Annotated in this window: 57 protein-coding genes and 1 tRNA gene (2 of these 58 running past the window's edge); 28 read left to right on the plus strand and 30 right to left on the minus strand. The window is 71.4% G+C overall.

Features of this window, described 5'->3' with window-relative positions; genetic code table 11:
• Together ACH4VX_RS01355 and ACH4VX_RS01360 are read left to right on the plus strand one after the other, a co-directional pair.
• A protein-coding gene (locus ACH4VX_RS01355; protein WP_398364914.1) for an EI24 domain-containing protein crosses the window boundary here: on the plus strand, positions 1-37 show its 3' end. The gene continues 758 nt to the left of window position 1, outside the view; 37 of the gene's 795 nt are visible here — the last part of the coding sequence; its start codon lies beyond the left edge, outside the window; its stop codon occupies positions 35-37.
• Positions 34-648, plus strand: a complete 615-nt coding sequence (locus ACH4VX_RS01360; RefSeq protein ID WP_398364917.1) for a LysE family translocator — start codon at positions 34-36, stop codon at positions 646-648. The genes ACH4VX_RS01355 and ACH4VX_RS01360 overlap by 4 nt, the downstream gene beginning before the upstream one ends.
• On the opposite strand, the gene ACH4VX_RS01365 is transcribed toward ACH4VX_RS01360, so the two are convergent.
• Positions 620-1,870 (minus strand): pyroglutamyl peptidase, encoded by a 1,251-nt coding sequence (locus ACH4VX_RS01365; RefSeq protein WP_398364919.1) that lies wholly within the window; start codon positions 1,868-1,870, stop codon positions 620-622. The two genes, ACH4VX_RS01360 and ACH4VX_RS01365, sit on opposite strands and share 29 nt — an antisense overlap.
• 186 nt (positions 1,871-2,056) lie before the next feature.
• Here ACH4VX_RS01365 and ACH4VX_RS01370 point away from each other — a divergent pair, with 186 nt between their 5' ends.
• Positions 2,057-4,495, plus strand: coding sequence for a glycoside hydrolase family 3 protein (locus ACH4VX_RS01370; protein ID WP_398364921.1), 2,439 nt, complete (start codon positions 2,057-2,059; stop codon positions 4,493-4,495).
• 175 nt (positions 4,496-4,670) lie between these two features.
• Here the strand turns inward: ACH4VX_RS01370 and ACH4VX_RS01375 are convergent, their stop codons facing one another.
• Together ACH4VX_RS01375 and ACH4VX_RS01380 are read right to left on the minus strand one after the other, a co-directional pair.
• Positions 4,671-5,648, minus strand: coding sequence for an aldose epimerase family protein (locus ACH4VX_RS01375; protein WP_398364923.1), 978 nt, complete (start codon positions 5,646-5,648; stop codon positions 4,671-4,673).
• Between the two features lie 15 nt (positions 5,649-5,663).
• Positions 5,664-6,575, minus strand: coding sequence for an SGNH/GDSL hydrolase family protein (locus tag ACH4VX_RS01380; protein ID WP_398364925.1), 912 nt, complete (start codon positions 6,573-6,575; stop codon positions 5,664-5,666).
• Positions 6,576-6,811: 236 nt separating this feature from the next.
• On the opposite strand from ACH4VX_RS01380, the gene ACH4VX_RS01385 reads away from it, so the two are divergent.
• Entirely contained in the window at positions 6,812-7,306 is a 495-nt protein-coding gene (locus tag ACH4VX_RS01385; RefSeq protein ID WP_398364927.1) for a DUF3145 domain-containing protein, read from the plus strand.
• Positions 7,307-7,545: 239 nt separating this feature from the next.
• Here the strand turns inward: ACH4VX_RS01385 and fabF are convergent, their stop codons facing one another.
• The 5 genes from fabF to fasR all read right to left on the minus strand — a co-directional run bounded on the left by fabF (position 7,546) and on the right by fasR (position 12,531).
• Positions 7,546-8,817, minus strand: a complete 1,272-nt coding sequence (gene fabF / locus ACH4VX_RS01390; RefSeq protein WP_398364929.1) for a beta-ketoacyl-ACP synthase II — start codon at positions 8,815-8,817, stop codon at positions 7,546-7,548.
• Positions 8,818-8,932: 115 nt separating this feature from the next.
• Positions 8,933-9,190, minus strand: a complete 258-nt coding sequence (locus tag ACH4VX_RS01395; RefSeq protein WP_398364932.1) for an acyl carrier protein — start codon at positions 9,188-9,190, stop codon at positions 8,933-8,935.
• Positions 9,191-9,270: 80 nt separating this feature from the next.
• Entirely contained in the window at positions 9,271-10,302 is a 1,032-nt protein-coding gene (locus ACH4VX_RS01400) for a ketoacyl-ACP synthase III (RefSeq protein WP_398364935.1), read from the minus strand.
• A gap of 22 nt (positions 10,303-10,324) precedes the next feature.
• Positions 10,325-11,236, minus strand: coding sequence for an ACP S-malonyltransferase (locus ACH4VX_RS01405; RefSeq protein ID WP_398364936.1), 912 nt, complete (start codon positions 11,234-11,236; stop codon positions 10,325-10,327).
• 89 nt (positions 11,237-11,325) lie between these two features.
• The gene (gene fasR, locus ACH4VX_RS01410) at positions 11,326-12,531 is read right to left on the minus strand and encodes a fatty acid biosynthesis transcriptional regulator FasR (protein ID WP_398364938.1); all 1,206 of its coding nucleotides are present in this window, start codon (positions 12,529-12,531) and stop codon (positions 11,326-11,328) included.
• A gap of 50 nt (positions 12,532-12,581) precedes the next feature.
• Here fasR and ACH4VX_RS01415 point away from each other — a divergent pair, with 50 nt between their 5' ends.
• From ACH4VX_RS01415 to ACH4VX_RS01425, 3 genes are all read left to right on the plus strand, one after another.
• The gene (locus ACH4VX_RS01415; RefSeq protein ID WP_398364940.1) at positions 12,582-13,253 is read left to right on the plus strand and encodes a pirin family protein; all 672 of its coding nucleotides are present in this window, start codon (positions 12,582-12,584) and stop codon (positions 13,251-13,253) included.
• Between the two features lie 115 nt (positions 13,254-13,368).
• A complete protein-coding gene (locus ACH4VX_RS01420) occupies positions 13,369-13,968 on the plus strand; it encodes a hypothetical protein (RefSeq protein ID WP_398364942.1) in 600 nt (199 codons plus the stop codon).
• Positions 13,965-14,864 carry a nucleotidyl transferase AbiEii/AbiGii toxin family protein gene (locus ACH4VX_RS01425; RefSeq protein WP_398364944.1) on the plus strand — a complete coding sequence of 300 codons (900 nt, stop codon included), beginning with the start codon at positions 13,965-13,967 and terminating at the stop codon, positions 14,862-14,864. Before ACH4VX_RS01420 ends, ACH4VX_RS01425 begins: the two co-directional genes overlap by 4 nt.
• A 176-nt stretch (positions 14,865-15,040) precedes the next feature.
• On the opposite strand, the gene ACH4VX_RS01430 is transcribed toward ACH4VX_RS01425, so the two are convergent.
• The 4 genes from ACH4VX_RS01430 to ACH4VX_RS01445 form a co-directional block, all read right to left on the minus strand.
• Positions 15,041-15,463, minus strand: coding sequence for a hypothetical protein (locus ACH4VX_RS01430; protein WP_398364946.1), 423 nt, complete (start codon positions 15,461-15,463; stop codon positions 15,041-15,043).
• Between the two features lie 7 nt (positions 15,464-15,470).
• Entirely contained in the window at positions 15,471-15,803 is a 333-nt protein-coding gene (locus ACH4VX_RS01435) for a nucleic acid/nucleotide deaminase domain-containing protein (protein WP_398365388.1), read from the minus strand.
• 165 nt (positions 15,804-15,968) lie between these two features.
• On the minus strand, positions 15,969-16,790 hold the full coding sequence (locus tag ACH4VX_RS01440; RefSeq protein ID WP_398364948.1) for a serine hydrolase domain-containing protein: 822 nt from the start codon (positions 16,788-16,790) through the stop codon (positions 15,969-15,971).
• Positions 16,791-16,808: 18 nt separating this feature from the next.
• Positions 16,809-17,279 (minus strand): GNAT family N-acetyltransferase, encoded by a 471-nt coding sequence (locus ACH4VX_RS01445; RefSeq protein WP_398364950.1) that lies wholly within the window; start codon positions 17,277-17,279, stop codon positions 16,809-16,811.
• A gap of 94 nt (positions 17,280-17,373) precedes the next feature.
• Between ACH4VX_RS01445 and ACH4VX_RS01450 the strand changes: the two genes are divergently transcribed.
• Together ACH4VX_RS01450 and ACH4VX_RS01455 are read left to right on the plus strand one after the other, a co-directional pair.
• Positions 17,374-17,844, plus strand: a complete 471-nt coding sequence (locus tag ACH4VX_RS01450; protein ID WP_398364953.1) for a MerR family transcriptional regulator — start codon at positions 17,374-17,376, stop codon at positions 17,842-17,844.
• A complete protein-coding gene (locus ACH4VX_RS01455) occupies positions 17,841-18,860 on the plus strand; it encodes an aldo/keto reductase (RefSeq protein ID WP_398364954.1) in 1,020 nt (339 codons plus the stop codon). The genes ACH4VX_RS01450 and ACH4VX_RS01455 overlap by 4 nt, the downstream gene beginning before the upstream one ends.
• Before the next feature lie 106 nt (positions 18,861-18,966).
• Here ACH4VX_RS01455 and ACH4VX_RS01460 read toward each other — a convergent pair whose 3' ends face one another.
• The 3 genes from ACH4VX_RS01460 to ACH4VX_RS01470 form a co-directional block, all read right to left on the minus strand.
• Positions 18,967-19,812 (minus strand): DUF4429 domain-containing protein, encoded by an 846-nt coding sequence (locus ACH4VX_RS01460; protein ID WP_398364957.1) that lies wholly within the window; start codon positions 19,810-19,812, stop codon positions 18,967-18,969.
• Between the two features lie 67 nt (positions 19,813-19,879).
• Positions 19,880-21,097, minus strand: a complete 1,218-nt coding sequence (locus ACH4VX_RS01465) for an alpha/beta hydrolase (protein WP_398364958.1) — start codon at positions 21,095-21,097, stop codon at positions 19,880-19,882.
• A gap of 54 nt (positions 21,098-21,151) precedes the next feature.
• Positions 21,152-21,841 (minus strand): TetR family transcriptional regulator, encoded by a 690-nt coding sequence (locus tag ACH4VX_RS01470; protein WP_398364960.1) that lies wholly within the window; start codon positions 21,839-21,841, stop codon positions 21,152-21,154.
• Positions 21,842-21,952: 111 nt separating this feature from the next.
• Between ACH4VX_RS01470 and ACH4VX_RS01475 the strand changes: the two genes are divergently transcribed.
• Positions 21,953-23,572, plus strand: coding sequence for an MFS transporter (locus ACH4VX_RS01475; RefSeq protein ID WP_398364962.1), 1,620 nt, complete (start codon positions 21,953-21,955; stop codon positions 23,570-23,572).
• Positions 23,573-23,718: 146 nt separating this feature from the next.
• Positions 23,719-24,027: a small hydrophobic protein gene (locus ACH4VX_RS01480; RefSeq protein WP_398365390.1), complete on the plus strand. Its 309-nt coding sequence runs from the start codon at positions 23,719-23,721 to the stop codon at positions 24,025-24,027.
• A 113-nt stretch (positions 24,028-24,140) separates the two neighbouring features.
• On the opposite strand, the gene aceE is transcribed toward ACH4VX_RS01480, so the two are convergent.
• Complete coding sequence (gene aceE, locus ACH4VX_RS01485) at positions 24,141-26,888, minus strand: pyruvate dehydrogenase (acetyl-transferring), homodimeric type (RefSeq protein WP_398364963.1); 2,748 nt, start codon at positions 26,886-26,888, stop codon at positions 24,141-24,143.
• Between the two features lie 404 nt (positions 26,889-27,292).
• On the opposite strand from aceE, the gene ACH4VX_RS01490 reads away from it, so the two are divergent.
• From ACH4VX_RS01490 to ACH4VX_RS01515, 6 genes are all read left to right on the plus strand, one after another.
• A complete protein-coding gene (locus ACH4VX_RS01490; RefSeq protein ID WP_398364965.1) occupies positions 27,293-27,730 on the plus strand; it encodes a DUF3052 domain-containing protein in 438 nt (145 codons plus the stop codon).
• Positions 27,731-27,838: 108 nt separating this feature from the next.
• Positions 27,839-28,297 (plus strand): peroxiredoxin, encoded by a 459-nt coding sequence (locus tag ACH4VX_RS01495; RefSeq protein ID WP_398364968.1) that lies wholly within the window; start codon positions 27,839-27,841, stop codon positions 28,295-28,297.
• Positions 28,298-28,430: 133 nt separating this feature from the next.
• Positions 28,431-29,006: a calcium homeostasis/redox stress adaptation protein gene (locus ACH4VX_RS01500; protein ID WP_073935773.1), complete on the plus strand. Its 576-nt coding sequence runs from the start codon at positions 28,431-28,433 to the stop codon at positions 29,004-29,006.
• A 136-nt stretch (positions 29,007-29,142) separates the two neighbouring features.
• Positions 29,143-29,718 carry a TerD family protein gene (locus ACH4VX_RS01505; protein ID WP_398364970.1) on the plus strand — a complete coding sequence of 192 codons (576 nt, stop codon included), beginning with the start codon at positions 29,143-29,145 and terminating at the stop codon, positions 29,716-29,718.
• Positions 29,719-29,767: 49 nt separating this feature from the next.
• Positions 29,768-30,907: a DUF475 domain-containing protein gene (locus ACH4VX_RS01510; RefSeq protein WP_398364972.1), complete on the plus strand. Its 1,140-nt coding sequence runs from the start codon at positions 29,768-29,770 to the stop codon at positions 30,905-30,907.
• Between the two features lie 127 nt (positions 30,908-31,034).
• On the plus strand, positions 31,035-31,772 hold the full coding sequence (locus tag ACH4VX_RS01515; protein WP_398364973.1) for a Tellurium resistance: 738 nt from the start codon (positions 31,035-31,037) through the stop codon (positions 31,770-31,772).
• Between the two features lie 30 nt (positions 31,773-31,802).
• Here the strand turns inward: ACH4VX_RS01515 and ACH4VX_RS01520 are convergent, their stop codons facing one another.
• Complete coding sequence (locus ACH4VX_RS01520; RefSeq protein ID WP_398364975.1) at positions 31,803-32,747, minus strand: TerD family protein; 945 nt, start codon at positions 32,745-32,747, stop codon at positions 31,803-31,805.
• Positions 32,748-32,920: 173 nt separating this feature from the next.
• Between ACH4VX_RS01520 and ACH4VX_RS01525 the strand changes: the two genes are divergently transcribed.
• From ACH4VX_RS01525 to ACH4VX_RS01535, 3 genes are read left to right on the plus strand one after another with little or no spacing between them, the layout of a single operon-like run.
• Positions 32,921-34,087 (plus strand): HpcH/HpaI aldolase/citrate lyase family protein, encoded by a 1,167-nt coding sequence (locus tag ACH4VX_RS01525; protein ID WP_398364976.1) that lies wholly within the window; start codon positions 32,921-32,923, stop codon positions 34,085-34,087.
• 32 nt (positions 34,088-34,119) lie between these two features.
• Positions 34,120-36,777, plus strand: coding sequence for a phosphoribosyltransferase (locus ACH4VX_RS01530; RefSeq protein WP_398365392.1), 2,658 nt, complete (start codon positions 34,120-34,122; stop codon positions 36,775-36,777).
• Positions 36,777-37,589: an HAD family hydrolase gene (locus tag ACH4VX_RS01535; RefSeq protein ID WP_398364978.1), complete on the plus strand. Its 813-nt coding sequence runs from the start codon at positions 36,777-36,779 to the stop codon at positions 37,587-37,589. The genes ACH4VX_RS01530 and ACH4VX_RS01535 overlap by 1 nt, the downstream gene beginning before the upstream one ends.
• 34 nt (positions 37,590-37,623) lie before the next feature.
• On the opposite strand, the gene ACH4VX_RS01540 is transcribed toward ACH4VX_RS01535, so the two are convergent.
• The 4 genes from ACH4VX_RS01540 to ACH4VX_RS01555 form a co-directional block, all read right to left on the minus strand.
• The gene (locus ACH4VX_RS01540; RefSeq protein ID WP_398364980.1) at positions 37,624-38,412 is read right to left on the minus strand and encodes a DedA family protein; all 789 of its coding nucleotides are present in this window, start codon (positions 38,410-38,412) and stop codon (positions 37,624-37,626) included.
• A 47-nt stretch (positions 38,413-38,459) separates the two neighbouring features.
• Positions 38,460-38,672, minus strand: a complete 213-nt coding sequence (locus ACH4VX_RS01545; protein WP_217128974.1) for a zinc ribbon domain-containing protein — start codon at positions 38,670-38,672, stop codon at positions 38,460-38,462.
• 37 nt (positions 38,673-38,709) lie between these two features.
• Positions 38,710-40,140, minus strand: coding sequence for a hypothetical protein (locus tag ACH4VX_RS01550; protein ID WP_398364982.1), 1,431 nt, complete (start codon positions 40,138-40,140; stop codon positions 38,710-38,712).
• A gap of 74 nt (positions 40,141-40,214) precedes the next feature.
• The gene (locus tag ACH4VX_RS01555; protein ID WP_398364984.1) at positions 40,215-41,030 is read right to left on the minus strand and encodes a hypothetical protein; all 816 of its coding nucleotides are present in this window, start codon (positions 41,028-41,030) and stop codon (positions 40,215-40,217) included.
• Positions 41,031-41,325: 295 nt separating this feature from the next.
• Here ACH4VX_RS01555 and ACH4VX_RS01560 point away from each other — a divergent pair.
• Positions 41,326-41,400, plus strand: a tRNA-Val gene (locus ACH4VX_RS01560).
• A gap of 102 nt (positions 41,401-41,502) precedes the next feature.
• On the opposite strand, the gene ACH4VX_RS01565 is transcribed toward ACH4VX_RS01560, so the two are convergent.
• Positions 41,503-41,844 (minus strand): hypothetical protein, encoded by a 342-nt coding sequence (locus ACH4VX_RS01565; RefSeq protein ID WP_398364985.1) that lies wholly within the window; start codon positions 41,842-41,844, stop codon positions 41,503-41,505.
• Between the two features lie 66 nt (positions 41,845-41,910).
• On the opposite strand from ACH4VX_RS01565, the gene ACH4VX_RS01570 reads away from it, so the two are divergent.
• On the plus strand, positions 41,911-42,147 hold the full coding sequence (locus ACH4VX_RS01570) for a DUF2277 domain-containing protein (RefSeq protein ID WP_398364987.1): 237 nt from the start codon (positions 41,911-41,913) through the stop codon (positions 42,145-42,147).
• 323 nt (positions 42,148-42,470) lie between these two features.
• Here ACH4VX_RS01570 and ACH4VX_RS01575 read toward each other — a convergent pair whose 3' ends face one another.
• The 4 genes from ACH4VX_RS01575 to ACH4VX_RS01590 all read right to left on the minus strand — a co-directional run bounded on the left by ACH4VX_RS01575 (position 42,471) and on the right by ACH4VX_RS01590 (position 46,433).
• On the minus strand, positions 42,471-43,073 hold the full coding sequence (locus tag ACH4VX_RS01575) for a DedA family protein (protein ID WP_398364989.1): 603 nt from the start codon (positions 43,071-43,073) through the stop codon (positions 42,471-42,473).
• A gap of 263 nt (positions 43,074-43,336) precedes the next feature.
• Positions 43,337-43,789 (minus strand): DoxX family protein, encoded by a 453-nt coding sequence (locus tag ACH4VX_RS01580; RefSeq protein WP_398364991.1) that lies wholly within the window; start codon positions 43,787-43,789, stop codon positions 43,337-43,339.
• A 265-nt stretch (positions 43,790-44,054) separates the two neighbouring features.
• Entirely contained in the window at positions 44,055-45,701 is a 1,647-nt protein-coding gene (locus ACH4VX_RS01585; protein ID WP_398364993.1) for an alkaline phosphatase D family protein, read from the minus strand.
• Positions 45,702-45,788: 87 nt separating this feature from the next.
• Positions 45,789-46,433 carry an HNH endonuclease family protein gene (locus ACH4VX_RS01590; protein WP_398364995.1) on the minus strand — a complete coding sequence of 215 codons (645 nt, stop codon included), beginning with the start codon at positions 46,431-46,433 and terminating at the stop codon, positions 45,789-45,791.
• 404 nt (positions 46,434-46,837) lie between these two features.
• On the opposite strand from ACH4VX_RS01590, the gene ACH4VX_RS01595 reads away from it, so the two are divergent.
• Both ACH4VX_RS01595 and ACH4VX_RS01600 read left to right on the plus strand, forming a co-directional pair.
• A complete protein-coding gene (locus tag ACH4VX_RS01595) occupies positions 46,838-47,419 on the plus strand; it encodes a TMEM165/GDT1 family protein (protein WP_398364997.1) in 582 nt (193 codons plus the stop codon).
• A 202-nt stretch (positions 47,420-47,621) separates the two neighbouring features.
• Positions 47,622-48,284 carry an HAD family hydrolase gene (locus ACH4VX_RS01600; RefSeq protein ID WP_398364999.1) on the plus strand — a complete coding sequence of 221 codons (663 nt, stop codon included), beginning with the start codon at positions 47,622-47,624 and terminating at the stop codon, positions 48,282-48,284.
• 137 nt (positions 48,285-48,421) lie between these two features.
• Here the strand turns inward: ACH4VX_RS01600 and ACH4VX_RS01605 are convergent, their stop codons facing one another.
• Positions 48,422-49,522, minus strand: coding sequence for a peptidoglycan-binding protein (locus ACH4VX_RS01605; protein WP_398365001.1), 1,101 nt, complete (start codon positions 49,520-49,522; stop codon positions 48,422-48,424).
• Positions 49,523-49,683: 161 nt separating this feature from the next.
• Here ACH4VX_RS01605 and ACH4VX_RS01610 point away from each other — a divergent pair, with 161 nt between their 5' ends.
• Positions 49,684-51,774: a DHA2 family efflux MFS transporter permease subunit gene (locus ACH4VX_RS01610; RefSeq protein WP_398365002.1), complete on the plus strand. Its 2,091-nt coding sequence runs from the start codon at positions 49,684-49,686 to the stop codon at positions 51,772-51,774.
• A 9-nt stretch (positions 51,775-51,783) separates the two neighbouring features.
• On the opposite strand, the gene ACH4VX_RS01615 is transcribed toward ACH4VX_RS01610, so the two are convergent.
• Positions 51,784-52,275 carry a GNAT family N-acetyltransferase gene (locus tag ACH4VX_RS01615; protein WP_398365004.1) on the minus strand — a complete coding sequence of 164 codons (492 nt, stop codon included), beginning with the start codon at positions 52,273-52,275 and terminating at the stop codon, positions 51,784-51,786.
• A 158-nt stretch (positions 52,276-52,433) separates the two neighbouring features.
• On the opposite strand from ACH4VX_RS01615, the gene ACH4VX_RS01620 reads away from it, so the two are divergent.
• Both ACH4VX_RS01620 and ACH4VX_RS01625 read left to right on the plus strand, forming a co-directional pair.
• Entirely contained in the window at positions 52,434-53,105 is a 672-nt protein-coding gene (locus ACH4VX_RS01620; RefSeq protein WP_398365006.1) for a hypothetical protein, read from the plus strand.
• Positions 53,106-53,108: 3 nt separating this feature from the next.
• Positions 53,109-53,804 (plus strand): hypothetical protein, encoded by a 696-nt coding sequence (locus ACH4VX_RS01625; RefSeq protein WP_398365008.1) that lies wholly within the window; start codon positions 53,109-53,111, stop codon positions 53,802-53,804.
• Here ACH4VX_RS01625 and ACH4VX_RS01630 read toward each other — a convergent pair.
• Positions 53,793-54,215: a DUF1992 domain-containing protein gene (locus ACH4VX_RS01630; RefSeq protein WP_398365009.1), complete on the minus strand. Its 423-nt coding sequence runs from the start codon at positions 54,213-54,215 to the stop codon at positions 53,793-53,795. The genes ACH4VX_RS01625 and ACH4VX_RS01630 overlap by 12 nt on opposite strands.
• A gap of 101 nt (positions 54,216-54,316) precedes the next feature.
• On the opposite strand from ACH4VX_RS01630, the gene ACH4VX_RS01635 reads away from it, so the two are divergent.
• Positions 54,317-54,709, plus strand: a complete 393-nt coding sequence (locus tag ACH4VX_RS01635) for a hypothetical protein (RefSeq protein WP_398365011.1) — start codon at positions 54,317-54,319, stop codon at positions 54,707-54,709.
• A gap of 41 nt (positions 54,710-54,750) precedes the next feature.
• On the opposite strand, the gene ACH4VX_RS01640 is transcribed toward ACH4VX_RS01635, so the two are convergent.
• A protein-coding gene (locus ACH4VX_RS01640; protein ID WP_398365013.1) for an O-methyltransferase crosses the window boundary here: on the minus strand, positions 54,751-54,940 show its final stretch. It continues 488 nt past the right edge of the window; the window shows 190 of its 678 coding nt (coding positions 489-678); its start codon lies off the right edge, out of view; its stop codon occupies positions 54,751-54,753.

The following is a 54,940-nucleotide window of genomic DNA, read 5'->3' on the forward strand; positions in this document are numbered from 1 at the left end:
CGGTGAGGAGTCCGAGGAGGAGGGCGTCCCGTCATGACCGAGGTGCTCGCCGTCGCCGTCATCACCGTTCTGGCCGTGATCGCCCCGGGCGCCGACTTCGCCATGGTGGTGCGCAACAGCTACCTCTACGGCCGCCGCACCGGCCTGCTCGGCGCACTCGGCGTCGCCGCCGGTGTCCTGGTGCACGTCACCTACACGATGCTCGGCGTCGGACTGCTGATCGCCTCCTCCACCTTCCTGTTCACGGTCGTCAAGCTGGTCGGCGCCGCCTACCTCGTGTACATCGGCGTCCGCACCTTCCGCACCCGCGGCGAGGTCACCGTCGACCTGGAGAAGAAGACGGAGCTGACCCCGCTCGCGGCGCTGCGCACCGGCTTCCTGACCAACGTCCTCAACCCGAAGACGACCCTCTTCGTCGTCTCGACGTTCGCGCAGGTCGTCAGCCCCGGCACCCCGGTCCTCCAGCAGGTGGGCTACGGGCTGTTCATGTCGCTGGCCCACCTGCTGTGGTTCGGCGTCGTCGCGGTGTTCTTCTCCCACGACCGGATGCGCACCCTGATGCTGCGCGGCCAGAAGGTCCTCAACAAGGTCATCGGGTCCGTCCTGGCCGGCCTCGGCGTCAGCCTCGCGTTCGCTCCGTCGCACTGACCGCCACGGTCACGATCGACCGCGTCTGCGCGATGATGTCCAGCCGGTTCCGTATGAACTCGGGGTCGGTGACCTCGGTGGTGTTCCCGGCACCGAACTGCAGGACGGGCGTGTGCACATGCCCGCCCGGCAGCCTCTCGTGCAGCCCGAGCCGGTCCCGGAGCAGCGTCGCCCGGTAGGCGATCTCGTTGGAGAGGTAGTCCCCGCCGCCCCCGGCCCGTGCCGTCGAGCCGGGCGTCGGCCCCTGCGGCCGTACGACGGGCTCGGTGCCGCCCGCCGGGATCTCGGTCACGCTCGTGTTGTCGTACACCGGGAACCGCCCGGTGTCCGCGGCGACGATCCGCGCGTACGGCAGGGTCGTGGACGTCCACTGCGGCTGCGAGGCCGGGTCGGTGACCGGGACCGTCTCCGTGCGGCCGATGTTCTCGTTGTCCCCGAAGCCGCCCCGCCAGGCCCCGTTGGTCCGCTCGACGTCGAAGCGGCCCACCCGTCCCTGGCTGACGGTGGTGAACAGGTCGACCTTCGGCAGATACGGCCGCAGCGCCCGCTCCACGCTCCCCTCCGCGAAGTCCCGCCAGCGCACCGGGAACACGGCCGTCTCGATGCGCGCGGGGCCGTCCTCGGTCTCGATCACCGTGCCGTCGAGGGCGAGCGCGACGGCGCCGGACGGGTTGGAGATACGGATGTCCCGGTCCAGGGTGAACGGGTCGAAGCCGGTCACCAGGATCCGCTTCATCCCCTTGCCGGGCTGCGGATACCGGATCGTGGTCTGCCCGCGCGAGGTCCGCTCCAGCTCGTCGAGCAGCCGCGCCCTTCGCTCCTCGCTCAGCCCGAACCCGGGCTCCCAGGTGCGCAGTTCACGGGTCATCGCGAGCCGCGCCCAGTACAGCGGCCGGTCGTCGTCCCGGCTGAGGTCACCGCCCGCCGGGCCGTGCCCCTGCGCCCGGTCGACGGCCCTGCGCCACAGCCGTGTCCCCTCGCGCACGACGGCACGGCGGGCCTGGGCGTAGGAGTGCGCGCGGTCGAGCACGCGGGTGAACTCCGGTGCCACGTCGGCGAATCCGGAGCGGCGGAGTATCTCCTGCGGGGCGGCCCCGTCCAGTCGGCGTTCCTCGACGGTGGGGGAGGGGGCCGTCTCGGCGGCGGTCGCGGTCGTGGGGGCGGCGAGACCGGTCAGCAGGGCCAGACCGAGGACGCCGATGCGAACACGTAGGGAAATCAAGGGGGTCGGGCCTTCCGTCGTCGTGGGGTACGGGATGCCGGAGGCCGCAGTATCGCGTGACCGCGGTGGTCCACGCCATGGGGCGCGAGGGTCGGGTGGGCTAACGGCTCTCCTCGCGGGGCAGTGTCAAGGAGGCCGGGCGGCAGCATCGCGAGCCGTCCACGACTTCGAGGCGGAGGTACCGGCGTGGCGCAGACGGCGGAGGAGCGGCGGGCGGCGGTCGTGGAGGCGGCGCTCGGCCGGCTCGGACTGGACGCCAAGACCCGGCTGCTGGCCGGCCAGGACACGTGGAGCCTGCCCGCGCTGCCGGAGATCGGCCTGGACCCGCTGGTGATGTCCGACGGCCCCATCGGGGTGCGCGGGGTGCGCTGGAGCGCCGACGACCCCTCGGTCGCGCTGCCCTCGCCGACCGCGCTCGCCGCCACCTGGGACCCCGCCCTCGCCGTCCGCGCGGGGGTGCTGCTGGCCCAGGAGGCCCGCCGCAAGGGCGTCCACGTGCTGCTCGCGCCCACCGTCAACCTGCACCGCTCCCCGCTCGGCGGGCGTCACTTCGAGGCCTACAGCGAGGACCCGTACCTCACCGGACGCGTCGGCGCGGGCTATGTCACCGGCGTCCAGTCCGGCGGCGTCGGCACCACCGTCAAGCACTTCGTCGCCAACGACGCCGAGACCGACCGCTTCACGGTGGACAACATCGTCGGCGAACGCGCCCTGCGCGAGCTGTACCTGGCCCCGTTCGAGACCATCGTCGCCGCCGCCCGCCCGTGGGGCGTCATGACCGCGTACAACTCGGTCAACGGCACGACGATGACCGAGCACCGCCACCTCGTCGAGGAGGTCCTGCGCGGCGAATGGGGCTTCGATGGGATCAACGTCTCCGACTGGAACGCCGCCCGCTCCACCGTCGCCGCCCTCCTCGGGGGCCTGGACATCGCCATGCCCGGCCCGCGCACCGTCTACGGCCCGGCCCTCGCGCAGGCCGTACGGGACGGCGAGGTCGAGGAGGCGGCGGTCGACGAGGCGGTCCGCCGGGTCCTGCGGCTCGCCGCCCGCGTGGGCGTCCTGGCGGGCGCCGAACCGGCCGTGACCGAACCGCCCGGGACCGTGGACGGCGTGGCGCTGGCCCGCGAGATCGCCCGCCGCTCCTTCGTCCTGGTCCGCAACGACGGCGGCGCGCTGCCGCTGAGACCCGGCACCGTGGCGCTGATCGGCGCCGCCGCCCGCGACGCCCGCGTCCTCGGCGGCGGCTCCGCCACCGTCTTCCCGGCACGGATCGTCTCCCCGCTGGACGGCCTCACCGCCGCCCTCCCCGAGGGCACCCTCAGCTACGCCGTCGGCGCCGACCCCAACACCGAACTCGCCACCGCCGGACAGGGATTCGAGCTGCGTGCCGTCTGCCGTGACAGCGACGGCACCGTCATCGGCACCCGCGACGCCCCCGACGGCCACATCCAGTGGATGGGCTCCGACCTCCCCGAGGGCGTCACCCACGACATCCTCCACACCGTCGAGCTCACCGGCACCTTCACCCCGCGCGAGAGCGGCCGGCACACCTTCGGCACCCGGGGCGTCGGCGCCTTCACCCTCACCGTCGACGGCACCACCCACTACGACGACGTCCAGCCTCCGCCGGCGAACGACCCCTTCGGTGCCTTCTTCGGCGGCCCGGTGCCGCGCGCCGAGGTCGATCTGGCGGCCGGCGTCCCGGTCGGGGTGTCCCTCACCCGGGTCGTCCACCGCACCGCCGACCGCCCCATGCCGGTCATCACCTTCACCCTCGTCCACCAGGAACCCCGGCGGGACCCCGACGAGCTGATCGCCGAGGCCGTCGAGGCGGCCCGCGGCGCGGACACGGCGGTGGTCGTCGTGGCCACCACCGAACGCGTCGAGTCCGAGGGCTTCGACCGCGAGGACCTGCGGCTGCCCGGCCGCCAGGACGACCTGGTGCGCGCCGTCGCCGCCGCCAACCCCCGCACCGTCGTGATCGTCAACGCCGGCTCCCCGGTGGAGCTGCCCTGGCGCGAGGACGTCGCCGCCGTGCTGCTGAGCTGGTTCCCCGGCCAGGAGGGCGGCGCGGCCCTCGCCGACGTCCTCACCGGTGCCCACGAGCCCGGCGGCCGGCTGCCCACCACCTGGGGCTCCATGGCGGACGCCCCGGTCACCCGCGTGGGCCCCACCGACGGCGCGCTCCCCTACGACGAGGACGTGTTCATCGGGTACCGCGCCTGGCAGCGGGCCGGCCGCACCCCGGCGTACCCCTTCGGACACGGCCTCGGCTACACCGACTGGGCGTACGAGTCCGCCGGGGCCGACGGGACCGCCGACGGGGTCACGGTGACGGTCCGCGTCCGCAACACCGGCGAACGGGCCGGCCGCGAGATCGTCCAGGTCTATCTGGCGCCGAGCGAGCCCGACCCCTCCCGCCCGGCCCGTTGGCTGGCCGGATTCGCCTCCGTGGAGGCCGGACCGGGGGCGCGGGCCGAGGTCGCCGTCGAGCTGCCGCGCCGCGCGTTCGAGGTCTGGGACGAGGCGACCGCATCGTGGTCATATGTGAAGGGTTCGTACGAGATCGAGGCAGGGCGCTCGATCGAGGACCGCAGAATCACCGTGACGATTAACGTCTGATCCGGGAAGTATCCACATGAGCAGCCCCGGTCCGGGACCCTGACCCCGGACCGGGGCTTATGTGTGCGCGGCCGGCCGGGCCAGGGGGTGTCGTCTGGATCAGGCCGGCTTCGGGCGACGGCGCCTCACAGCCGAGCCGGACCCCGCGACCCCGGCAAGATCCGAACGGCATCTCCTAGCGCACGCCGAAGCCGTACACCGTCTCGGAGCGGAACACCTCGCCCGGCTTCAGGACCGTGCTCGGGAAGTCCGGGCGGTTCGGGGAGTCGGGAAAGTGCTGGGTCTCCAGCGCGATGCCGTCACCGGGGGTGAAGGGCTCCCCGATGTGGTCCGCGGTGTAGAGCTGCATCCCGGGCTCGGTGGTCGCCACCGTCAGCACCCGGCCCGACGCCGGGTCGTACAGCTCGGCGACCTCCTCGGCAGCTTCCGTCACCCCCTTGTCGAGCACGAAGTTGTCGTCGTACCCGGTGCCCGCCTTCCGCGCCTCACGGAAGTCGAAACGGGTCCCGGAGACGTCGGCGAGCTCACCGCTCGGGATCAGGTCCGCGTCGGACGGGGTGTAGCGGGAGGCCGCCAGCCGCAGCTCGTGCCCGGCCGCGCTGCCGGAGCCGGCGCCGGCCAGGTTCCAGTACGAGTGGTTCGTCAGGTTCACGTGCGTCGGCGCGTCCGTCACCGCCTCGTACGCGATCCCCAGCGCCCCCCGCTCGTCCAGCGTGTACGTCACGGAGACCTCCAGACGGCCCGGGAAGCCCTCCTCGCCGTCCTCGCCGACCAGGGACAGCCGCAGACCGTGTTCGACCGGGCTCGCGTCCCACACCCGCTTGTCGAAGCCCCGCTCACCGCCGTGCAGCGAGTTCGGCCCGTTGTTCGCGGCGAGCGTGTGGTCGCGCCCCTCCAGGGAGAAGCGGGCGCCCGCGATCCGGTTGGCGTACCGGCCGATCAGGGCGCCCAGGAAGGGTTCCGGATGCCGGAGATAGCCGTCCAGGTCGGAGAACCCCAGCACCACGTTCCCGGTCCGGCCGTCCCGGTCCGGCACCTCGACGTCCTGCACGATCCCGCCGTAGGACAGGATCCGTACCCGTACGCCCGCCCGCTCCAGGGTCCAACGGTGCACCGGCGTGCCGTCGGAAAGTGTGCCGAAGAGTTCGTTCATGTGCGAAACAATAGGTCACGGCTGCTTCGCCGTGACCGTCCGGTACGCGATCTCGGCCAGCTCGGCCTGCCCGTCGACACTGGGGTGGAACCAGTCCCAGTGGCTCAACTGGTCGGTGCCGAAACGGTACTCGTACACCGCGCCGCCGTCGAAGCGGCAGCGGCGGTCCTCGGCGCAGACCTCCTCCAGCACCTCGTTGTAGTCCTCCACCCGGTTCTGCACCGTCTCGCGCCGCAGCGTCGCCGCCGCGTCCAGGGCGTCCGCGTCGCCCAGCATCGACGGACAGATGCCCAGCTTCCACACCTGCTTGCCCAGCGCGCTGGTCCGCCCCTGCGACCAGAGCCGCTTCAGGTTCGGCACGCTCGCCACGTACACCTGTGTCTTGGGCAGTGCCTCGCGCAGTGTGCGCATGGCCTCCTGGAAGTCGGCCCGGAAGTCGTCCACCGACGTCATCGCCGATGTCGTCTCCCGGCAGGCGTCGTTGGCCCCGGCCATCACCGCCACCAGCTCCGGACTCCGCCGCACCGCCCGCGCCATCTGCCCCGGCAGATCCGCCATCCGGGCCCCGGTCACCGAGTGGTTCCAGCTCCGCTCGGCCGCCTCCGCCCGCCCCAGCAGCCGTACGGCGAGACTGTCGACCTCCTCGCTGCCGCCCGTCGCCCACGACACCTCGGGGCAGTCCGTCAGCACCGCGCACGCGTCGAAGCCGCGCGTGATGGAGTCCCCCACGGCGGCGACCGACTCCGGGCTGGTGTCCCACACGGGCGTGGGCTTCGGGGACGGCCGCGTCTTCTTCGCCCCCGTGCCCGACGGGGCGGGGGCGCCACCGCCGGCGGCATCGCAGCCGGCCACACCCAGCGCGGCGGCCGTCACCAAGGCGAGCACAGCCCGTGAACGGCGCCTGCGCCTCCGCGTCGCCTGCTCCATCCGTCGCCTCCCCGCACGTCGTGGTCCGTCCGTCCCCACCCATGACAACGCACGAGGGTTCCCGCCCACCCGCACAGGCGTCCTGCCGGGTGAATGACGCAGGTTTCCCGGCACCGGGACCGACGGTACGTCACACTCCTTGCGCCGTCGCACGGTAGCCTCGCCATCAACGTGGTCCGCCCGGGCCGCGCCCGTCGCGTCCGTTCCAAGACGACCTGCTCAGCCCGGAGGTTCCGGTGACGACCCGTGGAGTTCTGTACGTGCACTCCGCGCCGCGCGCGCTGTGCCCGCACGTCGAGTGGGCCATCGCCGGGGTGCTCGGCACGCGCGTCAGCCTGGACTGGATCCGCCAGCCGGCCGCCCCCGGCACCTGGCGCTCGGAGTTCTCCTGGCAGGGCCAGGCCGGCACCGCCTCCAAACTCGCCTCCGCGCTGCGCGGCTGGCAGATGCTGCGCTTCGAGGTCACCTCCGAGCCCTGCCCCACCGCCGAGGGCGAGCGCTACAGCTGCACCCCCGACCTGGGCATCTTCCACGCCGTCACCGGCATCCACGGCGACATCCTCATCCCCGAGGACCGCCTCCGCGCCGCCCTGGTCCGCTCCCGGACCGGCGAGACGAGCCTGGAGGCCGAGATCGCCAAACTCCTGGGCAAACCCTGGGACGACGAACTCGAGCCCTTCAGATACGCGGGCGAAGGCGCCCCGGTCCGCTGGCTCCACCAGGTGGTCTAGAAGACACCCCGAGGTACAGCGCCCCTGAAAGGGGCGCGGGGAACTGCGCGATCAACCACGACGGACCCGCACCCGACCGACCCCCCGATCCCCCGATGGGGTCGCAGGGGCGAAGCCCCTCGAGGACGGGACGGGCAGGGGCGGGGGCGAAGAAGAACTCCCCGGACCCCCTCGCAGCGGCTGCGCACGGCAAGGGGCCCCCACCCGGAAGGCAGGAGCCCCTCGAACCGCCAACGGCGCTACACGGATCGGAACGCCAACACCACGTTGTGCCCACCGAACCCGAACGAGTCGTTCAACGCGGCGATCCGCCCGTCCACGGGCAACTTCCGCGCCTCACCACGGACGACGTCCGCAGCCGCCTCGGCCTCGGGATCAAGGTTCTCGACGTTGATGGTCGGCGGAGCCACCCGGTGGTACAGCGCGAGCACGGTGGCCACCGACTCCACCCCGCCCGCCCCACCCAGCAGATGCCCCGTCATCGACTTCGTGGCGGAGACCGCGAAGTGGTCCGCGTCGTCCCCGAACACCTTCCGCAGAGCCTTCAGCTCCGCGATGTCACCGGCCGGCGTGGACGTCGCGTGCGCGTTGACGTGCACGATCTCCGCCGGATCGAGATCCGTCCGCTCCATCAGGTTCCGCAGGGCCTGCGAGATGCCCCGCCCCTCCGGCTCCGGCTGCACGATGTCGTGCGCGTCGGCCGAGATGCCCTGACCGACCGCCTCCGCGTACACGCGGGCGCCGCGCGCGGCGGCGTGCTCGGCGGACTCCAGGACGACGACGCCCGCGCCCTCGCCCATGACGAAGCCGTCGCGGCCGGTGTCGTAGGGACGCGAGGCGCCCTCGGGGTCGTCGTTGTTCTTGGACATCGCCATCATGTTGCCGAACGCGGCGATCGGCAGCGGGTGGATCGCCGCCTCCGTGCCGCCCGCGACGACGACGTCGGCACGGCCGGTGCGGATCATCTCGATGGCGTAGCCGATGGCCTCCGCGCCCGACGCGCACGCGGAGACCGGGGTGTGCACACCGGCGCGGGCGCCCACCGCGAGACCCACGTTCGCGGACGGGCCGTTCGGCATCAGCATGGGGACGGTGTGCGGGGAGACACGGCGTACGCCCTTCTCCTTCAGCACGTCGTGCTGGTCCAGCAGGGTCGTCACACCGCCGATGCCGGAGGCGATGACCGCGCCGAGCCGGTCCGGGTCGACGTTCGGGTCCTCGCCGGCCTTGGCTTCGAAACCGGCGTCGGCCCACGCCTCCTTGGCCGCGATCAGCGCGAACTGCGCCGAGCGGTCCAGGCGGCGGGCCTGCGGCCGGGGAATGACCTCGGTGGGCTCCACGGCCACCCGGGCCGCGATGCGGACCGCCTGCTCGGCGGCCCACTCCTCCGTGAGGGGCTTGACACCGGAACGTCCGGCGACCAGGCCCTCCCAGGTCGAGGCTGCGTCGCCACCCAGCGGTGTGGTTGCGCCGATACCGGTGACGACCACGGTGCGATTGGTCGGGCTCATCGGAATTCTTTCTCCAACGGATCTACGAGGATTCGTACGGCGCCACCGCCGGGTGGCGGGGCCGGGGTGCCCGGCCTCCGGGCCTCCCGTGCGGAAGGCCCGGCAGGGCTCAGGCCTACTTGCCCAGGTCCTGGTGCTTGAGGATGTAGTCGGTCGCGTCGCCGACCGTCTTGAGGTTCTTGACGTCGTCGTCCGGGATCTTGACGTCGAAGCGCTCTTCGGCGGCGACGACGACCTCGACCATGGACAGCGAGTCGACGTCCAGGTCGTCGGTGAAGGACTTGTCCAGCTGGACGTCCTCAACCGGGATGCCGGCGATCTCGTTCACGATCTCCGCGAGACCGGCGACGATCTCTTCCTGAGTGGCGGCCATGGTGGCGCTCCTTCGTTGTGATTCCAGAGTGATGTGGCGGTGTTTCCTCCGTACCGGACGCATGATCCGGCACGGAGTGCCTAGGGGAGGGTAACGACCGTGGCGGCGTAGACGAGACCCGCCCCGAAGCCGATGACGAGCGCGGTGTCGCCGCTCTTCGCCTCGCCGGTCGCCAGAAGCCGCTCCATCGCGAGCGGAATCGAGGCGGCCGAGGTGTTGCCGGTGGTGCGGATGTCACGGGCGACCGTGACGTGCTCCGGCAGTTTCAGGGTCTTCACCATCGAGTCGATGATCCGCACATTGGCCTGGTGCGGGATGAAGACGTCCAGTTCGTCCGCGGTGATCCCGGCCGCGTCCAGCGCCTGCTGTGCGACCTTCGCCATCTCGAACACGGCCCAGCGGAACACCGCCTGGCCCTCCTGCGTGATCGCGGGGAACTTCACGTTGCCCGCGCTGTCGAGCGGCAGCCGGGAGACGTCGCCGATGTGGAACTTGTCCCACGGCACGGTCTGCTTGATCGTCTCGGACTTGTCGCCCTCCGAGCCCCATACGGTCGGGCCGATCGCCGGCTCCTGGGACGGTCCGACGACCACCGCGCCCGCGCCGTCACCGAACAGGAAGGCCGTGGCACGGTCCTCCAGGTCGGTCAGGTCGCTCAGCCGCTCCACGCCGATGACGAGGACGTACTCCGCCGAACCCTCGACGATCATGCCCTTGGCCAGCGTCAGCCCGTAACCGAAGCCCGCGCAGCCGGCCGAGATGTCGAAGGCGGCGGCCTTGTCCGTGCCCAGCTTGTCGGCGATCTCGGTCGCGACGGCCGGGGTCTGGCTGAAGTGCGACACGGTCGAGACGACGACGGCGCCGATCTGCGAGGCGTCGATCCCGGCGTCCGCGATCGCCTTGCCGGACGCCTCGATCGACATCGCCGCGACGGTCTCCTCGGGAGACGCCCAGTGCCGGGTCTCGATCCCGGAGCGCGAGCGGATCCACTCGTCGGACGAGTCGATCGTCTCGAGGATCACCTCGTTCGGCACGACCCGGGTGGGCCGGTAGCCGCCCACACCGAGAATGCGCGCGTACGGGGCGCCCTTGCTGGGCTTGATCTTCGCCATGCGGGTCGGCTCCTTAAGGGCGTCAGGCGTGCTCGGCGATGAGCGCGCGGGCCGCGTCGAGGTCGGCGGGGGTCTTCAGGGCCAGCGTCTTCACGCCGGGCAGAGCGCGCTTGGCGAGGCCGGTCAGCGTGCCGCCGGGGCAGACCTCCAGGAGGGCGGTGACGCCGAGTTCCCTGAAGGTCTCCATGCACAGGTCCCAGCGGACCGGGTTGGCGACCTGGCCGACCAGGCGCTCGAGCACCTCGGCACCGGTCGTGACCGCCTTGCCGTCCTTGTTCGACACGTAGGTGACCTGCGGGTCGCCCGGCGCCAGGGCCTCGGCGGCCTTCGCCAGCGTGTCGACCGCGGGGCCCATGTGGTGGGTGTGGAAGGCGCCGGCGACCTGCAGCATGACGACCCGGCGCACCCCCTCGGGCTTGTCCGCCTCCAGCGCGGCGAGCTGCTCCTTGGTGCCGGCCGCGACGATCTGGCCCGCTCCGTTGATGTTCGCCGGTGTCAGACCCAGCTTCTCCAGGTGCGCCACGGTCACCTCGGGGTCGCCGCCGAGCAGCGCCGCCATACCGGTCCCGGTGATCGCGGCGGCGTCGGCCATGGCCAGACCCCGCTTGCGGACCAGCGAGAGCGCGGCGGTGTCGTCGAGGACGCCCGCGAAGGCGGCGGCGGTGATCTCACCGACGCTGTGACCGGCGACCGCGCCCGGCACCGTGTCACCGAGTGCCGCGGCGGACAGCAGTCCGGCCGCGACCAGCAGCGGCTGGGCGACGGCCGTGTCACGGATCGCGTCCGCGTCGGCCTTCGTGCCGTAGTGGACGAGGTCGAGTCCGATGGCGTCGGACCACGCGGCGACGCGGTCCCCGGCACCGGGGAGGTCGAGCCATTCAGTCAGAAAGCCGGGAGTCTGGGCACCCTGGCCAGGAGCGACGAGTACGAGCACTCTCACACTCTCTCTTGGGGACGGCCACGGCCGCCCGTGGGGACAAGGACGAAGAACAGGAGGCGGTTTTGTGGAGCCTCCACAAAAGGTCAGGGATGGAGATCACCATCGGCCAGACGCCCCAGGATCAGCGCGATCCGCAGCGTGAACGCAGAGCGTACATCGGAGGGTGACCATCCGGTGACGTCAGTCACACGTCGGAGCCGGTAACGCACGGTGTTGGGGTGAACGAACAGCATCCGCGCCGCGCCCTCGAGGCTGCTCGCCTGCTCGAGATAGACACTGAGCGTCTCCAGCAGCGCTGCCCCGGCCGCCTCCAGCGGTCTGTAGATCTCCTCCACCAACTGCTCACGGGCAGAAGGGTCCGAGGCGATCGCCCGCTCCGGCAGCAGATCGTCCGCCAGCACCGGACGCGGGGCGTCCTGCCAGGCGGAACACGCCTTGAGGCCCGCCGCGGCGGCCTTCGCGGACCGGGTCGCGGCCAGCAGGTCCGGCACCACCGGGCCCGCCACCACCGGCCCCGCCGCGTACGGTCCGATCAGCGACTTCGCAACGGCCAGCGGGTTGTCGCTGCCACCCGCGATCACCACCAGCCGGTCACCCAGCACCCCGGTCAGCACCTGGAGCTTGGCGTGCCGGGCGGCCCGCCGGATGGCCTCCACGGTCAGCTCGGAGTCCCCGTCGGGCGCGGTGCCCAGCAGCACGCACACATGATCGGGCGAGCTCCACCCCAGGGCGGCGGCCCGCGACACGGCCCCCTCGTCGGCCTCGCCACTGAGCACGGCGTTCACGACCAGCGACTCCAGCCGCGCGTCCCAGGCACCCCGTGCCTCCGCGGCCTGGGCGTACACCTGAGCCGTGGCGAAGGCGATCTCCCGCGCGTACACCAGCAGCGCCTCGCGCAGCACGCTCTCGTCGCCGGGCGCCGCCACCTCGTCGATGGCGGACTCCATGACCTCGATGGTGGTGCGCACCATCTCCACGGTCTGCCGCAGCGTGATCGCCCGGGTCAGCTCGCGCGGCGCGGTACCGAAGACATCGGTGGAGATGGCCTGCGGGGCGTCGGGGCGCCGGAACCACTCGGTGAACGCGGCGATGCCCGCCTGGGCGACCAGACCGATCCAGGAACGGTTCTCCGGGGGCATGGCCCGGTACCAGGACAGCGTCTCGTCCATCCGCGCGATCGCCTGCGCGGCGAGACTGCCGGACGACTTCTCCAGCCGCTTCAACGTCGCGGCATGCGGATGGGCGGGGCGTGCTGCGGCTCGGTTGGTACTGGTTTCGGGTTCGGGCACGGGGACAAGACTGCCTTATCGGTACGGCCGCGCGTGTCGCCGGGTCTACGGTGGACGGCGTGATGGACGTACGGCGCGCGCACGAGCGCTACCGGGGCGGCGATCCGGCGGCCGGGATCGAGACGTGGCACGCCTTCTCCTTCGGCCCCCACTACGACCCGGACAACCTCCGCTTCGGCGCGGTGATCGCCTGCAACGAGGAGCACCTCGCCCCCGGCGCCGGCTTCGACGAGCATCCGCACAGCCACACCGAGATCGTGACCTGGGTGGTCGAGGGCGAGCTGACCCACCGCGACTCCACGGGCCGGGAGACGGTGATCCGCCCCGGCGACGTCCAACGCCTGAGCGCCGCCTCCGGCGTCCGCCACGTGGAGCGCAACGCCGGCTCCACCCCCCTGACCTTCCTCCAGATGTGGCTGGCCCCACTGGAGCCCGGCGGCGACCCCTTCTACGAGGTCGTCCCCGGCATAGCCGACTCCACCCCCTACGCCCTCCCGGAGGCGGACGCGATGCTCCATGTACGCCGGCTGACGGTGGGGGAGCGGACCGCCGTCCCCGACGCCGCGTACGTATACGCCCATGTCGTCCGCGGCCGTCTCCGCCTGGACGGCGAGGAACTGGGACCGGGCGACGCGGCCCGCCTCACGGACGCGAAGGACGTCGAGGCGGTCGCCGTGAGCCCGACGGCGGAGCTGCTGCTGTGGGAGATGCGGGGAGCGTGACGCGGACCTGATGAGCATGAGCACATAGAACGCAAGTAGAACTTGAGTTCTATGTGAACTGAATGCGTGAAACTAAAGTAATCTTTGAGCTCTGCGACCAACTCAAGGTGATCGTGTGCTCAAAGACGGTACCGACAGTCGAGCTGCCCTCTGGCGGACCGCGGCTGGTCAGCGCGGCTACTTCACCGCCGCGCAGGCGGTGGACGCCGGATACTCCTACCAGGCCCAGCGCTATCACGCCCAGCACGGCAACTGGCTGGTGATCGACCGTGCGCTCTACAGGTTCCGGGAATTCTCCGACCTGCCGGACGAGGGTGACGAGCAGTTGGTGCGCTGGTCACTGTGGAGCAAGGGGAGAGCCGTGGTCTCCCATGCCACCGCCCTCGCAACCCACGACCTCGGCACGGCGAACCCGGCCCGTATCCACCTCACCGTGCCCCGCGGTTTCCGGCAGAAGTCGGACGCGGTGGTTCTCCACCGCGCCGAACTGACGCAGTCGGACGTCGAGGACCGGATGGGATACCGGGTGACGACACCGCTGCGCGCCATCGCCGAATGCGCGGCGGCCGGTGAGGACCAGGATGTCCTGGACGGAGCGGTGAGCGAGGCGCTGGAACGGGGGGTGGCCTCCCGCCGGAGGTTGCTCCACGCTGCCCAACTGCTGGGCCCGCGAGCGGAACTGGGTGTGGAGCGAGCGCTGGGAGCGATGTCATGACCGGCCGCTATCGAAACGTCACCGACTTGCGCCGCGCCCTGGAAGCCCGGCTGAAGCAGGATGCCGACAGGTCCGGAACCGACCTGGCTCGCAGCCGGCGTCTCGTCGTCTTCGACCGTATGGCGGCGCGTCTCGCGGAGGACCGGATCGGCGGCTGGATCCTCAAGGGCGGCGCGGCGATGGAATTCCGCCTCACCGGACGCGCGCGTACGACGAAGGACCTGGATCTGACGTTGAGGCCCGAGGACGGCTCGGACGCGGACGGAAACGAGGTCCGAGAGCTGCTGATCGACGCCTTGGCGGCAGACCTGGACGGCGACGGATTCCGCTTCCGGGTCGGTCCGTTCGTGCCGTTGACGGCGGACACGGCCGGGCGTGGCGGTTGGCGGTTCTCCGTCGAGTCCCATCTCGGGGGCAAGGTGTTCGCGGGCGTCAGGGTGGACGTCGTGGACCGTGGCGAGGAGATCGCCCGGACGGAACTTCTTCCGTTGCCCAACACGCTTGGGTTCGCCGGCACCCCGCAGCGTGCGATCGAGACGGTGGACCGCCGACAGCACTTCGCGGAAAAGCTGCATGCTTTCACCCGCGACTACGGCGACCGTCCCAACACGAGAGTCAAAGACCTGGTGGACCTCGTGCTGCTGGCCGAGGACGGTCTGCCGGGCGACGCGGCGCTCGTACGGGTTGTACGGCATGTCTTCACGGTGCGCGCCACACACGAGGTGCCGGGCGAACTTGCGGATCCGCCTCCCCTGTGGCGGGACAGCTATCCCGAACTGGCGCGGGACCTGGCCACCGAGGTCCCGCCGACACTCGATGCCGCACTCGGGCTGGTACGAGGACTGTGGGAGGCGGCCCTCGCCGACGCATCACAGACATCGAGGCAGTCGCCGTGAGCCCAGTGGGAGAGCGCTCGATGCTCCACGTGCGCCGACTGAGGGCGGGAGAGCGGACTCGGTGGCAGGGACGTCGGACGCGGAACTGCTGGTGTGGGAGATGGCGGCGAGGTGACGCGGCAGGCCCCGCCGAAGCCGGTACGGCTTGGCTTCGGCGAGGCCTACGAGCGGTCGGATCAGGGCCGTAACCCCTTTACGTGGACTGCAGTTCCGTGTGTGAAGCCATCCGCTTCTTCGACCTGGAACCCCGCCGACGCCAGGATTCCCACAAGAGCATCACGCATACAGTCATGGACGTTCTTGTGATGGAGGACGACCGGGGGCGGGTCCGCGTAGTCGATGCCTTTCGCGAACAGTTCGAGAGCGGCCTCCCTGAGCTCATCAGCGGTGCCCCAGTCCACGTACACCCCGCCGTCTTCAAAAGATTCGACGTGCACGTCCGCACCAGGCTTGCTGCGCGGTTTGTCGCTGAGGTCCCCCCGGTGAACGGGAAGCCCGGCTCGGGCCGGTTCCCGGCATACCTCATCGGCCAGTTCTTCGCGCTCGGCGATAACTTCAGGTGGGGCTTTCGGAGGGAGATCGAACTCGTACTCGGTCATGTACCTCTCACCCCTCCGGGGGCTGGTCACTCGTCAGGGAGCGCGCCGTTTGCCCTCCGCCGGCCTGTCTGATGTACGTTGCCAGCAGCTGCTTTGCCGCACTTGCGAAGGCAGGCTGGTAGGGAACCGACCACGTGACCGGTGTGCGGGCCTTGAGGGCGCCGACCAGCTCACTGGCGCAGTCTGGGCAGGGCTGCCGTTCAGTGCACAGAGCGGTGATCTGCTTGGGATCGAATCCCTTGGCCTTCAATTTATCCAGGATCTCCGTTTCGGAGTGGCCGGCGAATTTGCTGTTACCGACGGGACGAGGGACAAGCTCGAGTGCGTGCAGGCCGGGCAGGAGCTCCTCGCCCGGGGCTGGGTGAACTACTACTGCGACTGGGACGACCCGTTCTGGGTGCTGTGGGCCCTCCCCGCGCAGGACCAGCCGCCGACGGGCGGCTGACCGGCACAGGAAGCCGGGGCCGGCCGGTGGCCGTGGGGGCCGCCGGCCGGCCCGCGGGGCTCAGCCGCGCAGTTCCGCGAGCACCGCGTCCGTGAACGGCGGCCACGCCTCGATCGCCCAGGGGCCGAAGGCGCGGTCCGTCAGGGCCACGCAGGCCGCGCCCGCGTCGGGGTCGATCCACAGGAACGTGCCCGACTGGCCGAAGTGGCCGAAGGCGCGCGACGAGGACGACGCGCCCGTCCAGTGCGGGGACTTGGAGTTCCGGATCTCGAAGCCGAGGCCCCAGTCGTTGGGGTTCTGGTGGCCGTAGCCCGGCAGGACGCCCTTGGTGCCGGGGTACTGGACCGTCATCGCCGCGGCGACCGTGCGGGGGTCGAGGAGGCGCGGGGCCTGCAACTCGGCGGCGAAACGCAGCAGGTCGTCCACCGTGGAGACGGCGTCCTTGGCGGGGGAACCCTCCAATGAGGTTCCGGTCATGCCCAGCGGCTCCAGCACCGCCTGCCGCAGGTACTCGCCGAACGGGATCTCCGTCGCCTTCGCGACATGGTCGCCGAGCTGCTCGAAACCGGCGTTCGAGTACAGCCGCCGCTCGCCCGGTGCGGAGGTCACCTTGTGCTCGTCGAAGGCGAGCCCCGAGGTGTGCGCGAGCAGGTGGCGGACCGTCGAGCCCTCCGGGCCGGCCGGTTCGTCCAGCTCGATCGCGCCCTCCTCGTACGCCACGAGCACCGCGTACGCCGCGAGCGGCTTGGTGACCGAGGCCAGCGGGAAGCGGTGGCCGGTCGGGCCGTGCGTGCCCGGGACGGTGCCGTCCGCCCGTACGACACCCGCCGCGGCGGTGGGAACCGGCCAGTTCTCGATCAACGCGAGGCTCTTCAGCGACATGCCGTCGAGCCTAAGCGCTCAGAGGGTCAGCTCCAGCAAGGGGTCCGGCCTGGGCCTGAAGCCCATCGCGACGTACAGCGGCTCGGCCTGCGGGGACGCGGTGAGGCGGACCCGCCGGGCGCCGCGCTCGCGGAACCACTCCAGCAGCGCCTCCATGCACGCGCGCGCGTATCCGCGGCGGCGGGCGTCCGGGTCGGTGGCGACACTGAAGACGTAGCCGTCGGTGCCGTGCGGGTCGCGCGCGCCACCGATGCGGTACTCCAGCGAACCGGCCACCAGTGCCGCCAGTGCGCCGGGCCGCTCCGGGTGGTCCACGACGAACGCCACGAAGGTGCCGTCCGGCTGGGACAGCCTGCCGCGCAGCACGGGCAGGGACTCGGCGTGCCAGGCCGTGGACGGGTCGGACAGGGCCATCGAGTCGATCATCACCTGGCGCAGACGCAGTACTTCCTCCGCGTCCTTCGTCGTCGCACGGCGTACAGAGGTCATGGCCGTACGGTAATCGGCCACCGGCCACCGCGTCCCGCCCGTTCTCACCTTCACCGCTTGCTTGGAGTGCACTCCAGCGTTCTAGCGTGGGGGCATGACGGTGACGGAGACGGAGACCACGGATACCAGCGCCGACACCTGCGCCGGACCGCCGCAGGGGAACCGCCGGCCGGACGGCGAGGACACGTACACGATCAGCGAGGTCGTCACCCTCACCGGGCTGACGGCGCACACCCTGCGCTGGTACGAGCGCATCGGGCTGATGCCGCACATCGACCGTTCCCACACCGGCCAGCGGCGCTACAGCAACCGCGACCTCGACTGGCTCGCCCTCGTCGGCAAGCTCCGCCTGACCGGGATGCCGGTCGCGGACATGGTGCGGTACGCGGAACTGGTCCGCGCGGGCGACCACACCTACACGGAGCGTTTCGAACTGCTCCGGCAGACCCGCGAGGACGTGCTGTCCCGGATCGCCGAACTCCAGGGCACGCTCGCCGTGCTCGACCGGAAGCTCAGTTTCTACGCGGACGCCGGGCAGGCCCTGGCCTCGGAGAGGACACGATGACCGACATCGGCAGGATCGGTACGGCGGCACTGGGCGAGGGCGGCCCCCCGGTGGGTGTGCAGGGCCTCGGCTGCATGGGCATGAGCTTCGCCTACGGCCCCGTGGACGCGGACGCCTCCCGGGCGACCCTGGAGCGGGCCCTGGAACTCGGCGTCACGCTCTACGACACGGCGGACGCGTACGGCGCGGGCGACAACGAGCGGTTCCTCGCCCCGTTCTTCAAGGCGCACCGGGACGAGGTGGTCATCGCCACCAAGTTCGCCCTGTCGATCCCGCCGGACGACCCGACCCGGCGGATCATCCGCAACGACGCGCCGTACATCCGTCAGGCCGTCGAGGCGAGCCTGAAGCGCCTGGACGTCGACGTGATCGACCTCTACTACATGCACCGGCGCGATGTGAACGTGCCGATCGAGGAGACCGTCGGCGTCATGGCCGAGCTGGTGCGCGAGGGCAAGGTCAAGCAGTTGGGCCTGAGCGAGGTGACCGGCGGCGAACTCCGTGCCGCGCACGGCGTGCACCCGATCGCCGCCGTGCAGTCGGAGTGGTCGCTGTTCAGCCGGGACATCGAGGCGAAGGTCGTACCGGCCGCGCGCGAGCTGGGCGTGACCCTCGTCCCGTACTCACCGCTGGGCCGGGGCTTTCTCACGGGCTCCTTCGTCAACGCCGACCAGGACCTCACGGCCGACGACTTCCGCCGCCAGCAGCCCCGTTTCACGGGCGACAACGCGGCGGCCAACGCGGCGCTTCTGGAGCCGGTCCGCACGGTGGCCGAGTCCCACGGCGCCACCCCCGGCCAGATCGCCCTGGCCTGGGTCCAACAGCAGGCGCGGATCCACGACCTCCCGGTCGTCCCCATCCCGGGCACCCGCAAGCCGACCCGGGTGGAGGAGAACACGGCGGCGACCCGTATCACCCTGACCGACGAGGAACTGGCCCTGCTGGACCCCATCGCGGCCAAGGTGACCGGCACCCGCTACGCGGACATGACGTTCACGTCCGCAGGACGGGAGTGAAGCGCGCCCCGAAGGGGCGCGGGCCGTATCGATGTGCGGCTCCGCCGCGTGGGCGCGACCAGCCCCGGACGGTTCGCAGCCGAAGAACAACCGCCCCCGGCACACGCTAAAGCTCGGCGAGCAACTCCGCCTTCTTGGCAGAGAACTCCTCGTCCGTCACCAGCCCCGCCTGATGCAGCTCCCCGAGATGCCGGATCCGCTCGGCGATATCCGCGGGATCACGGCGCACCGCCGTGGATATCGCCGGCACCGGCGCACAATCCCGCACCGCCGCCAGCACGGCAGCCGCGAACGGCAGTGACTCGTGCACGGGCCCGTACCCCAGCCCGAACACCACGGCCGCCGGATCCTGATCCGCCTGCACCGGCGGAGCCCCCGCGTCCCTGCGCAGCAGCCTCAGATGCCCCTCGAACACCTCGGGCGACCGCCACTCCACCCCGCTCAACTCGCCCACCGGGAACCGCTGGTCACCGGCCTTCCACTTCGCCGACGACGCCCCCGTCCAGAACCACCGGAACGACACCGCGCTGCCGTCGAAGGCCGCCTTCCCGTCGTACGCCTTGAACTGCAGCGGCACCTCGGGTGCGGCCACCAGATGGCGTTCGGCGGGCCCGGACTCGGTGAGCTGTGTGCGCAGTTCGTCGGCGTAGTACTCGGCGAGCGTCTCGCGGTCGGCGGGCAGCACCAGCCGGTAGGGGTCGCTGCTCTCCTTCAACTGCCCGGCGGCGGCCTCCATCAGCGGATCGGCTCCGGGCCGGAGCTCGATCCGCAGGACCACGGTCGCGCGCTTCCCGGGTGCGAGGGTCACCCCCTCGATCGCCTCCAGCGGAACACGCCGCTCCCCGAGGGCCTGGAACAGCTTGGGTGTTCGAATCCCTCGTTCGTAGCGGATGAGCACGGAGTCGGACTCGAACTCCCAGGCGGCATGAAATCCGGCCAGTACGTCACCCATGCGGCTCATCGTATGCGGCACGAGCTTCTTCGTCCCCTCCCCACGCATACCGCCAGTATCTCCGCCTCTACGCGCGTCCGGTAGTGGTCGTACCGGACAAACCTGCCCGGCAGACGTCGTCCTCGCCCGCACAGGACACCGCGCGGTATGCGCCAACACCGATCTCGGCGAAGTTCCGCAGACTCTCCGTGCCCGGTTCGAAGTACCCGGCGTGCCCCTGCGCCTCCCGTGCCGACAGCACCCGCGCACCGAATCCCGCCGCCACCGGGTCGGCCCCGTGCCCCAGACCGCCGAGCTCCAGGTACGGCACGTCCTGGATCCAGTCGTCGGCGTCCCGCATCGCCCACACCCGGGCGGTGGTGTGCAACTGGGACGCCTTCTCGACCCGCATGCCGGGGCTGCCGGCCACCGCGATGTCGGCCACCCGGTCCGGCAGCGTGTGCGCGGCGATCCCGCACACCACGGAGCCGTAGCTGTGGCAGAACAGCGAGACCGGGGCGATCCCGGGCAGTCCGCGCACCAGCGCGTCCAGCCGCAGCGCGCCGTCCTCGGCGCGCATCGCCGTGGCCGCGTCCATGCCGAGCCCGCTGGGAGCGGTGTAGTCGGCCCAGGCGATCACGGCGGTACGGGTCGAGGGAGCGGCGTCGCGCTCCGCCGCGTACAGGGACTTCGCCATGCCGGCGGGGGCCGAGTACGTGCGCCCGGTGCGCTGGAAGGTGAGCAGGTCGGTGTCGACGCCGGGGACGACGACCGAGACCCGTTCGGCCCTGCGCAGGTCGCCGAAGACCTCGGCGACCCGGCCGGAGCCCGACGGGTTGAAGGCGAGGATGTGCCGGCCGGGCCGCATCAGCGCCTCGAAGCGGTCCATCCGCTGGGCCGCCTGCCGCTGGCCCGAGGCGGTGAGGCGGCTGTCGCGCACGCGTGCGAGTTCGACCTTGCGGGCCTGCCCCAGTGCGATGCGGTTGGCGCGGTAGCGCAGCTGGACCGGGGCGCCGTTCATGTTGCCGACCGCGAGCGGATAACGACGGGCGAGACCCGCACGCTGCCCCTCGGTGAGGGAGGCGAAGAACCGGGCCAGCCGGGTGGGCGCCGACTGCGGGTCCGGCAGCCGGTGGCCGGCCATCCGGCCGTGCTCCCAGGCGCTGAGCGATGCCTGGAGCGGAGCGGGATGGCGCTGATGGCGCAGCGCGGTCCAGCCCGTGGTCGCCAGCATCACGAAAACGACGGCGAGCGCGAGCAGCGCGCGCCAGACGTTCAGTTGCGGGGAGGTGTCGAAGGAAGTCACTGAAAGGACACACTAGGAGAACGGGAGTGTCTCGCGTGAGCCAAGTGACCGGTATCACGTTTCGTCGTGCCGGTTCGGGGATCGATCCGTACGCCAGTTCCCCGCGAGCGCCGGTCCCACATGGTCCAGACAGGTCGTCATCAGGTCCCGCATGGCCGCCACGCTGAAATCGTCCCCGGCGGACCAGCGCCGCTCCGCCACGCGGATCACCCCGCCGAACGCGGCCACCAGGATCCTCGGCCGGGGGTCGGCGTCCACGTCGAGCCCCTCGCGCTCGGCGATGATGTGCGCCAGTTCCTCCTCCAGCTCCGTCGCGCGCCGCAGATGGGCGGCGAGCAGGGCGGGCGTCGACTCGATCACCCGGTAGACACGCATGTGCAGTTCCAGGGGGACGAGCTGTTCGACGGCCTCGTTGATGCGGTCCCAGCTGTCCAGCACGGCCCGGCGCAGCACCTCCAGCGGCGCCTCGCCCGGCGGGCGTTCGCGTACGGCCTCGACGACGTGCGACTCCGCGAGCCGGGGGACGAAGAACGCCACCTCCTCCTTGCTGGCGAAGTAGCGGAAGAAGGTGCGCTGCGAGACGTCGACGGCCGCGGCGATGTCGTCGACGGTCGTCCCCTCGTACCCGCGCGCGGCGATCAGCTCCAGCGCGGCCCGGACCAGCGCGTCCCGTGTGCGCTGCTTCTTGCGCTCTCTCAGACCCGGCCGCGGCAGCGCGCCCACGGCGGTCCCGACCGTCTCCATCGCTCCTCCTCGAACTGTTTCCCCAGTTCAGGCTATACGCGCATGTCGTGTCAGTGACCGACTGGTGAATTGGTTTGTCAACTGTCAGCGGCTGACACTAGCCTCGAACGTATGACTAGTCAGACCACCATCGACAAGACGGGGCCGGGGGACGGCACGCCGGACGCCCCGTCGGGCGGGGCCCCGGGCAAGGGGCTGCGCGGGCACCCCTGGTTCACCCTCATCACGGTCGCCGTGGGCGTCATGATGGTGGCCCTCGACGGCACCATCGTGGCCATCGCGAACCCGGCCATCGGCAAGGACCTGGGTGCCACCTGGACCGATCTCCAGTGGATCACCAACGCCTACTTCCTCGCCCTCGCGGTCTCCCTGATCACCGCGGGCAAGCTCGGTGACCGCTTCGGTCACCGGCAGACCTTCCTTATCGGTGTGGCGGGCTTCGCCGCTTCCTCGGCCGCCATCGGTCTGTCCGACGGCATCACGATGGTCATCGTCTTCCGTGTCTTCCAGGGCCTGTTCGGCGCCCTGCTGATGCCGGCCGCGCTCGGTCTGCTGCGGGCCACGTTCCCGGCCGAGAAGCTCAACATGGCGATCGGCATCTGGGGCATGGTCATCGGTGCCTCCACCGCGGGCGGCCCGATCCTCGGCGGTGTCCTCGTCGAGCACGTCAACTGGCAGTCGGTGTTCTTCATCAACGTGCCGGTCGGCGTCCTCGCCGTCGCGCTCGGTGCGTGGATCCTGCTCGACCACCGCGCGGAGAACGCCCCGCGCTCCTTCGACCTGCTCGGCATAGCCCTGTTGTCCGGTGCGATGTTCTGCCTCGTCTGGGCTCTGATCAAGGCCCCCGAGTGGGGCTGGGGCGACGTCCAGACCTGGTCGTTCATCGTCGGCTCGTTCGTCGGTTTCGGGGCCTTCGCCTTCTGGGAGACCAAGGTCAAGGAGCCGCTGATCCCGCTGGCGCTGTTCCGCTCGGTCCCGCTGTCCGCGGGTGTCGTGCTGATGGTCCTGATGGCCATCGCCTTCATGGGCGGCCTGTTCTTCGTCACCTTCTACCTGCAGAACGTGCACGGCATGAGCCCGATCGACGCCGGTCTGCACCTGCTCCCGCTCACCGGCATGATGATCGTCGGATCGCCGCTGGCCGGAGTGATGATCACCAAGGTCGGTCCGCGCATCCCGCTCGCCGGCGGCATGGCCCTCACCGCACTCGCCATGTACGGCATGTCCACGCTGGAGACGGACACCGGCAGCGGTGTGATGTCGCTCTGGTTCGCCCTGCTGGGCCTCGGCCTCGCGCCCGTCATGGTCGGCGCCACCGAGGTCATCGTGGGCAACGCGCCGCTCGAGCTGTCCGGTGTCGCCGGTGGTCTCCAGCAGGCCGCCATGCAGATCGGCGGCAGCCTCGGTACGGCCGTGCTGGGCGCGGTGATGGCCTCCAAGGTCGACAACGACCTCGCGGACAACTGGGCGGACGCGGGACTTCCGCAGCTCACCCCGGCCCAGATGGAGCAGAGCGCGGAGTTCGTCCAGCAGGGCATCGCCCCCGTGGAGAAGGGCACCCCGCCGGAGATCGCCGCGAAGATCGCCGACGTCGCCCACGACACCTTCATCTCCGGCATGAGCCTGGCGTCCCTGGTCGCCGCCGGGGTCGCCGCCGTGGCGGTGCTGGTCGCCTTCCTCACCAAGCGCGGTGAGAACGCGGAGGCGGGCGCGGGCGTCGGCCACATCTGACGGACCGTGTGACCGGGGCCGCTCCGCATGCGCGCCGCCGGAGGGGAGCGGCGCGCACGCGGCGGCCCCTACTGCCGCCCGTACGGCGTGAATTCACCGCCGAAGCGGGGGTACCCGCCATGTCAACCAACCCTTACAGGGAGTTGATGATGGCGAGCTTCGGACACGGTACGCGCAGGCACCCCCGCACACGTGGCCGGACGTGGTCACGGTCCGGGCCGGATCGCGCGACGCTCGGAATCGTCGGAGCCATCTGCGCGGTCGCCGGTTTCTTCGTGCTGGGGATCGTCCTCGGCCCGGTGGCGGTCGTCTGCGGCTGGCTCGCCATGGGCCGCAGCTGGGCGGGCTCCCGCTCGGTACCGGCCCTGGTCGCCCTCGTCCTGGGCGCCATCGACACGCTCCTGGCCGTCATCTGGCTGGCGGGAGCGGGCGCGTCGGGCTACTCGATGTTCTGACGTGACGTCATGTGGAGGGGCCCCCGGCGCAACGCCGGGGGCCCCTCCATGTGATTCCGCGACCGCGGGCGGTCGTGCCGCCACGCGACGGCCCGCCCCGCCCCGCCCGAGCCCTACGCGTCGCCCCCCGCCGCGCCCGGGTCCGCCGCGGCGACGTTCAGCAACTGGTACCGGTCGATCGCCTGCTTCAGCACCGACCGGTCCACATGCCCCTCCCGCGCCAGCTCCGTCAGCACCGCCACCACGATCGACTGCGCGTCGATGTGGAAGAACCGCCGCGCCGCCCCCCGCGTGTCCGCGAACCCGAACCCGTCCGCGCCCAGCGACTGGTACGTCCCCGGCACCCAGCGCGCGATCTGGTCCGGCACCGAACGCATCCAGTCGGACACCGCCACCACCGGCCCCTGCGCCGCCGCGAGCTTCCGCGTCACGTACGGGGTGCGCTGCTCCTCCTCGGGGTGCAGCAGGTTGTGCCGCTCGCAGTCCACCGCCTCGCGCCGCAGCTCGTTCCAGGAGGTCGCCGACCAGACGTCGGCCTTGACGTTCCACTCCTCGGCGAGGATCTTCTGCGCCTCGATCGCCCACGGCAGCGCGACCCCGGACGCCAGGATCTGCGCCGGAAGGGACCCCGCCGTGCCCTCGCTGAAGCGGTAGAGACCCTTGACGATGCCTTCGGCGTCCACGTTCTCCGGTTCGGCCGGGTGCTGGATCGGCTCGTTGTACACCGTCAGGTAGTAGAAGACGTTCTCGCCGTGCGGGTGCTCCTCGTCGGAGCCGTACATCCGGCGCAGGCCGTCCTGCACGATGTGCGCGATCTCGAACCCGAACGCCGGGTCGTACGCGACGCACGCCGGGTTCGTGGACGCCAGCAGCTGCGAGTGGCCGTCCGCGTGCTGAAGACCCTCGCCGGTCAGCGTCGTACGCCCCGCGGTCGCACCCAGGACGAAACCGCGTGCCATCTGGTCGGACATCTGCCAGAACTGGTCACCGGTGCGCTGGAAGCCGAACATCGAGTAGAAGACGTACACCGGGATGAGCGGCTCGCCGTGCGTGGCGTACGCCGATCCCGCCGCGATCAGCGAGGCGGTGCAGCCGGCCTCGGAGATGCCGTCGTGCAGCATCTGCCCGTTCGGCGCCTCCTTGTAGGCGAGCAGCAGCTCCCGGTCCACCGACTCGTACTGCTGGCCGAGCGGGTTGTAGATCTTCGCGCTCGGGAAGAACGAGTCCATGCCGAACGTGCGGTACTCGTCCGGCGCGATCAGCACGAACCGCCTGCCGATCTCCTTGTCCCGCATGAGGTCCTTGAGGAGACGGACAAAGGCCATGGTCGTCGCGATGGACTGCTGGCCCGAGCCCTTCTTCACGGTCGCGTACGTCTTGTCCTCGGGCAGTCGCAGCGGCTTCGACCGCACCACCCGCGTCGGCACGTAACCGCCGAGCGACTTGCGGCGGTCGTGCATGTACTGCATCTCCTCCGTGTCCGGCCCCGGGTGGTAGTAGGGCGGCGGACCGGACTCGAGGTCCTTGTCGGAGATCGGCAGGTGCAGCCGGTCCCGGAAGTGCTTGAGGTCGGTGACCGTCAGCTTCTTCATCTGGTGCGTGGCGTTGCGGCCCTCGAAGTTCGGGCCCAGCGTCCAGCCCTTGACCGTCTTCGCGAGGATCACCGTCGGCTGGCCCTTGTGCTCCAGGGCCGCCTTGTACGCCGCGTAGATCTTGCGGTGGTCGTGACCGCCGCGCCCCAGGTGCAGGATCTGGTCGTCGGTCATGCCCTCGACCATCGCGCGCAGCCGGTGGTCGTCGCCGAAGAAGTGGTCACGGATGTACGCACCCGACTCGGTGGCGTACGTCTGGAACTGCCCGTCCGGCGTGGTGTTCATCTTGTTGACCAGCACACCGTCGCGGTCCTGGGCGAGCAGCGGGTCCCAGGTGCGGTCCCAGACCAGTTTGATCACGTTCCAGCCGGCGCCCCGGAAGACCGACTCCAGCTCCTGGATGATCTTGCCGTTGCCGCGCACCGGCCCGTCGAGCCGCTGCAGGTTGCAGTTGACGACGAAGGTGAGGTTGTCCAGCCCCTCGCGCGCGGCGATGGTCAGCTGGCCCAGCGACTCCGGCTCGTCCATCTCGCCGTCACCGAGGAAGGCCCACACATGCGACTTCGACGTGTCCGCGATGTCGCGCGCGTGCATGTAACGGTTCATCCGCGCCTGGTAGATCGCGCCGATCGGGCCGAGACCCATCGACACGGTCGGGAACTCCCAGAAGTCGGGCATCAGCCGCGGGTGCGGATACGACGACAGCGCGTAGGGGGCCTTCGACTTCTCCTGGCGGAAGCCGTCCAGGTGCCGCTCGCTCAGCCGGTCCAGCAGGTAGGCGCGGGCGTAGATGCCGGGGGAGGCGTGCCCCTGGAAGAAGACCTGGTCGCCGCCGTCGCCCTCGTCCTTGCCGCGGAAGAAGTGGTTGAAGCCCACGTCGTACAGCGACGCGGAGGAGGCGAAGGTGGCGATGTGGCCGCCGACCCCGATGCCGGGCCGCTGCGCGCGGGAGACCATCACCGCGGCGTTCCAGCGGGTGGCGTTGAGGATCTTGCGCTCGATCTCCTCGTTGCCCGGGAAGAACGGCTCGGCCCGGGTCGGGATCGTGTTGACGTAGTCCGTACTGCGCATCTCGGGCACGGCCACGCGCTTCTCGCGGGCACGTTCGATCAGTCGCAGCATCAGATAGCGGGCCCGCTCCCGGCCGCGCTCGTCGACCGCGGCGTCGAGGGAGTCGAGCCACTCCTGGGTTTCCTCGGGGTCGAAGTCAGGAACCTGACTCGGAAGGCCGCCAATGATGATCGGGTTGCGATCGGATGCGGAAGCCACGCTGTTCCTTACCTGTCAGAGGGCCGTGAGACGGGCCGCGGTTTCACCGGTACGGCCCGGATTGCGCCGTTCCCCATGGTCCACCTCGGGGCCGCCGGCGTCATCTCTACCGGGAGGTAATCCGGAGTCGCGACCAGTACGGTGTGCACAGGGCTCGTCCATTCGAGTCTTCGTACACATGGGCGGTTCCCAAAGGGCCAAACGGGGCACAAAGGTGTGGTGTGCGTCACTTCGGGCCATGATGGTGTGCCTGGAGTTGCGGTGACCCGGCCAGGATCGTCACCGTTTCGGCGGTCTGCACGGCCGGGTACTTGCGCGATCCGTCCCGCCCGTGTGGACTACGGCCAATGCTTCGCGCACGCGCGTGGCTGAGTTATTTCCAAGACATGATCAGGAGGCAACCCGTGAGCGCGACCGCGGACCACGCGGAGGAGCGGACGAACCCTGCCGCCAGGCTGGGGTTCCAGCCCGGGCAGGTGGTCCAGGAGATCGGCTACGACGACGACGTCGACCAGGAGCTCCGCGAGGCCATTGAGGGCGTCATCGAGAGCGACCTCGTCGACGAGGACTACGACGACGTGGCTGACGCCGTTGTGCTGTGGTTCCGCGACGACGACGGAGACCTGACGGATGTACTGGTGGATGCCATCACGTACATCGAAGAGGGCGGTGCGATCCTGCTTCTCACGCCGAAGACAGGCCGTTCGGGCTATGTGGAGCCGAGCGACATCTCGGAGGCCGCCACCACGGCGGGCCTGACGGCGGCCAAGGGCGTCAGTGTGGGCAAGGACTGGAGCGGCAGCCGGCTGGCGACACCGAAGGCGGCCAAGTCCAAGCGATGAACCACCCCGGACGGGCCGGTCGCGTCATGCGTCGGCCCGTCCGTCGGCCTGTCGTGCTCCCTGCGTAGGGTGGTCGGAACGAACCACCCCGAAGGGACGAACACGACGATGACGATCCAGGTCGGCGACAAGGCCCCCGACTTCGAACTCAAGGACAACCACGGGGCGACCGTGAAGCTGTCCGACTTCCGCGGGCGGAAGAACGTGGTGGTGCTCTTCTACCCGTTCGCCTTCACCGGCGTGTGCACCGGCGAGCTGTGCGAGGTCCGCGACCGTCTGCCGCAGTTCTCCGACCGCGACACCCAGGTGCTCGCCGTCTCCAACGACTCCATCCACACCCTGCGGGTCTTCGCCGAGCAGGAGGGCCTGGAGTACCCCCTGCTCAGCGATTTCTGGCCGCACGGCAACGTCTCGCGCGCGTACGGCGTCTTCGACGAGGACAAGGGGTGCGCCGTGCGCGGGACGTTCATCATCGACAAGGAGGGCGTCGTGCGCTGGACCGTCGTCAACGGTCTGCCGGACGCCCGCGACCTGAACGAGTACGTCAAAGCGCTCGACACCCTGTGATCCGGCCCGACACCCTGTGATTCTTCGGCCGCGGGGCCTGCGGTGGCCGGGAACCCGTTACTAGGATCGACTCGTTGATCCGACATCCAACGCACTACGGGGCACCCCGCCCCAGGACACCAATGGAGGACTCGTGGGAGTCAGCCTCAGCAAGGGCGGCAACGTATCGCTGACCAAGGAGGCGCCGGGCCTGACCGCGGTCATCGTCGGTCTGGGGTGGGACATCCGCACCACGACCGGTACCGACTTCGACCTCGACGCCAGCGCACTGCTGCTGAACAGCGGCGGCAAGGTCGCCAGCGACGCGCACTTCATCTTCTTCAACAACCTGAAGAGCCCGGACGGCTCGGTCGAGCACACCGGCGACAACCTCACCGGTGAGGGCGAGGGCGACGACGAGCAGATCAAGATCAACCTCGCCGGGGTTCCCGCCGACATCGAGAAGATCGTCTTCCCGGTCTCCATCTACGACGCCGAGAACCGCCAGCAGTCCTTCGGCCAGGTGCGCAACGCGTTCATCCGCGTCGTCAACCAGGCCGGCGAGGCCGAGATCGCCCGCTACGACCTGAGCGAGGACGCCTCGACCGAGACCGCCATGGTCTTCGGTGAGCTGTACCGGCACGGCGCGGAGTGGAAGTTCCGCGCCATCGGCCAGGGCTACGCATCCGGCCTGCGCGGCATCGCGCAGGACTTCGGTGTGAACGTCTGAGAGGCCCTGCAGGGCGGCCACGCCCGAGCCCGGCCGTCCCGCACGGCCACACCGCCCGGCGCCGCACGGTTTACGTGCGGCGCCGGACGCGCAGGACCACCTGAGAAACATCACCACCCGGGGAGGGACCAGCATCATGGGCGTCACGCTTGCCAAGGGGGGAAACGTCTCCCTGTCCAAGGCCGCACCCAACCTCACGCAGGTCATGATCGGGCTCGGCTGGGACGCGCGCTCCACCACCGGAGCCGACTTCGACCTGGACGCCAGCGCGCTGATGTGCAGCGGCGGCCGGGTCATGGGGGACGAGTGGTTCGTCTTCTACAACCAGCTCAAGAGCCCGGACGGCTCGGTGGAGCACACCGGTGACAACCTCACCGGTGAGGGCGACGGGGACGACGAGTCCCTGCTGGTCGACCTCCCCAAGGTGCCGGCCCAGTGCGACAAGATCGTCTTTCCGGTCTCCATCCACATGGCCGACGAGCGTGGCCAGACCTTCGGCCAGGTCAGCAACGCCTTCATCCGCGTGGTGAACCAGGCGGACGGCCAGGAACTCGCCCGCTACGACCTGAGCGAGGACGCCTCCACCGAAACCGCGATGATCTTCGGCGAGCTCTATCGCTACCAGAGTGAGTGGAAGTTCCGTGCGGTGGGACAGGGGTACGCGTCGGGACTGCGGGGCATCGCTCTAGACTTCGGAGTCAACGTTTCGTAAAGCCGATCATGGCGGCGGGGGAGACCCGTTAATACACCTGGGGTAGCCAGTGGTTCTGAAAACCTTCGGCTGGTCGTTCGCGGTCACCGCGCTCGGCCTGGTCGCGGCGGTTCTCTTCGGGGGGTGGACCGCCTTCGGCATCGTGGCGATCCTTTCCGTCCTGGAGATCTCGCTGTCCTTCGACAACGCGGTGGTCAACGCCGGCATCCTGAAGAAGATGAATGCCTTCTGGCAGAAGATCTTCCTCACCATCGGCATCCTGATCGCCGTCTTCGGTATGCGGCTGGTCTTCCCCGTCGTCATCGTCGCCGTCAGTGCCCAGCTCGGTCCGATCGAGGCGGTCGACCTCGCGCTCAGTGACAAGGACCGCTACCAGGAACTCGTCACCGACGCCCACCCGGCGATCGCCGCGTTCGGTGGCATGTTCCTGCTGATGATCTTCCTGGACTTCATCTTCGAGGACCGGGACATCAAGTGGCTGGGCTGGCTGGAGCGCCCGCTGGCCAAGCTCGGCAAGGTCGACATGCTGTCGGTCTGCATCGCCCTGGTCATCCTGCTGATCTCCGCCCTGACCTTCGCCACCCACGCCCACCAGCACGGCGGCGCGCACGTGGACAAGGCGGAGACGGTCCTGCTGTCCGGTATCGCGGGTCTGATCACCTACATGATCGTCGGCGGTCTGTCCGGCTTCTTCGAGGACAAGCTCGAGGAGGAGGAGGAACACGAGCACGAGGAGGAGGAGAAGGCCGAGCGCTCCGGCAAGCCCCGTACGGTGGTGGCCATGGCCGGCAAGGCCGCGTTCTTCATGTTCCTCTACCTCGAGGTCCTGGACGCGTCCTTCTCCTTCGACGGCGTGATCGGTGCCTTCGCCATCACCAACGACATCGTCCTGATGGCCCTCGGCCTGGGCATCGGCGCCATGTACGTCCGGTCCCTCACGGTCTACCTGGTCCGCCAGGGCACCCTGGACGACTACGTCTACCTGGAGCACGGCGCGCACTACGCGATCGGCGCCCTGGCGCTGATCCTGCTCGTCACCATCCAGTACGAGATCCACGAGCTCATCACCGGCTCCATCGGTGTCATCCTGATCGGCTGGTCCTTCTGGTCCTCCGTACGCCGCAACAAGCGGCTCGCGGCGGCCGGGGGAAACGCCGACGACAAGACTGAGGTCTCCTCCGGGGTGTGACAGCCCTTCGGGTGAGGAACGCTCTCGACGGGGCGGCCACCGAGGACCACTCCTCGGGGCCGCCCCGTCGGCCGTCCGGGAGTCCTGGCGGCCCGAGCGGGGTTCGGCGACTGGACTTGGGGCGGGAATGGGTTTCCTGGACGGACTGTGGCGCGGACGTGAGAGCGCCTTCGACTCGGGCAGCGCGGCCAGCAACGCCATCGAGCTGACCAAACGGCACGGTCAGGTGTCCCTGACCAAGCAGGGCGCGGCCACCGGCCATCTGCGGGTCAACCTGAGCTGGCGGATGCGGACCTCCGACTTCGGCGGCTCCCAGCGGGAGAGCCTGCTGCGCCACCCCTTCAAGGCGCTCAAGCCGCCGGAGGTGGTCGGCCACAGCCAGTCCATGGTCAACGTCGACCTCGACCTGGGCTGTCTGTACGAGCTCCAGGACGGCACCAAGGGCGTGGTCCAGCCCCTCGGCGGCTTCCTCGGCGACGTCAACGCGCCGCCGTACGTCAAGCTCAGCGGTGACGACCGGTTCGGGTCGGGCTCGGGCGAGACCATGTACATCAATCTGGACCACCGCGAGAACATCAAGCGGCTGCTGGTCTTCGCCTACATCTACGACCAGACGCCCGCGTTCGACCGCACGCACGCCATGGTCACGCTCTACCCCAGCAACGGCCCGCGGATCGAGATCGGCCTCGACGAACGCCACCCCCAGGCCCGCTCCTGCGCGGTGGTGATGATCGAGAACGTCAAGAACGAGATCCTCGTCCGCCGCGAGGTGAAGTTCGTCTACGGATTCCAGGGGGAGCTGGACCGGCTGTACGGGTGGGGGCTCCAGTGGGGGAGGGGCTTCAAGACCAAGGCCGACCGCTGAGAAGCCCTTGGTCCCACAGGAGCCGGTCCGCTAGCGCCCGATGAACTGCGGCCCCTGCGGCGGAAGCCGGAAGTCCGGGTCGGGGGAGGCGGCGGCCGGTGGCGGGAAACCGTACCCGGACGGCGCCCCCGCGGCGGCCGTGGCGGGCGCAGGCGGATAGCCGTAGGCGGGCTGACCGGCCGGCTGTGGATAGCCGTAGGCCGGCTGCGTGGCCGCGGGCTGCCGCGGCGGATAGCCGTACGCGGGCTGCGCGGGCACTCCCGCCGGCTGCTCGGGCGGCAGTGGCCGGGACACCTCGGGCACCGGCGGGACGAGCGGGGCCTGCGGCTGCGTCAGGGCCTCGGAGGAGGTCCGGTCGGAGGCCGGTACGTGCGCCGTCGGGGGTGGCTGCTGGGTGACGTCGGAGGGATCGGGCTGCTGCTGCGCCGCCTCCGACTCGTCCACCGAGATGCCGAAGTCGGTCGCCAGGCCCTTCAGGCCGTTCGAGTAGCCCTCGCCGAGCGCCCGGAACTTCCAGCCCTCCCCGCGCCGGTACAGCTCACCGCAGATCAGCGCGGTCTCCTGGCCGGTCTCCGGCTTGATGTCGAAATGCGCCAGCGCGTCCCCGTCGGCGGCCTGCGCGTCGTACAGCAGGATGCGCAGGTCCCGTACGTGGTCGAAGACGACGCCGTCCGCCGACGCGACGAGCAGAATCCGGCCGACACCGGACTCGACACCGGCGAGATCCGTCTGGATCGTGTCGGTCAGGCCCTCGGCGACGCGCTTCTTACCGAGCCGCCACACCTGCCCGGCAGGGTGCCGTGGCTGGTTGTAGAACACGAAGTCCTCGTCGGAGCGCACGCGACCGTCGGGGCCGAGGAGCAGCGCGGAGGCGTCGATGTCCGGCACCCCCTGCCCGGGTGACCAGCGCAGCACGGCACGTACCGTGGTGGCCTCGAGAGGGATGTTCGACCCCTTGAGCATCGCGTGCGTCATACGGTCATCCTGCCTTCTCCGTCCTGGTCACGACAATGCGGGGGGTTGGGGTCGACACGGCGGGGTTACCTGAAGTTCATGCCCCGAGGGAACCGCCGACATGGATCCCTACGTACTATTACCGGCCACCTTCCGACATTCCAGAGATTCCAGAGAGACCACGGGGGAGTTCAATGCGTCATTTCGGTCACATCGCCCCTGCGGTGCGGAAACGTCTCTTCTATCGGGAGCCCGTCGAGTTCACGCCGGATTCCCCGGCCCGGCTGCTCTCCGCGGCCCTCGGCGCCACGCTCTACAGCCCCGCGACCCGGCCCCGGCTCGCCGACGACGTCCTCAAGCAGGGCGGCTGCGGTGTGGTCTCCATGGTGCTGTGCCTGGAGGACTCCATCGGCGACGCCGACGTGGCCGCCGGTGAGGAGAACCTCGTACGCCAGCTCGCCGACCTGGCCGGGCGGCCCGGCGCGGATCTGCCGCTGCTGTTCATCCGGGTCCGCACCCCCGAACAGATCCCCGACCTCGTCCGGCGCCTCGGCCCCGCGGTCCGGCTGCTGTCCGGATTCGTACTGCCGAAGTTCACCGCCGAACGCGGCCTGCCGTTCCTGGAGGCGCTGGCCACCGCCGAGGCCGAGAGCGGCCACCGGCTGTTCGCCATGCCGGTGCTGGAGTCGCCCGAGCTGCTCTACCGCGAGTCCCGCGTCGAGACCCTCGAAGGCATCTTCCGGGCCGTCGACAAGTACCGTGACCGCGTGCTCGCGCTGCGTCTCGGCGTGACCGACTTCTGCTCCTCCTACGGGCTGCGCAGAGGCCCCGACATGACGGCCTACGACATCCAGGTCGTCGCCTCCGTGATCTCCGACGTGGTGAACATGCTGGCCCGGGCCGACGGCACCGGGTTCACCGTGACGGGGCCGGTCTGGGAGTACTTCCGGGTCCAGGAACGCATGTTCAAGCCGCTCCTGCGGCAGAGCCCCTTCCACGAGGTGCAGGCCGTGGCACTGCGCCAGAAGCTGATCGAGCACGCCATGGACGGTCTGCTGCGCGAGATCTCCCTCGACCGGGCCAACGGTCTGCTGGGCAAGACCTGCATCCACCCCTCGCACGTACTCCCCGTGCACGCGCTGTCCGTCGTCAGCCACGAGGAGTTCAGTGACGCCCAGGACATCCTCCGGCCGGAACGCGGCGGTGGGGGTGTACTCAGGTCGGCCTACACGAACAAGATGAACGAGGTGAAACCCCACCGCGCCTGGGCCGAGCGGACCCTGCTGCGCGCCGAGGTCTTCGGCGTCACCAACGCGGACATCGGCTTCGTGGAACTGCTCGCGGCGGGCCTGGCGGACTGACGGGGATGGAGAGAAGAACTGTGAACGAGGGGATGCACCACCCGGTGCGTCGGGCGGCACCGGCGGGCGAGGACATATGGTCCGGCAGCTGGGTCACGCGGCGGCTCGGCGTCGAGCTGGCCGGGGACGAGACGCTGCCCGGGCTGCTGGGGCTGGCGCTGCGCCGCAACCCCAAGCGGGCCCACCTGCTGGTGTCCAACGTCCTCGGCAAGCACGTACCCCAGTCCCCGTCGGTCGTGTACGGCCACGGCGTCGAGCTCGGCCGCAGGGTGCGGGAGCTGCTGGGGGCCTCGGCGAAGGACGCGGTCGTCCTCGGCTACGCGGAGACCGCGACCGGACTGGGCCACTCCGTCGCCGACGGTCTGGGCGTCGCGCCCTACCTGCACTCCACGCGCCGACCGGTGGCGGGGACGGCCACGGCCGGGGGCTTCGAGGAGTCCCACTCCCACGCGACGTCCCACCTGCTGCTCCCGGAGAATCCCCGGCTGCTCGCGGGCGAAGGGCCGCTGGTCCTGGTCGACGACGAGTTCTCCACCGGCAACACGGTGCTGAACACCGTCCGTGATCTTCATGCGCGGTATCCGCGGGGGCGGTACGTGATCGTCGCCCTCGTCGACATGCGGTCGCCCGCGGACGCCGGGCGGCTGGACGGGTTCGCCGACGAGATCGGCGCACGCATCGACCTGGTGACGGTCGCCTCGGGCACGGTGCGGTTGCCTGACGGCGTCCTGGAGAAAGGCCGGGAACTGGTGGCGCGCTACGAGAGCGCCACGGCGGACGGTTCGCCGACTGCGGCTGCGTCGGGGCCGGCCGCGCGGTTCCCCGTCCCCCCGGAGGGCGTCGTCGGTGCCGTTGGTTCTGAAAGCGACGGTCGGGCCCACCCCCCAGGGGCGCGGGACGTAGTTGAATCTGCGGCTACCGCCGCGTGGGCGCGATCGGCCCACGACGGGCCGCAGCCGAACGGCACGCCCACGCGAGTGGACCTGGGCTGGCCCGCCGGGCTCCCCGACGGGGGACGTCACGGCTTCACCCCCGCGCACCGGGCCCGCCTCGAATCCGCACTCCCCGACATGGCGGCCCGCCTGGCAGAGGCACTCCCCGCCAGGGCGCACCGCGTCCTCGTCCTCGGCTTCGAGGAGCTGATGTACGCCCCGCTGCGCCTCGCCGGCGAACTGGAGCGGACCACCGGCGCCGAGGTGCGCTTCTCCACCACCACCCGTTCGCCCGTCCTCGCCGTCGACGACCCCGGCTACGCGATACGCACCCGCCTGGTCTTCCCCGCCCACGACGACCCCGCCGACGGTCCCGGCGAGCGCTACGCCTACAACGTCGCCGGCGGCGGCTTCGACGCCGTCGTCGCCGTCGTCGACTCGGCCGCCGACACCCCCGCACTGCACGCGCCCGGCGGCCTGCTCGCCCGGCTCGCCGCGCACACCCCGCAGGTCCTCCTCGCGGTCGTACCGTCGTACGTACCCGCGCCCCAGGACGCCCCCCAGGACGCCCGACCGGACGCCCCCGAAAGGCCCGCCACCATGCTGCCCGCGCCCCTCAGAGGCCCTGCCTTCTCCTCGTACGCGCCCGAGGAGGTCGGCTGGCTGCTCCAGGACCTCTCGGACGTGACACTCGAGGCGCCGACCGAGGAGCGCGAGGAGGCCATCCAGAGCGGCGGCGCCCACTACGCGGAGTCGCTGCCCGTGGAGTACCAGCCCAGCGAGCAGTACCAGGCGCTGTTCCACGCGGCCCTGGACGAGTCCGCGGCCCGCCTCGCCCACGCGGTGGGCGTGGTCACCGAGACCGTCCTCGCCGAAAGGTCACCCCGCCCGGTCCTGGTCTCCCTGGCCCGCGCGGGCACCCCCGTCGGCATCCTGATGCGCCGCTGGGCCCAGCACCGCCACCAGCTCGACCTCCCGCACTACGCGGTCTCCATCGTCCGCGGCCGGGGCATCGACACCAACGCGCTGCGCTGGCTGGCCGCCCACCACGACCCCCGGGACGTGGTCTTCGTCGACGGCTGGACCGGCAAGGGCGCCATCACCCGCGAACTCGCCCAGGCCGTCGAGGAGTTCGAGAAGGCCGAGGGCGTCACCGGCTTCGACCCGGAGATCGCGGTCCTGGCCGACCCCGGCTCCTGCGTACGCACCTACGGCACCCGCGAGGACTACCTGATCCCCTCCGCCTGCCTCAACTCCACCGTGTCCGGCCTGATCTCACGCACCGTGCTCCGCGCCGACCTGGTCGGCCCGCACGACTTCCACGGCGCCAAGTTCTACCGCGAACTCGCCGGCACGGATCTCTCGGTGGCCTTCCTGGACGCCGTGTCCGCCCGCTTCCCGGAGGTCACCGACGCAGCCTGCGCCCAGGCCAAGGAACTGCTCTCCACCGACCGCACCCCCACCTGGGAGGGCTGGGCGGCGGTCGAACGCATCAGCGAGGAGTACGGCATCCACGACGTGAACCTCGTCAAGCCCGGCGTCGGCGAGACCACCCGGGTGCTGCTGCGCCGGGTGCCCTGGAAGGTGCTCGCCCGGGCCGGAGCCGGCAGCGACCTCGACCACGTACGCCTCCTCGCTCAGCAGCGGGGCGTCCCCGTCGAAGAGGTCGACGGACTCCCCTACACCTGCGTCGGGCTGATCCACCCCCGCTACACCCGCGGCGCCACCGGTACCGACGGCAAGGCGGTGACCCGCTGATGCCCGTCATCGTCGCCAGCGACCTCGACCGCACCCTCATCTACTCCGCCGCCGCCCTCGCCCTGACCATGCCGGACGCACGGGCACCCCGGCTGCTGTGCGTGGAGGTCCACGAGAGCAAGCCCCTTTCCTACATGACGGAGACGGCGGCCCGGCTCCTCACCGACCTCGGCGACGAGGCCGTCTTCGTGCCCACGACGACCCGCACCCGCAAGCAGTACCAGCGCATCAACCTCCCCGGCCCGCCGCCGACCTACGCGATCTGCGCCAACGGCGGACACCTCCTGGTCGACGGCGTGTCCGATCAGGACTGGCACGCCCGGGTGCTCGCCCGGCTGGCCGACGAGTGCGCCCCGCTGTCCGAGGTGCAGGAGCATCTGCTGCGGACCGCCGACCCGGTCTGGGTGCGCAAGCACCGGGTCGCCGACGACCTTTTCGCCTACCTCGTCGTCGAGCGGGAACTGCTGCGCGAGGAGTGGGTGAAGGAACTCGGGGAGTGGGCGGAGAACCGCGGCTGGACGGTGTCCCTCCAGGGCCGCAAGATCTACGCCGTGCCGGGGCCCCTCACCAAGAGCGCGGCCATGCACGAGGTCGCCCGCCGCACCGGCGCCGATCTCACGCTCGCCGCCGGGGACTCCCTCCTCGACGCCGATCTGCTCCTCGCCGTGGACCGGGGCTGGCGCCCCGGTCACGGAGAACTCGCCGACGCCGACTGGACGGCCCCCGCGCTCAGGGCTCTCCCCGAGCGGGGCGTCCTGGCCGGCGAGCGCATCCTGCGCGAGTTCCTGCAGACGGTGCGTTCACCCCGGTGAGACCGCACGGCCGTGAGGCCATGCGGCAGGGGCGTCAGCGGTGGCGCCGCAGGCTCACCGTGTCGCCGGAGCCGTACCCGCGGGCGGGCACGTCTCCGACGGCGTGACCGGCACCGGGGGCGGGGTGCGGCGGGCGTGGGTGATCCGTGCCCGCTCGCCCGTCCCGCCGCCGGCGGCCGTCGCCCGAGCGCAGCAGCCGCAGGACCACGAACGCCACCAGGGCCAGCGCGGCCACGCCGAGGACCACCTTCGAGTACGCCGACACGATGGTCGACACCTGCTCCCAGTTGTCCCCCAGCGCGTACCCCGCGAGCACGAACGCGGTGTTCCAGATCGCGCTGCCCAGCGTGGTCAGACCCAGGAACAGCGGCAGCCGCATGCGCTCCACGCCGGCCGGCACCGATATGAGACTGCGGAAGATCGGGATCATCCGGCCGAAGAACACCGCCTTCGGCCCGTGCCGCAGGAACCACGCCTCCGTCTTCTCGATGTCCGAGACCTTCACCAGAGGCAGCCGCCCCGCGATCGCCACCGTCCGGTCCCTGCCGAGCAGCGCGCCCACTCCGTACAACGCGAGCGCGCCGATCACCGAGCCGGCGGTGGTCCACAGCAGCACGGCGAGCAGACCCGTCCGCCCACTGCTCGCGGCGAACCCCGCCAGCGGCAGGATCACCTCACTGGGCAGGGGAGGGAAGAGGTTCTCCAGCGCGATGGCGAGGCCGGCCCCGGGGGCGCCCATGGCGTCCATGAGGTCGTTGACCCACTGTGGTCCGGCACCCCCGTCCGCGGCCGCTGTGATCGTGTGCGCTGCGCCGGCTGTCATGCCCTCACGCTAGGAACGTGAAGCTGAAGGGACCCTGAAGGAGCCCGTCAGCCGCAGCAGCCGCCACCGCAGCAGCCACCGCCACCGCCCGCGCGGGGAGCCGGGGCCGCGGCGGTACCGGCCACCGCCACCGTGGAGAGGAGCTTGACCGTGTCGTCGTGACCCGCCGGGCAGGCCGCGGGCGCGGAGGACTCCGCCATGGGGCGGCTCAGTTCGAAGGTGTCGCCGCAGGTCCGGCAGCGGTACTCGTAGCGAGGCATGGGCACAGGTTAACCGGCCCGGCCGGCGCCGGGACGGTCAGTGGGCGGCGCTGCCGCGTTCCTCCCGGATCCGGGCCACCACACGGCTCACCGCCGCCCGTACCTCCTCCGTCTCCGTCAGGAAGTGCCAGTAGTCGGGATGGCGGCCCTCCAGTCCGGCGACGGCTCGCTCCAGCCGGGCCACGGCGTCGTCCAGGGGACGGGCGTGACGCGGGTCGGGGGTGTTGCGGCCGGCCATGGCCAGCCGCTGGGCGTCCCGGATGGCGAAGCGGGTGCGTTCGATCTCCTGCCCGGGGTCCTTCTGCACCGCGTTCAGCCGCCGCAGCCGGTCACCGGCGGCCGACACCGCCTCGTCGGTCGTGTTCAGCAGCGCCCGCGCGGTCGACAGCAGGGCGGTGGCGTCCGCCCAGCGCTGCTCCTCGCGGGCCGCCCGGGCCTCGGTGAGTCTCGCCTCCGCCTGCCCCACGTTCTCCGAGGCGACGCCGGGGACGTGCTGCAGGTCCTGCCAGCAGGCGGCGGTGAAGCGCCGGCGCAGTTCGCTGAGGATCGGTTCGACCTGTTCGGAGCGGGTGGTGAGGGCCTGGGCGCGGGTACGCAGGGAGACCAGCCGGTGGTCGGTCTCGGCGGCCCGTTCCGGCAGCCGTTCGGCTTCGACGCGGACCGCCTCGGCCTCGCGCGTGACCCGTTCGGCACGCTCCAGGGTCCCCGGCACGCCGTGCTGTCCCGCGCCCTGGTTCAGCTTGGTCAGTTCCGGGGAGAGCGCGGCGAGCCGGGCGGCGAGGTCGTCGGCCCTCAGGCCCGATCCGCGTGCGGTGTCGAGGGCGTTCGAGGCGGCGAGCAGCGCCTGCCGGGCGCGTTCGACGGCGGGCGCGAGCCGGGCGAGCTGGGTCTCGGCCTTGCCGAGGAGGGAGCCGAGCCCTTCGGTGAACCGGTCCAGCTCCTGCCTGACCCGGCCGAGTTCGTCCTTGGCGGCGGTCAGCCGGTCGCGGGCCTGGGCGGCTGCCGAGGCCTCCAGGTCGTCGCGGTCCAGGTCGTGGGCGTCGACGGCGCCGATGTACTGCCGGCTGGCCTCGTCGATGCGCCGGCCGAGGGCCTCGAAGTCGGCGACGGCACGGCGGGCGGCGGGGGAGGCGTCGACAGCGGTGATCGTCTCGATGGAGATCCGCAGGTCGCGCTGGGCGGTGTCGAGTTCGTAGAAGGCGGCCGCCGCCGCGTCCTTGGCGGCCTGCGCCTCGGCCCGCTGGTTCTCGGCCCGCCCGCCGAACCAGCGCCGCGTCCCGCCCCCGGCGAACGCGGCGGGCAGCACCAGCGCCGCGACCAGCGGCAGCCCCACGAGGGCGAGCGCGTCCCGCAGCGCGCCGCGAGCGCGGCGGACACCCGGCCGAGGAGGAAGCGGAGGCACGGCACGACGCGTGCGAGGCACGCGCGGCTCCGACGGCGAGTACGGCTGCGCTGGTGTCGCCGTCACATCCCTCTCCCGTACTGTCGTTCGCCCGGCCCGATGCCATTCTCCCACCGGTGAAGGACGAACACACGGGTCGGTCAGTTCACCGTGCGGACGGTGAGTTTGCCGTCGCCGGTGCGCGCGGTCACCACGTGGGAGCTGGAGTCGTCGCGGGGCACGGACACGTCCTCGGCGCCGTCACCGGTTCCGGTGTCCACGCGGTAGGAGGCCCGCGGCAGGTCGATCGTCAGGGAGCCGTCGCCGCTGCGGGAGTCCACCAGGTCCGGTACGGCGGCGAGTTCGAGGCGGACCGAGCCGTCACCGCTGTGGGTGCGCACCGTACGGGAGGAGACCTCCGCGCGCACGGACCCGTCACCGGTGCGCAGTTCCAGCGGCCCGGTGGAGTCCGTGACATGGACCGAACCGTCCGTCGTGCGGATGCTCAGCGCGTCGCGGAAGCCCCGCGCCCGCACGCTGCCGTCCTTCTCCTCGACCTTGACGGAGACCCCGCGGGGCACCTCGATGCGGTGCTTGGTGGAGCAGTTGGCGACGAGCCCGGAGCACTTCTCCCGCAGTACCAGCCGGTCACCGTCCATGGACCAGGTGACCTTCGGGTCCGAGCCGATGGCGACGGTGCCCTGGAACCACCGGGTGACCCCGACCTCGCCCGGGGCGTTCTCGTCCGAGGCGACGATCTCGAGGGTGGAGTCGTCGGAGTCGATGGTGAGGGTCCTGCCGGGCAGGTCGAAGGAGCGGCGGTCGGGGTCGGCGTCGTCGGCGGCCGACGCCCCGCAGGCGCTCACGCCCGCGACGATCACCACGGTGGCCCCGGTGAGGGCGAGGGCGCGGGTCCACGCGGCGCGGGCGCCGGAAGCGGAGCCGATGGTTCGGGCGGTACGGGTCGTGCGGGTCATGACGGTCTCCCCCTGGGACGGACGGTGGCGCTCACCGGCGGTGTCCGGGCGCTCTTCGACCGTACGGACGGGGAGCCCGCGGGGGGATCCGGGCGGCTGGCGGATCCGGGGTGGGGATAGCCCCCGGTGATCGCCGGTGGGGAATCGCTTCCCTGGCCTGTGGTAATTTCCATTCGTCCCGCAAGGGACCGGTTCGGGCTGGACCGCAACCCTCAGGTCGGAAGCCCCCTCCTTCAGGTAGGGGAGCGGAGTCACGTAGGCTGTCGACTCGACCTGGGCGCATGGCCCGGGTCCCGGGTGCGTAGCTCAGGGGTAGAGCGCCTGCCTTACAAGCAGGATGTCGGCGGTTCGAAACCGTCCGCGCCCACCAGGACACAGGGCCTCTGGAGTTGCTCCGGGGCCCTTGTCGTTGTGCCTCCCCCGTTCCTTCCGCCCGGTCCGTCCTTCCGCCCGGTCCGTCCTTCCGCCCGTCCTACGAGGACTCCATCGTCTCCTCGCGGGTGTGCTTGAGCCGGGAGCGGGCGTGCGTGCGGTCTGCGCCGGTGAGTCCGGCCCAGTAGCGGTGGGTGCTGACGAACACCGCGAGCTCGTGCTCCCGTTGTCGGAGCTTCTCCACCTCGGCCTGTTCGTCGGCGGTCCAGCCGGGTGAGGCGGGGCGCTCGATCTTGCGCCAGCCGTTGTCGTCGCTGAAGCCGTCGAGGGGCTCGACCGACCAGGGGAGCCGCTTCAGCAGGGCGGACAACTCACCCTGGACCTGTCGCAGTTCCTCCTGGCCGGCGAGGAGGTCACTCGGAAAATCGTAGGTCGCAGCCACGACCCAATGATACGCCTGTTCGATTTTGGGTGGCGCGTCACCGAGAGGGCGCGTCAGACTGGACGCATGTGCCGGAGTATCAAGACCCTGCGTCCGCCCGTGCAGCCCGAGGAGGCCACGGAGGAGGAGATCCGGGCCGCCGCCCTGCAGTACGTGAGGAAGGTGTCCGGCTTCCGGGCGCCGGCCGCCCACAACCGCGAGGTGTTCGAACGGGCGGTGGAAGCGGTTGCCTCGGCGACGGCCGAGTTGCTGGACGGGCTGGAGGTGCGTGGCGGCGCGGCGCGGCGGGCGACGGCGGAGTAGGCCCACCGGGAGCCCCGACCCCGGACCGGGAGCCGAGGGCGGGCGGGGTGGGCCGCGCAGCCCGGCGTTCGCGGGGTGCCTTCCCCCTCTCGGCTCCGCTCATGGGGCCCCCGTGAGCGGGAGGTACCCCGTCGCCCGCCCTCCCCCACTCTCGGCTCCGCTCGAGCGGGGGCCCCGTTGCCCGGGGATGCCTCCCAGGCCGTTCCGGACACCGGGGGAGGCACGATCGCCCGCAGTTGCGGCGGCGCCGGGGATGGGCACCCTTGCCCGCCGTTGCGGTGGTGCCGGAGGAGGCGTGATCGCCGGCGGTTCGGTGGAGGGTGCTACGAAGCCTCCGAAGGCCGTGGTTGCCGGCGCATCAGGTACCCCGCGCCCGCCCCCGCCGCGAACAGCGCGCCCACCGACACCGCCGTGGCCAGCCAGGTCGCGCCCAGCCAGTGGGCGCCGAAGTAGCCGAGGGCCACGCTGTACGCGGCCCAGGACAGCCCCGCCAGGGCGGACCAGGGGAGGAAGTCGCGGGCGCGGTGGCGCGCGGCGCCGGCGCCGAGGGAGACCACCGAGCGCCCGGCCGGCGCGAAGCGGGCGAGGACCACCAGGGCGCCGCCGCCCCGGGCGAACGCGGCGCCGAGACGTTCCTGCGCGCTCCTGAGCCGCCGCGAACGGGCGATCGCCCGGTCCAGACGGGCGCCACCGCGCCAGGCGAGGCGGTAGGCCACCAGGTCACCCAGGACGGAGGCGGTGGCGGCGCACAGCGTCAGCACCAGGATGTCGGGCACGTCGGTCGCCGTGCCCGCGGCCGCCGCCGTGGCCGCGGTGATCACCAGTACCCCGCTCGGCAGGACCGGGAGGAACACGTCGAGCAGGACCGAGAGGGCCACCACCGCATAGATCCACGGGCTGCCGACCAGCGACCCCAGACTCTCCACCCGAACTCCCCATGGCTCCCCCGTGGGCCGTACCGTGCCGCGCTGTCGCGCGGGAGCGGCAGGAGTGGCAGGAGTGGCCGGTGACAGCCATACAGCGTACGCCCGGTGAGTGACGGAAAGGTCACGGGAGGTTCGTGTGTTCAGCCCCTGGCGTTCCCTTCCCCTTCCCCCGCGCAAAGGGGAAGGGTGCCCTCCCCGTCGTACGGGGAGGGCACCCGTGCGGCCCGAGGGGGAGGACGGTCAGGCCGTCACCGGGGTGAGGGTCAGGCCGTCACCGGGGTCCGTTCCGCCTGTCGTTCGCCGTTCGCCGACGACCGCCTGGTGAACAGGCGGTCCAGGCCGAAGGCTCCGGAGCCGGTGAACACCAGCAGGAACATGGCCCAGCAGTACATGGCCGCGCCCTCGCCGTTGTTCTCTATGGGCCACAGGGCCTCGGGCTGGTGGACCTTGAAGTACGCGTAGGCCATCGCGCCGGACGAGACGAACGCGGCGGCGCGGGTGCCGAGTCCGAGCAGGACCAGGGTGCCGCCGACGAGTTCGATCAGGGCGGCGTACCAGCCGGGCCAGGCGCCGGTCTCGACGGTGCCGCCGTTGCCGTCCACGCCGCCGAGCAGACCGAGCAGGGAAACGGCGCCGTGGCAGGCGAAGAGCATTCCGACGACGATGCGGAACATGCCCAGGGCATATGGCTGGGCGCTGTTGAGGCGTCCGGTCATGTGGGGGGTCTCCTTCGGTCAGGCCGGCCCCCGGGTGGGACCGGTCCGGGGGACGGAACCGAGTCGACTTTCCACGCTAGGTGTCCCTGACTGATACTTGCAAGTTCAACATTTGGCCACGGGTCTGCCTCCGCTCGGCTGTTCCGGCGCCCGCTCCCGCCGGTCGATACGGCGTCCACCCGGCCGGTCGATACGGCGTCCACCCCGCCGTCATGACCCACAACGTGACCGAATCCGCACCACCTTGCACAGCGGACCCACAGGTTCACCGGCTCAGCCGGGTCTCCGCCACGCTCCTGAGCCGCGTCCCGGCCTCCTCCTTCTGCGCGTGCTCCAGCCGCAGCACCGCCGAACGCCCCTGGGCCGTCAGCGTCATGAGCTGGTTGCCGAACCAGGGCCCGCCCGTCTTGCGCCAGGCGACCGGCGGCGGGCGGAGGCGGCCGTGCCGCGCGAACAGGCGGCCGAGGAGCCGGGCGGCACCACCCCAGCCGAGGCGGAAGCCGAGCCTCATCGACAGCGGAATGGAGTTGTGGACGGGCGAGCAGGTCAGCTGCACCACCCGGGAGTCCGGCCCGGTGCCGCCCGGCCAGCTCGGCTCGGCGACGTAGGCGTGATGGACGTCTCCGGAGAGCACGCACACCGTCGCCGGCGCCTGTGGCCCCGTACCGGCCTCGGCGATCAGCTCCGCCAGCTCGCCGAACGACTCCGGAAAGGCCGCCCAGTGCTCCAGATCCGCCCCGCGCCGCAGCTTCTCCCCGAGCCGCGCCCAGCGGGTGCCCTTGTCGCCCCGGCACAGCGCGGAACTCCACGCCTCGACGTCGTGCACCAGATGGGGCAGCAGCCAGGGCAGGGACGTACCGATGAGCAGATGGTCGTAGGAGCCGCGCTCGTCCAGGGCCTGTTCGCGCAGCCAGTCGGCCTCGGCCCGGTCGAGCATGGAGCGCCGGCCCTCCTCCAGGACGCGGGCCGCGCGGCTGTCGACCATCACCAGGCGCACCCGGCCGAAGTCGCGCCGGTAGCTCCAGCGCACGGTGGCCGCGTCGGCCTCGGCCCGGGAGGCGAAGGCGCGCAGCGCGTCGGTGCCGTCGCCGGCCGCCCGGACGGACGCGTACAGCGGGTCGGCCTCGACCTCGGCGGGGGAGAGGTTGCCCAGGTGCTGGTACACCCAGTACGACATCAGGCCGCTGAGCACCCGCTCCCGCCACCACGACGTGGCACGCATGTCGGCGACCCAGGAGGCGGAGGTGTTCCAGTCGTCGATCACGTCGTGGTCGTCGAAGATCATGCAGGTGGGCACGGTGGACAGCAGCCAGCGCACCTGCGGGTCGAGCCAGGACTCGTAGTAGAGGTGGGTGTACTCCTCGTAGTCCGCCACCTGGCTGCCCGGGGGGTCGTTCAGATCGCGGCGGGCGGCGAGCCACTCGCGCGTGGCGTCGGAGGTCTCGTCGGCGTACACCTGGTCGCCGAGGAGCAGCAGGACGTCGGGCCGTTCGCCGTCCGGGTCGGCGGCGATGCGCTGCGCCAGGGCGTCCAGGGCGTCGGGGCCGACCGGGTCGGGCTCCCCGGTGGGCGGGGACGCCCAGCGGCAGGAACCGAACGTGACGCGCGTACGGCCGTCCGGGCCCGGGGTGGGGATGACGGACGGCGGGAGCGACGGGAAGGGGGCCTCGGTCAGCGGCCACACCCGGGTGTCGTCCAGGAAGACCTCGTACGGGGTGGCCGTCCCCGGTGTGAGACCGGTGACGTGGACGAGCGCGTAATGGTGGCCCGCGATCTGAAAGGTGCCGGTCGTCCCGCCGGTCCCGTCCGCGCAGCGCACCTCCACGGTGCCCGGGCGGCCGGTCTCGACCCAGATGGTGGCGGACGAGCCGTCGATGTACCTCAGCAGTGGTCCGAGCCGCAGTCCGGCCATGGTGACCCCTTCCTCCGTCGCCCCGTACGGTACGCAGCGACGGAGGCCGCCGGGGAGATTTGTGCACCCGGCAGTTCGCGGGGCGCGTCAGCAGTTCGCCAGGTACCCCTGCAGGGCGGACTTCTCGGCCGAGTCGACCGACAGGTCGTAGTAGTACTTCACCTGCACCCAGGCGCGGACGTAGGTGCAGCGGTAGGCCGAGCGCGACGGCATCCAGGTGGCCGGGTCCTGGTCGCCCTTGGACTGGTTGACGTTGTCCGTGACGGCGAGGAGCTGCGGGCGGGTCAGGTCGTTGGCGAAGGACTGGCGCCGCGAGGTGGACCAGGAGTCGGCGCCGGAGTCCCAGGCCTCGGCGAGCGGTACGAGGTGGTCGATGTCGACGTCGGAGGCGGCGGACCAGGTGGCGCCGTCGTACGGGGAGTACCAGCTGCCGCCGGTGGCGGCGCAGGAGGAGTCGGTGACGACGCCCGAACCGTCGCGCTTGAGGACGGTCTCGCGGGTGTTGCAGGAACCGGACTGCGTGATCCAGTGCGGGAACAGGTCACGGTCGTAGCCCGTGCGGTCCTCGGTGGCCACCGTGAGCGAGGCCAGGTAGCCGCGGGCGGTGGAGGCACTGACCGGGGTGGGGAGGGCGGCGGAGGCGGTCGGTCCGTTGAACAGGCCGACGGAGGCTATGAGTCCGGTGAACGCCGCGACTGTGCTGAGCCGTCGACGCGCGTAGAACTTCGACATGCGAACTCCCTTGTGGGGTGGGGCCGTTGGCGTGCGGGCAAGGGGATGCTCGCCGCGCCGCGTGGCCGGCAGGAGTGGATGCGGTAAGAAGCTAATGGCGAGTTCATGACACGTCTATGGTTCGGGTGTGAAGTTTCCGCGTGCGACGGCCGGCGCGGGCCTCGCGTACCATGGACGGCGCAGAAGGGGAGTAGCTCTTCGCCGGACCGTCGACATACTGCTCAGCACGCCTGAGCCGGCGCCCGGAGGCGGACCTCGCGACGCGGGGTCGGCCAGCGAGACCTTCGGCAAGCAGTACACGCCCGTGCCTACGGCACGGGTGCCGTGTGTGCTGCCGTGCCGAGGTGTCCCGTGGAAATCGCACAGCACTCTCGGCGGGGCAGTCCCGACCGATTGAGGAACCGTTGATCAGCCTGACCGTGACGGCCGTCGTCTTCGGCGTCGTCTTCCTCGCCGAACTGCCGGACAAGACCGCACTCGCCGGCCTCGTCCTCGGCACCCGTTACCGCGCCTCCTACGTCTTCGCCGGTGTCGCCGCCGCCTTCGCGCTGCACGTGGCGCTCGCGGTGGCGGCCGGAAGCGTGCTCACGCTGCTGCCGCAGCAGATCGTGCACGCGATCACGGGCGTGCTCTTCCTGGGTGGCGCGGCGGTGCTGCTGATGAAGAGGGACGAGGACGAGGAGGAGGTCCGCAAGCCGGAGAACCAGTCCTTCTGGAAGGTCTCCGGGGCCGGATTCATGCTGATCCTGGTCGCCGAGTTCGGCGATCTGACGCAGATCATGACGGCCAACCTCGCCGCCCGCTACGGCGACCCGCTCTCCGTCGGCCTCGGCGCGGTGCTCGCGCTGTGGTCGGTGGCCGGGCTCGGCATCGTCGGTGGAAAGGCGCTGATGAAGCGGGTCCCGCTCAAGCTGATCACGCAGATCGCGGCGCTGCTGATGCTGGGCCTCGGCGCGTGGAGCCTGTGGGAGGCGGTCGCCGGGTGACCCCCGCCGCGCGGGCCTTTCGCGGCAACGGCGGGCCGAAGCGTTCGTGAACGGTCGGCGAAGGAGGTGGCGGGATGCCGGGTTTGTTTTGTACCGTGGATGAACAAAGTGGCTCCCGCCCGTTCTCCCTGACCGGCGGGCGGGGTCACTCTGTCCCCCGGGTCACCACCCGAAGCCCCTCCTCCGCGCCTTGGAGCTGCCGATGACGGCCACCGCCGTACTCACCGCCCGCGCCCTCCTGCTGGACATGGACGGCACCCTCGTCAACTCGGACGCCTCCGTCGAACGCGTCTGGCGGCGCTGGGCCGACCGGAACGGGCTCGACGGCGACGAGGTCATGAAGGTCGTGCACGGGCGCCAGGGATACGCCTCGATGGCCCTGCTGCTGCCCGACCGCCCGATGGAGCAGAACCACGCGGACAACGCCCGCATGCTCGCCGAGGAGACCGCGGACACCGGGGGCGTCGTCGAGGTGCCGGGCGCCCGCGCGTTCCTCGCCTCCCTGAAGGGGCTGCCGCACGCGCTCGTGACCTCCGCCGACGTCGCCCTGTCGACGGCGCGGATGGCCGCCGCCGGGCTGGAGCGGCCCGACGTGCGGGTGACGGCGGAGTCCGTCGGTGCGAGCAAGCCCGACCCGGAGGGCTTCCTGAAGGGCGCGGCGGAACTGGGCGTCGACCCGGCCGACTGCGTGGTCTTCGAGGACTCCGGCGCGGGCATAACCGCGGGCCGCGCGGCCGGGATGCGGGTGGTGGGCATCGGCCCCCGGGCCGGCTTCCACGGTCCGGACGCGGTCGTACGGGATCTGACCCAGGTACGGGTGGAGGCCGCGGCCGACGGCACGATCCGGCTGCACATCACGGAGTAGGGCAGGGGCCCGGCCCCCTGCGGGGGGCTGCCGGCGCATCGTGCGGAGCCGGGTCGTGGAGCCGCGAAACATGACACTTCCACGGAGAGTTCCACGGTGCGCGGCCGGGAGCGCCCCGGGGCGCCGGCGCCCGCCCGTCAGGGCTCCTGGGTCTCCGATTCCAGGCGGGCCCGCGTCCGGGGGCCGTACACGCCCAGTTCGTCCTGGAGGCCCCGGGACCACTGGTAGTTGCGCAGGGACTCCTCCACGCGGCGGTTGAACTGGCCGTTGATCTCGTCGTTGTAGAGGTACAGCTGGTGCAGGCGCTGCTGGAGTTCCGTGACCTCCGAGCCGCGGTCGCCGCGGCTCAGCGCAGGGCCGGTGTCGCCGGGGTCCTCCTCCTCCGTGTCCTCGGCGGGGTCGGCCGGCGCCGTGGTCGTCGGGGTCGAGGACGGTTCGGCGGACCCCGACGGGCTCGCCGAGGCGGTGGACGCCGACGCCGACGGGGAGGCCGACGCGCTCGCGCTCGCCGACGGGGAGGCGGACGGGGAGGCGGACGACGACGGCGCGGCGGAGGACGCACCGGTCGTTGGCTCCGCGGAGGGCGCGGCGGGCGACGCGTCCGGGACGCTCGCCCTGACGTCCTCCGGCGCCGCGCCGTCCCGGGACGGCGTCTCGTAGGAGAACACTCCGCTCGCCCACCCCGCCGCCCCCACCACGGCGACCACGGCCCCGGCGACCGCGAACAGCACCCCGCGGCGGCGCCGGCGCGGCGGTGCCTCGTCGGTGCCGTCCGGACCGGACGCGGCGGGGACGGCCGCGAGGGGCTGCGTGGTGTCGAACAGATGCAGATCGGTGGCGTTCGGCCGGGCCGTCCCGGGTGCCAGCGGCGTCGGGAGGACGGACGTCGGGTCCGCCGTGCCGGGCGCCGCCTCCGACGGGACGGCGCGCAGGGTCATGGTCTCGTCGACCGCCCCCGAGGCGCCGGGCCCACCCGTGGACGGAGCGGACGGAGCGGACGGCTCCGGCGTGCCCGTGGCCTCCGCCGGCCCGTCCGGCGCACCCTGCCCGGTCCCGCCGTCCAGCTCGACGTACGGCCGTATGCGCAGCGGATCGAAGTCCTCCGCGGCGGCGGCCTCCGCCGTACGGGCGTCGCGAAGGGCGTCGGACGCACGCAGGGTGCAGGCGCACGACGGCGTGTTGTCGCTGTTCCTGGGCGCACCGCACTCCGGGCACGGGTTTCCGTTCGGTTGTTCCATGTGTTCGTCCCTCCCCTCGCGAACTCCAGAGATTATGCAGATCTTCTTCACAGCTCCGTCCGCGCGCCCCCGGAATATGGACTTCCGGAAGGACTCAACAGGCCATAACGGGTCACACCGATCACGATGGACGGTGGAACCAGGATTCTGTGGAGGTCTTCATGGCCGGGGACGCGCACCGTACGGCGCCGAAGGCGAGCAACAAGGGGCCGGCACCCGGCGCCGGGCCGCCCGACCGTGACCCCGGTGACCGGGAGCACGTGTCCAAGAACGTCATGGTCTCGATCGGCGCCCTGCTGCTCGGCCTGCTGCTCGCCGCCCTCGACCAGACCATCGTCGCCACCGCGCTGCCCACCATCGTCAGCGAACTGGGCGGCCTGGAGCATCTGTCCTGGGTGGTCACCGCGTATCTGCTGGCCTCGACCGCCGCGACCCCGCTGTGGGGCAAGCTCGGCGACCAGTACGGGCGCAAGAAGCTCTTCCAGACCGCCATCGTGATCTTCCTGGTGGGCTCCGCGCTGTGCGGCGCGGCGCAGGACATGCCCCAGCTGATCGCGTTCCGCGCGCTCCAGGGACTGGGCGGCGGCGGGCTGATCGTGCTGTCGATGGCGATCGTCGGCGACCTCGTGCCGCCTCGCGAACGCGGCCGCTACCAGGGCCTGTTCGGTGCGGTGTTCGGCACGACGAGCGTCCTCGGACCCCTGCTCGGCGGACTGTTCACCGAGCACCTGAGCTGGCGCTGGGTGTTCTACATCAACCTGCCCGTCGGGATCGTCGCGCTCGCCGTGATCGCGGCGGTGCTGCACATCCCGCGCCGGCGGACCAAGCACGTCATCGACTACCTCGGCACCTTCCTCATCGCCTCCGTCGCCACCTGCCTGGTGCTGGTCGCCTCCCTCGGCGGCACCACCTGGGACTGGGCCTCGCCGCAGGTCATCGGGCTCGCGGTGCTCGGCGTGCTCCTCGCCGTGGCCTTCGTGGCGGTGGAACGGCGGGCCGCCGAGCCGGTGCTGCCGCTGAAGCTGTTCCGGGTGCGCACGTTCACGCTCTCCGCCGTGATCAGCTTCATCATCGGCTTCGCCATGTTCGGCGCGATGACCTATCTGCCGACCTTCCTCCAGGTGGTCCACGGCATCACCCCGACCATGTCCGGCGTGCACATGCTGCCGATGGTGGCCGGCATGCTGCTGTCCTCCACCGGCTCCGGGCAGATCGTCAGCCGCACCGGCCGCTGGAAGGTGTTCCCGATCGCGGGCACCGCCGTCACCACCCTCGGACTGCTGCTGCTCCACCAGCTCGACGCACACAGCTCCACCGCCGAGATGAGCGCGTACTTCTTCGTCTTCGGCCTCGGACTCGGCCTGGTGATGCAGGTCCTGGTGCTGATCGTGCAGAACGCCGTCCCCTACGAGGACCTCGGCGTCGCCACCTCCGGCGCGACCTTCTTCCGTTCCATCGGCGCCTCGTTCGGCGTCGCCATCTTCGGCACGATCTTCGCGAGCCGTCTGGGCCACGAGCTCACCGACGCCTTCCGGGGGGCGCGGCTCCCGCCCGGCGTCTCCGCCGACTCCCTGGAGGCCGACCCGCGCGGCATCGCCGGCCTGCCGCCCGCCCTGCGCCCACCGGCGGTCGACGCGTACGCCACCGCCATCACCGACGTCTTCCTGTACGCCGTGCCCATCGCCCTCCTCGGCTTCGCGCTGGCCTGGTTCCTCAAGGAGGACCGGCTGCGCGCCTCGGTCACCGCGCCCGACGTCACCGAGACGCTCGCCAGCAACCCCGTGGAGCGGTCCTCGTACGACGAGGTGTGCCGCGCGCTGTCGGTGCTCGGCACCCGTGAGGGGCGCCGCGAGATCTACCGGAAGGTCACCGACCGCGCGGGCTACGACCTGCTGCCCGCGACGAGCTGGCTGCTGCTGCGGATCAGGAAACACGGCTCGGTGGAACCGGCCCTGCTCGCCGAACGCAGCCCCGTCCCGCTGAACATCGTCCTCGAGGCCGCCCGCCAGGCCGAGATACGGCACCTCGCAGTGCGCCGGGGCCTCGACATGGTGCTCACCGACGAGGGGCGCGAGGTGACGGAGCGGCTGGCGCGGGCCCGCGAGGAGTCGCTGGCCGAGCTGCTCGGCGACTGGTGGGGGCCGGACCGCCCGACCGACCTGGTACGGCTGGTGCACGACCTGAACGACGAGCTGTGCGGCTCCCGGGACGAACGCCCGCACGACGAACGGGCGGTGACCCGGACCGGCTGAGACGCGTCCTCAGCCCAGCTCCTTGGCGAACCAGTGCTCGGCGTACGGGTCGGCGTTGTGCGGCTCGGTCTCCGCGTAGCCGAGCCGGGCGTACAGCGCACGGGCCTCGACGAGGTCCCCGCGCGTGTCCAGGACCATCCGGGTGGCACCCGAGGCACGGGCCGCGTCCTCGGCGGCCCGTACCAGCAGCGCCGCCCCGCCCCTGCCCCGCATGCCCGTGTACAGGAACACCCGGGTCAGTTCGGCGGTCGCGCCGGCCCGCAGCCGGATGCCCGCGGAGCCGGCCGGCTCACCCGCGTACCGCGCGACCAGCAGCCGGCCCTTCGGCGGCGCGAGGTCGGCCCCCGACGTGGCGGCGATCTCCCGCTCCAGCTCCTCGGGATCGGTCCGCCGCCCCTCGTGCAGCAGGTACCAGCGGTCACTGACCTCCGTGCAGTACGCCCGCCACAGTGCGGCGGCGACGGAGGAGTCGTACGGTTCGGGGGCCACGGTCCACACCATGCCCGCATTCTCGGCGGACCCTCCGGCGGGCACGCAAGCGAATAAGCCGTGGCGGACCGTTACGGCCCCGAACTGTTTGTGCGTGAACCTTCGGGCAACCCGGAAGACGAACCGGCTCGCGAGGAGTGCCGGTTGGGCCGAGAACCCGGAAGGCATTCATGTCCACTGGCCTGATCATTGCGTTGATCGTGATTGTTGCGGTCGCTGTCGTCGCGGCCGTGCTGACCCTGCGCGCCCGCGGCCCGCGGCACGGCACCGGCCTGAAGCGGCGCTTCGGACCCGAGTACGACCGTGCCGTCGCCCGGCACGACGGAGACACCAAGGCCGCCGAGCGGGAGCTCGCCGAGCGCGTGGAGCGCCACGGCGACCTGCGCGTACGGTCGTTGGAGCCCGCCGAGCGGGAGGGGTACGAGGCGCGCTGGACGGCGGTCCAGGAGCGGTTCGTCGACGCGCCGCGGGACGCGGTCGCCGAGGCGGACCGGCTGATCGCCGAACTCGCCGCCGCGCGGGGCTTCCCCGCCGACGGGCACTACGAGGACCAGCTCGCCGCGCTGTCCGTGCACCACGCCCACCATGTCGAGGGCTACCGGCGCGTGCACCGGGTGGCGCAGGCCCGCGCGAACGGCGCGCGCGACGGTGGTGCGGGCACCGAGGAGATGCGCGAGGCCGTCGTCGAGGCCCGTGCGCTGTTCGAGGAACTGGTGCGGCCGTCCCGGCACGAGGCCGGACACCACCGCGCCGGTGCGGACCGTGACCGCACGTCCCCGGCCGCCGAACGCGGCCACCGCACGCCGTCGTTGTTCCACCGGCACCAGGCGAAGGAGAGCTGAGCGATGACCGACACGAGCCGACGCCCCGGCGACATCCCGCCCGTCGGGGGGCCCCGCACCACCCCTGGCGTCCGGAGCGACGCCCCGGACCCCGGCACCCGGGACTCCGGCACCCGTGAGGGAACCGGCCGCACCGCCCCGGCCCCCGACGGCGAGAGCCCGCTGGTCGCCGCGCACCCGCGGCCCGGCGACACCGCCCCCGCGGGCACGGGCACCCATCACGATGGCGCCGACCGGACGCCCGCGGGCACGGGCACCCATCACGATGGCGCCGACCGGACGCCCGCGGGCACGGGCACCCATCACGATGGCGCCGAGCGGACGCCCGCGGGCACGGGCACCCACCATGGCGGCGCCGAGCGGACGCCCGCGGGCACCGGCACCCACCACGACGGTGACCGGGCCCCCGCCCGTCTCCTCCGGCTCGACGACACCGACAAGCTCACGGCGCAGTTGCAGCACGCCGTGGCCGGCTTCGTCGACGCGCCGCGGGACGCCGTACAGGAGGCCGATCGCGCACTGCAGGAGCTCACCGAGCGCTTCACGGACGCGGTGACCGAGCGGCGCCGCACCCTGCGGCGGTCCTGGCAGACCGACGGCGCCGGTGAGGGCAGGACCGCGGCGGCGACCGACACCGAGCAGCTGCGGCTCGCCCTGCGGGACTACCGCGAGCTGGCGGAACGGCTGCTACACGTCTGAGCCGTCCGCCGCCGCCCGGCGCTCCCGCCACTGCCGTACGACGTCCTCGACGTCGTACGGCTTCTTGCCCAGCGGGGGGCCGGGCGGCGGCTTGAACATCATGTCGCTGATCTTCGCGTTGATCTCCGTGAGGATCTTCCGGACGATCCGCTCCGAGGGCGCCGCGAGGGCCGCCTCCAGCGCGTCCTCGGCCTCCTTGCGCAGGGCCAACGCCGGCGGCAGCACCGAGAAGCCCTCGCGGGCCATCTTCCGCTTGACCCACCACAGTTCGTCGTAGGCGGTCTCGACCTCGCGGGGGAGCGGCTTGCCCACCCCCGCCAGCTGCTCGAACTCCCCGCGCGCCTCGGCATCACGAATCTGCTTGTCGACCCAGCTCTCGAAGTCGACGCCAGGTGGCTTTCGCTCGGTCATGAGGCCATTGTGCCGGACGCCGTCGAGCCGGGCGTTTTATCATTCGGCGGCAGCTGGGCCGGGCCTCTCCGGTCCGTCAGGACGTCTCAGGAGGAGCCCACGTGCTCGAACTCACCATGGCCGCGGTGTCCGCGGCGGAAGCGGGCGCCACGGCCGGCATGCTCATGGCCGACGCGCCCAGCGAGCCGGGCACCGTGCTGCGGGTGGGCCGGGACAAGTCCCTGTGCCGGCTCTCGACGCCGGACGACTGGCTGTTCGTCTCGCGCGTCCACCTGGAGTTCCAGTGCGCGCCGGACGGGGCCTGGCAGCTGAGCTGGCTGCGCGGCTCCCTGCCCGACCCGTCCTCCGAGGTGCGGCTGACCATCGGCGGGCACACCCACCCGGTCGCCTACGGCGGCACCGTCGCGCTGCCCCGGGGCGGCAGCGGCGAGGTCGTCATCCAGGACCGCACCGCCCCGCGCAGCGTCAACGTGGGCTTCTACCACGAGGTGTAGGACCACGAGGTTGTAGGACCACGAGGCGGGGAGCGCAGGGCTCAGGCCAGCACCCGGGCCAGCGCGAAGCCGTCGTACTCCTTGGTGCCGACCGTCTGGATCGCCGTACCGCTCAGCCGGGGGTGGCTGCCGATCAGGTCGAGGGCGGCGCGGGTACCCAGCACGTCCGGGTCGGTGTTGTCCGGGTCGGCCACCCGGCCGCCCCGCACCACGTTGTCGAGGACGATCAGG

It is taken from the genome of Streptomyces sp. NPDC020731 (assembly GCF_044334705.1).
Lineage (GTDB): Bacteria > Actinomycetota > Actinomycetes > Streptomycetales > Streptomycetaceae > Streptomyces.

Excerpts from the sequence above, each read along its gene's own strand:
- ACH4VX_RS01360 (WP_398364917.1), top strand. The coding sequence starts at position 34 with ATGACCGAGGTGCTCGCCGTCGCCGTCATCACCGTTCTGGCCGTGATC.
- ACH4VX_RS01375 (WP_398364923.1), bottom strand. The coding sequence starts at position 5,648 with ATGAACGAACTCTTCGGCACACTTTCCGACGGCACGCCGGTGCACCGT.
- ACH4VX_RS01380 (WP_398364925.1), bottom strand. The coding sequence starts at position 6,575 with ATGGAGCAGGCGACGCGGAGGCGCAGGCGCCGTTCACGGGCTGTGCTC.
- fabF (WP_398364929.1), bottom strand. The coding sequence starts at position 8,817 with ATGAGCCCGACCAATCGCACCGTGGTCGTCACCGGTATCGGCGCAACC.
- ACH4VX_RS01395 (WP_398364932.1), bottom strand. The coding sequence starts at position 9,190 with ATGGCCGCCACTCAGGAAGAGATCGTCGCCGGTCTCGCGGAGATCGTG.
- ACH4VX_RS01400 (WP_398364935.1), bottom strand. The coding sequence starts at position 10,302 with ATGGCGAAGATCAAGCCCAGCAAGGGCGCCCCGTACGCGCGCATTCTC.
- ACH4VX_RS01425 (WP_398364944.1), top strand. The coding sequence starts at position 13,965 with ATGACCGGCCGCTATCGAAACGTCACCGACTTGCGCCGCGCCCTGGAA.
- ACH4VX_RS01430 (WP_398364946.1), bottom strand. The coding sequence starts at position 15,463 with ATGACCGAGTACGAGTTCGATCTCCCTCCGAAAGCCCCACCTGAAGTT.
- ACH4VX_RS01440 (WP_398364948.1), bottom strand. The coding sequence starts at position 16,790 with ATGTCGCTGAAGAGCCTCGCGTTGATCGAGAACTGGCCGGTTCCCACC.
- ACH4VX_RS01445 (WP_398364950.1), bottom strand. The coding sequence starts at position 17,279 with ATGACCTCTGTACGCCGTGCGACGACGAAGGACGCGGAGGAAGTACTG.
- ACH4VX_RS01450 (WP_398364953.1), top strand. The coding sequence starts at position 17,374 with ATGACGGTGACGGAGACGGAGACCACGGATACCAGCGCCGACACCTGC.
- ACH4VX_RS01455 (WP_398364954.1), top strand. The coding sequence starts at position 17,841 with ATGACCGACATCGGCAGGATCGGTACGGCGGCACTGGGCGAGGGCGGC.
- ACH4VX_RS01460 (WP_398364957.1), bottom strand. The coding sequence starts at position 19,812 with ATGGGTGACGTACTGGCCGGATTTCATGCCGCCTGGGAGTTCGAGTCC.
- ACH4VX_RS01470 (WP_398364960.1), bottom strand. The coding sequence starts at position 21,841 with ATGGAGACGGTCGGGACCGCCGTGGGCGCGCTGCCGCGGCCGGGTCTG.
- ACH4VX_RS01475 (WP_398364962.1), top strand. The coding sequence starts at position 21,953 with ATGACTAGTCAGACCACCATCGACAAGACGGGGCCGGGGGACGGCACG.
- ACH4VX_RS01480 (WP_398365390.1), top strand. The coding sequence starts at position 23,719 with ATGATGGCGAGCTTCGGACACGGTACGCGCAGGCACCCCCGCACACGT.
- ACH4VX_RS01495 (WP_398364968.1), top strand. The coding sequence starts at position 27,839 with ATGACGATCCAGGTCGGCGACAAGGCCCCCGACTTCGAACTCAAGGAC.
- ACH4VX_RS01505 (WP_398364970.1), top strand. The coding sequence starts at position 29,143 with ATGGGCGTCACGCTTGCCAAGGGGGGAAACGTCTCCCTGTCCAAGGCC.
- ACH4VX_RS01515 (WP_398364973.1), top strand. The coding sequence starts at position 31,035 with ATGGGTTTCCTGGACGGACTGTGGCGCGGACGTGAGAGCGCCTTCGAC.
- ACH4VX_RS01520 (WP_398364975.1), bottom strand. The coding sequence starts at position 32,747 with ATGACGCACGCGATGCTCAAGGGGTCGAACATCCCTCTCGAGGCCACC.
- ACH4VX_RS01525 (WP_398364976.1), top strand. The coding sequence starts at position 32,921 with ATGCGTCATTTCGGTCACATCGCCCCTGCGGTGCGGAAACGTCTCTTC.
- ACH4VX_RS01530 (WP_398365392.1), top strand. The coding sequence starts at position 34,120 with ATGCACCACCCGGTGCGTCGGGCGGCACCGGCGGGCGAGGACATATGG.
- ACH4VX_RS01535 (WP_398364978.1), top strand. The coding sequence starts at position 36,777 with ATGCCCGTCATCGTCGCCAGCGACCTCGACCGCACCCTCATCTACTCC.
- ACH4VX_RS01540 (WP_398364980.1), bottom strand. The coding sequence starts at position 38,412 with ATGACAGCCGGCGCAGCGCACACGATCACAGCGGCCGCGGACGGGGGT.
- ACH4VX_RS01545 (WP_217128974.1), bottom strand. The coding sequence starts at position 38,672 with ATGCCTCGCTACGAGTACCGCTGCCGGACCTGCGGCGACACCTTCGAA.
- ACH4VX_RS01555 (WP_398364984.1), bottom strand. The coding sequence starts at position 41,030 with ATGACCCGCACGACCCGTACCGCCCGAACCATCGGCTCCGCTTCCGGC.
- ACH4VX_RS01570 (WP_398364987.1), top strand. The coding sequence starts at position 41,911 with ATGTGCCGGAGTATCAAGACCCTGCGTCCGCCCGTGCAGCCCGAGGAG.
- ACH4VX_RS01580 (WP_398364991.1), bottom strand. The coding sequence starts at position 43,789 with ATGACCGGACGCCTCAACAGCGCCCAGCCATATGCCCTGGGCATGTTC.
- ACH4VX_RS01585 (WP_398364993.1), bottom strand. The coding sequence starts at position 45,701 with ATGGCCGGACTGCGGCTCGGACCACTGCTGAGGTACATCGACGGCTCG.
- ACH4VX_RS01590 (WP_398364995.1), bottom strand. The coding sequence starts at position 46,433 with ATGTCGAAGTTCTACGCGCGTCGACGGCTCAGCACAGTCGCGGCGTTC.
- ACH4VX_RS01600 (WP_398364999.1), top strand. The coding sequence starts at position 47,622 with ATGACGGCCACCGCCGTACTCACCGCCCGCGCCCTCCTGCTGGACATG.
- ACH4VX_RS01605 (WP_398365001.1), bottom strand. The coding sequence starts at position 49,522 with ATGGAACAACCGAACGGAAACCCGTGCCCGGAGTGCGGTGCGCCCAGG.
- ACH4VX_RS01610 (WP_398365002.1), top strand. The coding sequence starts at position 49,684 with ATGGCCGGGGACGCGCACCGTACGGCGCCGAAGGCGAGCAACAAGGGG.
- ACH4VX_RS01615 (WP_398365004.1), bottom strand. The coding sequence starts at position 52,275 with ATGGTGTGGACCGTGGCCCCCGAACCGTACGACTCCTCCGTCGCCGCC.
- ACH4VX_RS01620 (WP_398365006.1), top strand. The coding sequence starts at position 52,434 with ATGTCCACTGGCCTGATCATTGCGTTGATCGTGATTGTTGCGGTCGCT.
- ACH4VX_RS01625 (WP_398365008.1), top strand. The coding sequence starts at position 53,109 with ATGACCGACACGAGCCGACGCCCCGGCGACATCCCGCCCGTCGGGGGG.
- ACH4VX_RS01630 (WP_398365009.1), bottom strand. The coding sequence starts at position 54,215 with ATGACCGAGCGAAAGCCACCTGGCGTCGACTTCGAGAGCTGGGTCGAC.